General features: G+C 70.9%; 48 protein-coding genes, 1 tRNA gene and 1 rRNA gene (1 of these 50 running past the window's edge). 18 read left to right on the top strand and 32 right to left on the bottom strand.

The window, feature by feature from the left end:
- From hflX to miaA, 6 genes are all read right to left on the bottom strand, one after another.
- A protein-coding gene (hflX, locus tag QNO09_RS26730; protein ID WP_283972802.1) for a GTPase HflX crosses the window boundary here: on the bottom strand, positions 1-571 show its 5' end (the start). Its footprint begins 923 nt before the window's first position; the window shows 571 of its 1494 coding nt (coding positions 1-571); the start codon lies at positions 569-571; its stop codon lies off the left edge, out of view.
- Positions 572-717: 146 nt separating this feature from the next.
- A complete protein-coding gene (locus QNO09_RS26725; RefSeq protein WP_283972801.1) occupies positions 718-2244 on the bottom strand; it encodes a M1 family metallopeptidase in 1527 nt (508 codons plus the stop codon).
- Between the two features lie 314 nt (positions 2245-2558).
- Entirely contained in the window at positions 2559-4724 is a 2166-nt protein-coding gene (locus QNO09_RS26720; RefSeq protein WP_283972800.1) for a RelA/SpoT family protein, read from the bottom strand.
- Positions 4725-5021: 297 nt separating this feature from the next.
- Complete coding sequence (gene dapF, locus QNO09_RS26715; protein WP_283972799.1) at positions 5022-5894, bottom strand: diaminopimelate epimerase; 873 nt, start codon at positions 5892-5894, stop codon at positions 5022-5024.
- 113 nt (positions 5895-6007) lie between these two features.
- Positions 6008-6520: a hypothetical protein gene (locus QNO09_RS26710; RefSeq protein WP_283972798.1), complete on the bottom strand. Its 513-nt coding sequence runs from the start codon at positions 6518-6520 to the stop codon at positions 6008-6010.
- Between the two features lie 108 nt (positions 6521-6628).
- Positions 6629-7567, bottom strand: a complete 939-nt coding sequence (miaA, locus tag QNO09_RS26705) for a tRNA (adenosine(37)-N6)-dimethylallyltransferase MiaA (protein ID WP_283972797.1) — start codon at positions 7565-7567, stop codon at positions 6629-6631.
- Between the two features lie 182 nt (positions 7568-7749).
- On the opposite strand from miaA, the gene QNO09_RS26700 reads away from it, so the two are divergent.
- Positions 7750-8004, top strand: a complete 255-nt coding sequence (locus QNO09_RS26700; RefSeq protein WP_283972796.1) for a hypothetical protein — start codon at positions 7750-7752, stop codon at positions 8002-8004.
- 26 nt (positions 8005-8030) lie between these two features.
- On the top strand, positions 8031-8351 hold the full coding sequence (locus tag QNO09_RS26695; protein WP_283972795.1) for an antitoxin: 321 nt from the start codon (positions 8031-8033) through the stop codon (positions 8349-8351).
- 319 nt (positions 8352-8670) lie between these two features.
- Here QNO09_RS26695 and QNO09_RS26690 read toward each other — a convergent pair whose 3' ends face one another.
- Both QNO09_RS26690 and miaB read right to left on the bottom strand, forming a co-directional pair.
- The gene (locus QNO09_RS26690; protein WP_283972794.1) at positions 8671-9387 is read right to left on the bottom strand and encodes a class III extradiol dioxygenase subunit B-like domain-containing protein; all 717 of its coding nucleotides are present in this window, start codon (positions 9385-9387) and stop codon (positions 8671-8673) included.
- A gap of 55 nt (positions 9388-9442) precedes the next feature.
- A complete protein-coding gene (gene miaB, locus QNO09_RS26685; protein ID WP_283972793.1) occupies positions 9443-10957 on the bottom strand; it encodes a tRNA (N6-isopentenyl adenosine(37)-C2)-methylthiotransferase MiaB in 1515 nt (504 codons plus the stop codon).
- A gap of 210 nt (positions 10958-11167) precedes the next feature.
- Between miaB and QNO09_RS26680 the strand changes: the two genes are divergently transcribed.
- Together QNO09_RS26680 and QNO09_RS26675 are read left to right on the top strand one after the other, a co-directional pair.
- Positions 11168-11653, top strand: a complete 486-nt coding sequence (locus QNO09_RS26680) for a cation:proton antiporter regulatory subunit (RefSeq protein WP_283972792.1) — start codon at positions 11168-11170, stop codon at positions 11651-11653.
- A gap of 4 nt (positions 11654-11657) precedes the next feature.
- Positions 11658-12875, top strand: coding sequence for a cation:proton antiporter (locus QNO09_RS26675; protein ID WP_283972791.1), 1218 nt, complete (start codon positions 11658-11660; stop codon positions 12873-12875).
- A 58-nt stretch (positions 12876-12933) separates the two neighbouring features.
- On the opposite strand, the gene QNO09_RS26670 is transcribed toward QNO09_RS26675, so the two are convergent.
- Entirely contained in the window at positions 12934-13341 is a 408-nt protein-coding gene (locus tag QNO09_RS26670) for a pyrophosphohydrolase domain-containing protein (RefSeq protein ID WP_283972790.1), read from the bottom strand.
- A gap of 97 nt (positions 13342-13438) precedes the next feature.
- Here QNO09_RS26670 and QNO09_RS26665 point away from each other — a divergent pair, with 97 nt between their 5' ends.
- Positions 13439-14440, top strand: coding sequence for a TAXI family TRAP transporter solute-binding subunit (locus tag QNO09_RS26665; RefSeq protein ID WP_283972789.1), 1002 nt, complete (start codon positions 13439-13441; stop codon positions 14438-14440).
- Between the two features lie 135 nt (positions 14441-14575).
- On the opposite strand, the gene QNO09_RS26660 is transcribed toward QNO09_RS26665, so the two are convergent.
- Both QNO09_RS26660 and QNO09_RS26655 read right to left on the bottom strand, forming a co-directional pair.
- Positions 14576-15982, bottom strand: coding sequence for a sensor histidine kinase (locus QNO09_RS26660; RefSeq protein WP_283972788.1), 1407 nt, complete (start codon positions 15980-15982; stop codon positions 14576-14578).
- Between the two features lie 9 nt (positions 15983-15991).
- A complete protein-coding gene (locus QNO09_RS26655; protein ID WP_283972787.1) occupies positions 15992-16678 on the bottom strand; it encodes a response regulator transcription factor in 687 nt (228 codons plus the stop codon).
- Between the two features lie 290 nt (positions 16679-16968).
- Here QNO09_RS26655 and QNO09_RS26650 point away from each other — a divergent pair, with 290 nt between their 5' ends.
- From QNO09_RS26650 to QNO09_RS26620, 8 genes are all read left to right on the top strand, one after another.
- Positions 16969-17745 (top strand): amino acid ABC transporter ATP-binding protein, encoded by a 777-nt coding sequence (locus QNO09_RS26650; RefSeq protein WP_283972786.1) that lies wholly within the window; start codon positions 16969-16971, stop codon positions 17743-17745.
- A 75-nt stretch (positions 17746-17820) separates the two neighbouring features.
- Complete coding sequence (locus QNO09_RS26645) at positions 17821-18666, top strand: glutamate ABC transporter substrate-binding protein (protein WP_283972785.1); 846 nt, start codon at positions 17821-17823, stop codon at positions 18664-18666.
- Between the two features lie 132 nt (positions 18667-18798).
- Positions 18799-19476 carry an amino acid ABC transporter permease gene (locus tag QNO09_RS26640; protein WP_283972784.1) on the top strand — a complete coding sequence of 226 codons (678 nt, stop codon included), beginning with the start codon at positions 18799-18801 and terminating at the stop codon, positions 19474-19476.
- Positions 19473-20381 (top strand): amino acid ABC transporter permease, encoded by a 909-nt coding sequence (locus QNO09_RS26635; protein ID WP_283972783.1) that lies wholly within the window; start codon positions 19473-19475, stop codon positions 20379-20381. Before QNO09_RS26640 ends, QNO09_RS26635 begins: the two co-directional genes overlap by 4 nt.
- Positions 20382-20662: 281 nt before the next feature.
- Positions 20663-22270: an FAD-dependent monooxygenase gene (locus QNO09_RS26630; RefSeq protein WP_283972874.1), complete on the top strand. Its 1608-nt coding sequence runs from the start codon at positions 20663-20665 to the stop codon at positions 22268-22270.
- Between the two features lie 131 nt (positions 22271-22401).
- A complete protein-coding gene (locus QNO09_RS40050; RefSeq protein ID WP_311314449.1) occupies positions 22402-22449 on the top strand; it encodes a hypothetical protein in 48 nt (15 codons plus the stop codon).
- Positions 22450-22546: 97 nt separating this feature from the next.
- A complete protein-coding gene (locus tag QNO09_RS26625; protein ID WP_283972782.1) occupies positions 22547-23083 on the top strand; it encodes a cupin domain-containing protein in 537 nt (178 codons plus the stop codon).
- Complete coding sequence (locus QNO09_RS26620) at positions 23080-23499, top strand: rhodanese-like domain-containing protein (RefSeq protein ID WP_283972781.1); 420 nt, start codon at positions 23080-23082, stop codon at positions 23497-23499. The genes QNO09_RS26625 and QNO09_RS26620 overlap by 4 nt, the downstream gene beginning before the upstream one ends.
- 85 nt (positions 23500-23584) lie before the next feature.
- Here the strand turns inward: QNO09_RS26620 and QNO09_RS26615 are convergent, their stop codons facing one another.
- The 5 genes from QNO09_RS26615 to QNO09_RS26595 form a co-directional block, all read right to left on the bottom strand.
- Complete coding sequence (locus QNO09_RS26615) at positions 23585-24025, bottom strand: GNAT family N-acetyltransferase (RefSeq protein WP_283972780.1); 441 nt, start codon at positions 24023-24025, stop codon at positions 23585-23587.
- Positions 24026-24056: 31 nt separating this feature from the next.
- Complete coding sequence (recX, locus tag QNO09_RS26610; protein ID WP_283972779.1) at positions 24057-24869, bottom strand: recombination regulator RecX; 813 nt, start codon at positions 24867-24869, stop codon at positions 24057-24059.
- Between the two features lie 3 nt (positions 24870-24872).
- Positions 24873-25997 carry a recombinase RecA gene (recA, locus tag QNO09_RS26605; RefSeq protein ID WP_283972778.1) on the bottom strand — a complete coding sequence of 375 codons (1125 nt, stop codon included), beginning with the start codon at positions 25995-25997 and terminating at the stop codon, positions 24873-24875.
- 558 nt (positions 25998-26555) lie between these two features.
- Positions 26556-27821, bottom strand: a complete 1266-nt coding sequence (locus QNO09_RS26600) for an AI-2E family transporter (protein ID WP_283972777.1) — start codon at positions 27819-27821, stop codon at positions 26556-26558.
- A gap of 146 nt (positions 27822-27967) precedes the next feature.
- On the bottom strand, positions 27968-28162 hold the full coding sequence (locus QNO09_RS26595) for a DUF3046 domain-containing protein (RefSeq protein ID WP_283972776.1): 195 nt from the start codon (positions 28160-28162) through the stop codon (positions 27968-27970).
- A gap of 80 nt (positions 28163-28242) precedes the next feature.
- Here QNO09_RS26595 and QNO09_RS26590 point away from each other — a divergent pair, with 80 nt between their 5' ends.
- Positions 28243-29187, top strand: coding sequence for a prenyltransferase/squalene oxidase repeat-containing protein (locus tag QNO09_RS26590; protein ID WP_283972775.1), 945 nt, complete (start codon positions 28243-28245; stop codon positions 29185-29187).
- Between the two features lie 11 nt (positions 29188-29198).
- On the opposite strand, the gene QNO09_RS26585 is transcribed toward QNO09_RS26590, so the two are convergent.
- Genes QNO09_RS26585 through QNO09_RS26575 form a run of 3 tightly spaced genes read right to left on the bottom strand, consistent with a single transcriptional unit; the run spans position 29199 to position 31095 of the window.
- On the bottom strand, positions 29199-29510 hold the full coding sequence (locus QNO09_RS26585) for an AzlD domain-containing protein (RefSeq protein ID WP_283972774.1): 312 nt from the start codon (positions 29508-29510) through the stop codon (positions 29199-29201).
- Positions 29507-30214 (bottom strand): AzlC family ABC transporter permease, encoded by a 708-nt coding sequence (locus QNO09_RS26580; protein WP_283972873.1) that lies wholly within the window; start codon positions 30212-30214, stop codon positions 29507-29509. The genes QNO09_RS26585 and QNO09_RS26580 overlap by 4 nt, the downstream gene beginning before the upstream one ends.
- A gap of 50 nt (positions 30215-30264) precedes the next feature.
- Positions 30265-31095, bottom strand: a complete 831-nt coding sequence (locus tag QNO09_RS26575) for an AraC family transcriptional regulator (RefSeq protein ID WP_502962349.1) — start codon at positions 31093-31095, stop codon at positions 30265-30267.
- 120 nt (positions 31096-31215) lie between these two features.
- Between QNO09_RS26575 and QNO09_RS26570 the strand changes: the two genes are divergently transcribed.
- Genes QNO09_RS26570 through QNO09_RS26560 form a run of 3 tightly spaced genes read left to right on the top strand, consistent with a single transcriptional unit; the run spans position 31216 to position 37810 of the window.
- Positions 31216-36123: an ATP-dependent helicase gene (locus tag QNO09_RS26570; RefSeq protein ID WP_283972773.1), complete on the top strand. Its 4908-nt coding sequence runs from the start codon at positions 31216-31218 to the stop codon at positions 36121-36123.
- 59 nt (positions 36124-36182) lie between these two features.
- The gene (locus QNO09_RS26565) at positions 36183-37013 is read left to right on the top strand and encodes an Fpg/Nei family DNA glycosylase (RefSeq protein WP_283972772.1); all 831 of its coding nucleotides are present in this window, start codon (positions 36183-36185) and stop codon (positions 37011-37013) included.
- A 32-nt stretch (positions 37014-37045) separates the two neighbouring features.
- Positions 37046-37810 carry an SDR family NAD(P)-dependent oxidoreductase gene (locus tag QNO09_RS26560; RefSeq protein WP_283972771.1) on the top strand — a complete coding sequence of 255 codons (765 nt, stop codon included), beginning with the start codon at positions 37046-37048 and terminating at the stop codon, positions 37808-37810.
- 352 nt (positions 37811-38162) lie between these two features.
- Here the strand turns inward: QNO09_RS26560 and QNO09_RS26555 are convergent, their stop codons facing one another.
- The 10 genes from QNO09_RS26555 to QNO09_RS26510 form a co-directional block, all read right to left on the bottom strand.
- Positions 38163-38435, bottom strand: coding sequence for a hypothetical protein (locus tag QNO09_RS26555; RefSeq protein ID WP_502962348.1), 273 nt, complete (start codon positions 38433-38435; stop codon positions 38163-38165).
- A 190-nt stretch (positions 38436-38625) separates the two neighbouring features.
- Positions 38626-39096: a Dps family protein gene (locus QNO09_RS26550; RefSeq protein ID WP_283972770.1), complete on the bottom strand. Its 471-nt coding sequence runs from the start codon at positions 39094-39096 to the stop codon at positions 38626-38628.
- 208 nt (positions 39097-39304) lie between these two features.
- Positions 39305-39685, bottom strand: a complete 381-nt coding sequence (locus tag QNO09_RS26545) for a helix-turn-helix domain-containing protein (RefSeq protein ID WP_003993396.1) — start codon at positions 39683-39685, stop codon at positions 39305-39307.
- Between the two features lie 109 nt (positions 39686-39794).
- On the bottom strand, positions 39795-40340 hold the full coding sequence (locus QNO09_RS26540) for a CinA family protein (protein ID WP_283972769.1): 546 nt from the start codon (positions 40338-40340) through the stop codon (positions 39795-39797).
- Positions 40337-41242, bottom strand: coding sequence for a CDP-diacylglycerol--glycerol-3-phosphate 3-phosphatidyltransferase (gene pgsA, locus QNO09_RS26535; RefSeq protein ID WP_283972768.1), 906 nt, complete (start codon positions 41240-41242; stop codon positions 40337-40339). The genes QNO09_RS26540 and pgsA overlap by 4 nt, the downstream gene beginning before the upstream one ends.
- Positions 41239-42720: a 30S ribosomal protein S12 methylthiotransferase RimO gene (gene rimO, locus QNO09_RS26530; RefSeq protein WP_283972767.1), complete on the bottom strand. Its 1482-nt coding sequence runs from the start codon at positions 42718-42720 to the stop codon at positions 41239-41241. The genes pgsA and rimO overlap by 4 nt, the downstream gene beginning before the upstream one ends.
- 93 nt (positions 42721-42813) lie before the next feature.
- The gene (locus QNO09_RS26525; RefSeq protein WP_283972766.1) at positions 42814-43665 is read right to left on the bottom strand and encodes a helix-turn-helix domain-containing protein; all 852 of its coding nucleotides are present in this window, start codon (positions 43663-43665) and stop codon (positions 42814-42816) included.
- A gap of 262 nt (positions 43666-43927) precedes the next feature.
- Positions 43928-46666, bottom strand: coding sequence for a DNA translocase FtsK (locus tag QNO09_RS26520; protein WP_283972765.1), 2739 nt, complete (start codon positions 46664-46666; stop codon positions 43928-43930).
- A gap of 126 nt (positions 46667-46792) precedes the next feature.
- Positions 46793-47473, bottom strand: a complete 681-nt coding sequence (locus tag QNO09_RS26515) for a response regulator (RefSeq protein WP_283972764.1) — start codon at positions 47471-47473, stop codon at positions 46793-46795.
- A gap of 307 nt (positions 47474-47780) precedes the next feature.
- Complete coding sequence (locus tag QNO09_RS26510) at positions 47781-53243, bottom strand: HAMP domain-containing protein (RefSeq protein ID WP_283972763.1); 5463 nt, start codon at positions 53241-53243, stop codon at positions 47781-47783.
- Between the two features lie 378 nt (positions 53244-53621).
- Between QNO09_RS26510 and QNO09_RS26505 the strand changes: the two genes are divergently transcribed.
- A complete protein-coding gene (locus QNO09_RS26505) occupies positions 53622-56372 on the top strand; it encodes a SpoIIE family protein phosphatase (RefSeq protein WP_283972762.1) in 2751 nt (916 codons plus the stop codon).
- Between the two features lie 128 nt (positions 56373-56500).
- On the opposite strand, the gene QNO09_RS26500 is transcribed toward QNO09_RS26505, so the two are convergent.
- From QNO09_RS26500 to rrf, 3 genes are all read right to left on the bottom strand, one after another.
- A tRNA-Thr gene (locus tag QNO09_RS26500) sits at positions 56501-56576 on the bottom strand.
- 73 nt (positions 56577-56649) lie between these two features.
- Entirely contained in the window at positions 56650-57312 is a 663-nt protein-coding gene (locus tag QNO09_RS26495; RefSeq protein ID WP_283972871.1) for a DegT/DnrJ/EryC1/StrS family aminotransferase, read from the bottom strand.
- A 114-nt stretch (positions 57313-57426) separates the two neighbouring features.
- Positions 57427-57543: ribosomal RNA gene (gene rrf, locus QNO09_RS26490) — 5S ribosomal RNA — on the bottom strand.
- Positions 57544-57671: the final 128 nt, after the last annotated feature.

Genomic DNA, 57671 nt, shown 5'->3' with positions numbered 1-57671 from the left:
CTCGGGACTTGGCGTGCTGGGCGAAGATGTCCAGGATGAGGGCCGTCCGGTCGATGACCTTGACCTTGACGACGTCCTCGAGGTGGATGAGCTGGCCCGGGCTGAGCTCACCGTCGCAGATGACGGTGTCCGCGCCCGTTTCGACGACGATGTCCCGCAGCTCCTCGGCCTTGCCGGAGCCGATGAAGGTGGCCGCGTCGGGCTTGTCGCGGCGCTGGGTGACACCGTCGAGCACCATCGCGCCGGCCGTCTCCGCGAGGGCGGCGAGCTCCGCGAGGGAGTTCTCCGCGTCCTGCACGGTTCCCGAGGTCCATACACCGACGAGGACGACCCGCTCCAGACGGAGCTGGCGGTATTCGACCTCGGTGACGTCCTCGAGCTCGGTGGAGAGACCCACCACACGGCGCAGAGCCGCGCGGTCGGAGCGGTCGAACTGGTCGCCGTCCCGCTCTCCGTCGATCTCGTGGCTCCAGGCGACGTCCTCTTCCATCAGGGCATCGGCCCGAAGACCCTCGGGGTGGCTGTGCGCGAAGCGCTTGGTGTCCTGGGAAAAGGAAGAAGAGGAGGTCATTGGATCCTTACGTAGATGGGAAGCCGTTCATTGTCTGCAACGCACGGGCGGCCCGGGAGATTCCCCGCGCGGCCGTGAAGCCGGGTTCGGCCCGCACCGCGCCGACCCGAAGATGTTCGCACGGCACGGGGCGTCTCGTCATCGTGTTATCGGGTCGGCGTCCTCGCCGCCCTGGCCCTGTCCGGGGCCTGCGGTTTCGCCGGCGTCTCCGGCTTCCAGTCCGGGTGCCCCGGCATCGGCGGGGTCTTCTCGCCGTACAGCCAGTCCTGGAAGAAGCCGTCCAGGTTGCGCCCGGAGATCTCGGCGGCGAGCCGGACGAAGTCCTCCGTCGTGGCCGTGGCGTCCTGGTGCCGGGTGACCCAGGCCCGTTCGAGGCGTTCGAACGCCGGGCGGCCGATCTCCTGGCGCAGGGCGTACAGGACGAGGGCTGCGCCGTCGTAGACATTGGACCGGAAGATGCTCGTCTTGCGGGCGGGGTCGGGTGCCTTGGGGGCGGCGGGCGGCCCGCCGACGGCACGCCAGCGGTCGGAGGCCCCGTACGCGGCTTTCATCCGGTCCCGCATCGGCTTGTCGGCCTGCTCCTCGGCGTACAGCGCCTCGTACCAGGTGGCGTGCCCCTCGTTGAGCCACAGATCGGACCAGGTGCGAGGGCTGACACTGTTGCCGAACCACTGGTGGGCCAGTTCATGGACCATGATCGACTCGACGTACCACGGGGGGTAGACCGGCTCGGTGAAGAGTTCCCGCTCGAAGAGGGAGAGCGTCTGGGTCTCCAGTGCGAATCCGGTGGAGACGTCGGCCATGAGCAGGCCGTACGTCTCGAAGGGGTAGCGGCCGACCTTGCTCTCCATCCAGGCGATCTGGCCGGGCGTCTTCTCCAGCCAGGGTTCGAGGGCCTTGCGATGCGCGGTCGGGACGACGTCCCGTACGGGCAGCGCGTGCGGGCCGGTGCGGTGCAGCACCGTGGAGCGGCCGATGGAGACCTGGGTGAGCTCGGTGGCCATCGGGTGCTGACTGCGGTACGTCCACGTCGTCGTCCCGCCGGACTTCTCCACTCCGGCGGACAGACCGTTGGCGACGGCGGTGTGACCGTCGGGTGCGGTGACCCGGATGGTGAACATCGCCTTGTCGGAGGGGTGGTCGTTGCACGGGAAGACCAGGTGCGCGGCGTCGGCCTGGTTGGCCATGGCGAGACCGTCCGCGGTGCGCACCCAGCCGCCCTCGCGGCCCTGGGCGGGCACGGGATCACTGGTGTGCCGCACGGTGATCCGCATCCAGGTGCCGTCCGACACCGAGTCCTCGGGCGTGATCACCAGATCCTCGCCGGCGGTGCGGAACTGCGCGGGCTCGCCGTCGACCTCCACCGACTCGACCGTGCCGTGGGCGAAGTCCAGGTTGACGCGGTCCATGTCGGCGGTGGTCCAGGCGTCGATGGTGGTGACGGCCCGCAGCGGCTCGCTGTTGCTGCCCGGGTAGGTGAAGGAGAGGTCGTACGCCGCCACGTCGTAACCGGGGTTCCCGAGGTGAGGGAAGAGGCGGTCGCCGACGCCGAGCGGGACGGCGGGGGTGCCGGCGGCGACGAGGCAGACGGAGATGGCCGAGGTGAGCAGGGCGGCGGCGATCCGGCGACGGCGGGGGGTGGTGGTGGCCTGGCTGTGGGGGGTCAGGAGCATGCCTCACGGCTACCAGCGCGCGGGCGAGCGGCGGGGACGGCGCGCTTCCGTCCCACCCGAACCGGGGACGGCGGCCTGCGCCGGGTGCCGGTTCCCGCCGCCCGGAGGACCGTCCGGCGGCCGGGCTCGGATGCCGTTCGCGGCTGTGGGCCGGCCCGTGTCAGCCGTTTCCGCCAACCGCGGCTACGGCCCCGGCCCCAGTCCGCCGCTCTACGGCTGCGGCTGCGGCCCGGGGCAGGTCCTGTCCGACTGTGTCGTGCACGCGGCCGGAGGCACCAGCCCCTGATGCGAACCGCGGCTGCGGCCCGGCCCGGTCAGCCGTTCTGCGGTTGCGGTTGGGACTGCGCCCGGCTGACGTCGTACACCCCGGCCACATCGCGCATCGCGCGCATCAGGGCGGGCAGATGGCCCGCGTCCGGGAGCTGCACGGTGTACGTGTGCCGCACCTGCTGCTGGGTGGGGGGCTCGACGGTCGCCGAGACGATCTCGGCGCCCTCGGAGGCCATGGCTTCGGTGAGATCGGCCAGCAGATGGGGACGGACGAACGATTCGGCGACCAGTGTGACCCGGCACTCGGCGGCCTCACCCCAGCTCACGCCGACCTCCGCACGCCCCCCGTCCTTCATGCGCGCCACCACGGCGCACTCCACGCGGTGCACGGTGACCGCGCCCCCGCGCACGGTGAAGCCGGTGATCTCGTCGGGCGGTACGGGTGTACAGCATCGGGCGAGGCGGACGCTCGCGCCGGGCCGGTCGGCGAGGACGTGGCCGGTGGCGGGGCGGTCGGCGGGCTGCTCGGGGGGCGCGACCGGCTCGGGCACGTCGGCGGGCCGGAGCGCTGTCCGGTCCTCGTTCTGCTGGGACTCGGCCTGCGCCGGATGGGCGGCCAGCCACCGCTGGATGGCGATCCGGGCCGCGGGCGTGTGTGCGTGCTCCAGCCACTCCCGGGAGGGCTCCGACGCCGGGTCCTGGCCCATGAGCAGCTGGACGGTGTCGCCGTCCTTCAGGACGGTGCTCAGCGTCGCCAGACGGCCGTTCACCCGTGCGCCGATGCAGGCGTGCGCGTCCTCGCCGTACTGCGCGTACGCGGCGTCCACACAGCTCGCCCCCTCGGGCAGGCCGATGGTGCCGCCGTCCGGCCGGAAGACGGTGATCTCGCGGTCCTGGGCGAGGTCCTCGCGCAGGGTCGACCAGAAGTGGTCGGGGTCCGGGGCCGCCTCCTGCCAGTCGAGGAGCCGGGAGAGCCAGCCCGGCCGGGTGGGGTCGACGCGCTCGCCGTCGACCGGGTCGTCGGGGGCGGGTGCGTACGGGTTGCCGAGGGCGACGACGCCGGCCTCGGCGACCTTGTGCATCTGGTGCGTGCGGATGAGGACCTCGACGACCTGCCCGTCCTCGCGTGCCACGGCCGTGTGCAGCGACTGGTAGAGGTTGAACTTCGGTACGGCGATGAAGTCCTTGAACTCCGAGACCACCGGGGTCATACACGTGTGCAGTTCACCCAGCACGCCGTAACAATCGGCGTCCTCGTGCACCAGCACCAGGACCCGGCCGAAGTCCGAGCCGCGGAGCCGGCCGCGTTTGCGGGAGACGCGGTGCAGCGAGACGAAGTGGCGGGGCCGGATGAGGACCTCGGCCTGGATGTCCGCCTCGCGCAGCACCCCGCGTACCTCGTCGGCGACCTCGGCGAGCGGATCGTCCGTGCGGGCCGCGTTGCGGACGATCAACTCCCGGGTCTGCGCGTACTCCCCGGGATGCAGGATCGCGAAGACCAGGTCTTCCAGTTCGGTCTTGAGCGCCTGGACACCGAGCCGTTCGGCGAGCGGGATGAGCACGTCACGTGTCACCTTGGCGATGCGCTCCTGCTTCTCGGGGCGCATGACGCCGAGGGTGCGCATGTTGTGCAGCCGGTCGGCGAGTTTGATCGACATGACGCGGACGTCGTTGCCGGTGGCGACGAGCATCTTGCGGAAGGTCTCGGGCTCGGCGGCGGCGCCGTAGTCGACCTTCTCCAGTTTGGTGACGCCGTCGACGAGGTAGCGGACCTCCTCGCCGAACTGGTCGCGCACCTGGTCGAGTGTGACGTCGGTGTCTTCGACGGTGTCGTGCAGCAGGGACGCCGTCAACGTCGTGGTCTCGGCGCCGAGTTCGGCGAGGATCAAGGTCACGGCGAGCGGGTGCGTGATGTACGGCTCGCCGCTCTTGCGCATCTGGCCGCGGTGCGAGGACTCGGCAAGGACGTAGGCATGGCGCAAGGGCTCGAGATCCGCGTCGGGGTGGTGGGCGCGGTGGGCCTCGACGACGTGGCCGATGGCGTCGGGCAGCCGGCCGCGGGCGGCGGGGCCGAGCAGGGCCGCGCGGCCGAGGCGGCGCAGATCGATCCGGGGGCGGGCCTTTCTGCGGGGGGCTGTCGGCGTCACCGGTCCTGACACCGCGCCCGGCATCGGGCCTGGGGTCACGGAATTCGTGGCCTCCGCACTCATGGGCACCTCCGGCTGCGTCAACCGGCGGACGGGGTGCCCCAGAGCGGACACGGCTCAGGGGGCGGCTTCGGTCCCCCGTCCGGGCCGGTGCTTGATGCTACCGAGCCCACCACGCCGGACTGACCGCCTCTCGCCGAGCGTGAAACTGATCACCCATTCGAGGGACGAATGTGAGGTTTGTACCCCTGCACGTCACAGCCCACACGGAGTGATTCCCGCCAAGTGGCCGATTGGCAACGGTTGTTTCGAGTCGGCCGACCGAGGGCGCGTGGGTGTTTCAGGACGGCCCGCCCCGGCTCACGCGGACCTGGCGGCGTCCAGCCAGTCCGCGTCGATCTCGCCCTCGGCCACGATCACGGCCGGGCCGGTCATCTCGATCTCGCCGTCGGGTCGCTCGGTGATCACCAGGGTGCCGCCGGGGACGTCCACGGTGTACGTCACGGGGGTGCCGGTGACCGTCGGGTCGGCGCCGTCACGCCGGGCGGCGGCCACGGCGACCGCGCACGCGCCCGTGCCGCACGAGCGGGTCTCACCGGAGCCGCGCTCGTGCACGCGCAGCGCGACGTGTCCGGGAGCGCGGTCGACCACGAACTCGACGTTCACACCGTCCGGGTACGCGGCGGCCGGGCTGAAGGGCGGCGGGGAGTGCAGGTCGCCGGCGTGCGTCAGGTCGTCCACGAAGGCGACCGCGTGCGGGTTGCCCATGTTGACGTTCCGCGCGGGCCAGCTGCGCTCGCCCACACTCACCGTGACGTCACCGTCGGGCAGTACCGCCTTGCCCATGCCCACGGTCACGTCACCGTCCTTGGCGATGTGCACGGTCTTCACGCCGCCGCGGGTGGCGACCGCGAGGTCTCCCTCGGTCACGTGTCCGGCGCGCTGGAGGTAGCGCGCGAACACGCGCACGCCGTTTCCGCACATCTCGGCGATCGAGCCGTCGCCGTTGCGGTAGTCCATGAACCACTCCGCCTCGGCCGCCATGCTCTCGGCCTCCGGGTGCGCCGCGGACCGCACGACGTGCAGCAGCCCGTCACCGCCGATGCCCGCGCGCCGGTCGCACAGGGCGGCGACGGCGGCCGGGGGCAGGTCGATGGCGTTCTCCGGGTCCGGGACGATCACGAAGTCGTTCTCCGTGCCATGACCTTTGAGGAAGGCGATCCGCGTGCTCATGCCTCGATCGTAAGGGGTGCCCACGACAACGCCTCGGCGCGCCGACGGCGGTGCTCCCGCATCTCCGGAACCCTCGGCGCCGCCGAGCCTCGCCGGGGGGCGCCGTACGGCGATCAGCGCAACCGCGCCACGCGCCACACGGCGAGGACCACCACCACGGCCACGACGAGGGCGTACGCGAGGGCGACCCGCCAGTCGGGTCTGCGGCCGGAGCCCTTGGCGGGCAGACCCGGCCAGGTGTAGCCGACGCGGCGGGCGGCCATCATGCCCCAGCCGGCCGCGCAGAAACAGATCAGCAGACCCAGCATGGCGATGACGGCACCGCTGTCGCCGAAGTCGAAGGCGAGCGGGAACGCGAACATCAGGGAGCCGAGTGCCGCGAGGCTCACGATGGGGGCCAGCTGCCAGACGCGGAGCCGGCGCTGCGGGCGCAGCTCGACCTCGACCTCGTCGGCGAACATCTCGCCGGGCTCGGGACCGTCGTCCGTCACGCCCTGCGTCTCGTCGGGCCCGTCGGAGCTGAGGTGGTCCGCCTCCTGCTCGGGTGCGTCAGCGCCCTGCGCCCCATCCCGCTCGGCGGTGATGTGGTCGGTGCTTCGTGCGGTGTCGCGAGGGCCGGCCTCCATCGCCACGCGCCCTCCCAACTAGGACTCAACTCGGTCGATCGAAGCTCGATGATGGCACGCCGCCGATGGACCGGATGACGGCCTGGGCGTCCCGATGCCATGACGTGATCAGGCTGTAACCGGTCGTTCGACCAAGGACAGCGCGAGCTGTGGAAGTTCTGTGAGATCGGTAGCCGCCCCACTCAACCAGTGCACCCGCGGGTCGCGCCTGAACCATGAATCCTGACGGCGCGCGAAGCGCTTGGTGGCACGGACGGTCTCGGTCCGCGCTTCCTCCAGGGTGCACTCCCCGGCGAGCGCCGCGAGCACCTGCTGGTAGCCGAGCGCGCGCGAGGCCGTACGCCCTTCGCGCAACCCCTGCGCCTGGAGTGCGCGCACCTCGTCCACCAGGCCGGCGTCCCACATCCGGTCGACCCGGCGCGCGATGCGCTCGTCGAGCTCGGGGCGGGCCACGTCGACGCCGATCTGGAGGGTGTCGTACACCGAGTCGTGGCCGGGGAGGTTGGCCGTGAAGGGCCTGCCGGTGATCTCGATCACCTCCAGGGCTCGCACGACCCGGCGGCCGTTGCTGGGCAGGATCGCCCGAGCGGCCTCGGGGTCGGCGGCGGCCAGGCGGGCGTGCAGCGCGCCGGAGCCGCGCAGCGCGAGCTCCTCCTCCAGTCGGGCGCGGACCTCGGGGTCGGTGCCCGGGAACTCCAAGTTGTCGACGGCCCCGCGCACGTACAGTCCGGAGCCGCCGACCAGGATCGGCCAGCGGCTCTCGGCGAGCAGGGCCTCGATCCGTTCCCGGGCCAGGCGCTGGTACTCGGCCACGGACGCCGTGACGGTCACGTCCCAGATGTCCAGGAGGTGGTGGGGGACGCCACCGCGCTCCTCGGGCGTCAGCTTGGCGGTACCGATGTCCATCCCTCGGTAGAGCTGCATGGAGTCGGCGTTGACGACTTCGCCGCCGAGGCGCTGGGCCAGGAAGACGCCCAGATCGGACTTTCCGGCCGCGGTCGGACCGACGACGGCGATGACGCGGGGGGCGGGGGGTGCACTGCTCACCGACCCAGTCTCGCAAACCTCCCACCCTGCTCTCGAACGAGTTACGTGACGCCACGGCCGCGGGGTCGTTGCCCGTTGCGAGGTTCCTGCCGCCGGATCGCGGAGGCGGTGGCCCGGGCCACGCAAACCAACGCACCGGGCAACGCGGGATTTCGCCCGCACGAGTAACGTATGGAGTGGATATGGGCGTTTTTGCACGACTTCTCCGTCGGTCGAAGGCCACGGCGGAGACGCCTGCGGCCGAGGCTCGGACAGACACGACGACCGAGACCGAGACGGAGGCGGCCGAGACCGCGGAGCCGAAGAACGGCGACGGAACGGCGGAAGCGGCCGAGCCGGCTGCCGAGGCCACCGAGAGCGAGGGCGTCGACATCCCCAGGCAGCAGTCCACCGACAAGGCGGCCGACAACGAGGCGGGCGAGGGCGCCCGCACCTGACCACCCCGCGCGAGAGAAGGTGAGCCATGGGCCTCCTGGACAACGTGAAGGCCAAGCTGGGCCCGGCCAAGGGCAAGGTCTCGGACCTCGCGCAGCGGCACGAGGGCAAGATCCACCACGGGCTCGACAAGGCCGCGCAGGCCGTCGACAAGAGGACCAAGGGCAAATACAGCGACCGGATTCAGTCGGGCACGGGCCGGGCCAAGGGCGCCATGGAACGGCTCACGCACAAGGAGGACGGCGCACCGAACACAGGCGGTACGACGCCGTCCGGCGCGAGAGGCACGACTCCACCGCCGACCGCGGGCGGCACCCCGCCTCCGGAGGCACCACCGCCCACGTCCTGAACGCATCGGCGCAGAAGGCTCCGGGCGCACACCGGCGCAGCGCGTTCCGGGCGCGCGTATCGGCACAGCAGGTCCCGGGGCGCGCATCGGCACGCGGAGAGGCGCATCGGCTGACGGCCGCGGAGTTCAGAGGGCTCCCGGCCGTCCGCCGTGTCCGGCGCCCTTCGCCGGCGGGCTCTTCACCGGCAGGGAGTCGGCGGACGGCACGCCGCCCTTCCGGTGCCCCGGCGCCCGCGCGCCCCGCGTCCCTACTATGACCAGGCGCCCGCGCGCCCCGCGTCCCGCCTAGGACCAGGCGCCCGCGCGCCCTGCATCCCGCCTAGGACCAGGCGGCGACGACGTACCCCACGCCATAGGGCGCGTCCTCGTACAGCAGCGATCCGCCGAGGCCGGTGCCCTCGGCCGCGCCCGCCAGCACCTGCCAGGGGGCCCGGCCGGACGCCTTCAGTTCGTGCGCCGGGCCGATGTCCAGCGAGGTGAGTGCGGCGAGGTCCGCCGAGCCGAGCGCCCGCGCGACCTCCGCGTCGAAGGGCGCCGCCCGTTCATCCAGATAGCCCGGGGCCTTGAGCGTCCGGCACGCGCTGGCGTCACCCATCACCAGCAGGGCCACTCGATCGTCCCGGGCGGCGATGTCCCTGCCGGTCCGCAGGCACGACTCGGGCGGGTACATCTCCCCCACCCCCAGCCCCTCGACCGGCGCGTGGGACCACCCGGTCCGCTCCAGCAGCCAGGCGGCCACCGCCAGCGCGTACGGCAGCCGCGGTCCCGGATCGGCGCCCTCCGCCGCTCCCAGTCGTACGTCCAGGTCGACACCGAAGCCCCGGAACGATCCCCGGGTGCCCTCCGGGTACGTCTCGGGCCCGGCACGGTCCGCCACCGGGCCGACGACCACCAGGCGGCCCGGCCGGGCGGCGGCGAGCACGCCCAACGCGTCCGTGCAGGCTGCCCGCGCGGCATCCAGTTCCGGGGCGGCGCCCGCGGCGACGTCGGGGATCAGGAGGGGCGGGCAGGGGCAGACAGCGGCGGCGACAAGCATGATCGGCAGGGTAGCTCTCAGGAACCGCTGCCACCGCACAGGGCGGCGACCCGGCTCAGTCGCAGCCGCACCCGCTCGTCACGGCTTGCAGCGGCTCGGGGGCGCCGATCTTGGGCAGGCCCAGCATCACCCCGACGGGCTTGGCCTTCTCGGCCGCGTTCCGCTTCTCCCAGGCGTCGCCCGCGCGGGTGCGGCGTACGTCCAGCACGGCGCCCTCGGCGAGGAGGTGGTGCGGAGCGGCGTAGGTGATCTCGACGGTGACCACGTCGCCGGGGCGGACCTCCTGGTCCGGCTTGGTGAAGTGGACCAGGCGGTTGTCGGGGGCGCGGCCGGACAGGCGGTGGGTGGTGTCGTCCTTGCGGCCCTCGCCCTCGGCGACCATCAGCTCCAGGGTGCGGCCGACCTGCTTCTTGTTCTCCTCCCAGGAGATCTCCTCCTGGAGGGCGACGAGCCGCTCGTAGCGCTCCTGCACGACCTTCTTGGGGATCTGGCCGTCCATCTCGGCGGCCGGGGTGCCGGGACGCTTGGAGTACTGGAAGGTGAAGGCCTGGGCGAAGCGGGCCTCGCGCACCACGTGCAGCGTCTGCTCGAAGTCCTCCTCGGTCTCGCCCGGGAAGCCCACGATGATGTCCGTGCTGATCGCTGCGTGCGGGATGGCGGCGCGGACCTTCTCGATGATCCCCAGGAAGCGCTCCTGTCGGTAGGAGCGGCGCATCGCCTTCAGGACCGGGTCGGAGCCGGACTGGAGCGGCATGTGCAGCTGCGGCATCACGTTCGGCGTCTCGGCCATGGCGGCGATGACGTCGTCGGTGAAGTCCCGCGGGTGCGGGGAGGTGAAACGGACGCGCTCGAGGCCGTCGATCCTCCCGCAGGCGCGCAGCAGCTTGCTGAAGGCCTCGCGGTCGCCGATGTCGGAGCCGTACGCGTTGACGTTCTGCCCGAGCAGCGTGATCTCGGAGACGCCCTCGGCGACCAGGGCCTCGATCTCGGCGAGGATGTCGCCGGGGCGGCGGTCCTTCTCCTTGCCGCGCAGGGCCGGGACGATGCAGAAGGTGCAGGTGTTGTTGCAGCCGACGGAGATGGAGACCCAGGCCGCGTAGGCGCTCTCGCGGCGGGTGGGCAGCGTCGAGGGGAACGCCTCCAGCGACTCGGCGATCTCGACCTGCGCCTCGTCCTGCACGCGTGCGCGTTCCAGCAGGACGGGCAGCTTGCCGATGTTGTGCGTGCCGAAGACGACGTCCACCCAGGGCGCCCTCTTCACAATGGTGTCGCGGTCCTTCTGCGCGAGGCAGCCGCCGACCGCGATCTGCATGCCGGGGCGGCTCGCCTTCTTGGGGGCGAGGTGGCCGAGGTTGCCGTACAGCTTGTTGTCGGCGTTCTCACGCACGGCGCAGGTGTTGAAGACGACGACGTCCGCCTCGTCGGCGCCCTCCGGGGCACGGACGTAGCCCGCGTCCTCCAGCAGTCCGGACAATCGCTCGGAGTCGTGGACGTTCATCTGGCACCCGTAGGTGCGTACCTCGTACGTGCGCGTGCCGCCCACTGACAGGCTCCGGTCGATGCTGCTCATGGGGACAAGGGTAGGCGGTCGGCGAAAGTGACTCGGCCGCCTGTGGACAACCCCGCGTCCGCCCGAACGCCGACGCGCCAACCTCCGTCACGACACCCATGTCGCCACCGTACGGCCGGATGGGAGCATGCGGACTTGACCCGTCCGATGATCGGCACCGCTCATCAGACCACCAAAGCACGACAAACGAGACGAACAAGGGGAAGCAACGTGTCAGCTCCGCGCCTGAGGGCGACGCCGCTACCGGGTATCGGGGTCCAGTACGACCTGGAGACCCGGGAACACCGCCATCTGTCGGTCGTCGCGCACCGCGACGGCACGCGCACGGTGAACGTCTACCGCTCCGACGACCCCGACTCGTGCGCGCACTCCCTGCGGCTCACCAGCTCGGAGGCGGGTTCGCTGATCGACGCGCTGAAGCCGTCCCACCACAGCCCGAGCCTGCTGTACACCACGGACCTGGGTCTGGTCGCCGAGCGGATCGAGGTGGCCGCGACCTCGCACTGGAACGGGCGGGTACTGGGCGACATGCGGATGCGGACGGAGACGGGCGCGTCGGTGGTGGCCGTGCTGCGCCGGGCCGAAGCCATCCCGTCGCCCGCGCCGGACTTCCGGCTGGCCGGCGGTGACACGCTGATCGTCGTCGGGACCCGTGAGGGCGTCGACGCGGCCGCGACCATACTCGGGCGGGAGTGAGCTGTTGCACTCCGCGGTCCTGCTCATCGAGTTCGGTTCCATCATTCTCGGCCTCGGCCTGCTCGGCCGGTTCGCCGGCCGGTTTCGGATCTCCCCCATACCCCTGTACCTCCTGGCCGGTCTGGCGTTCGGCGAGGGCGGCCTGCTGCCGCTGGGCGCGAGCGAGGAGTTCGTCGCCACGGGCGCGGAGATCGGCGTCATCCTGCTGCTGCTGATGCTGGGCCTGGAGTACACGGCGAGCGATCTGGTCTCCAACCTCAAGACCCACTACCCATCCGGGCTGGTCGACTTCGCGCTCAACGCGCTGCCCGGGGCGGCGGTGGCGCTGCTGCTCGGCTGGGGCCCGGTGGCCACCGTCGTGCTGGCCGGTGTCACCTGGATCTCGTCGTCCGGCGTGATCGCGAAGGTGCTGGGCGACCTGGGCCGGGTCGGCAACCGGGAGACGCCGGTGATCCTCAGCGTGCTGGTGCTGGAGGACCTGGCGATGGCGGTGTACCTGCCCATCGTCACGGCGCTGGTGGCGGGCGTCGGACTGATGACCGGGAGCGTGACCCTGGCGATCGCACTGGGCGCGGCCGGGCTCGTACTGTTCCTGGCGGTGCGCTACGGCAGGGTCATCTCACGGTTCGTCTCCAGCGACGACCCGGAGAAGCTGCTGCTGGTCGTGCTGGGCCTGACCATCCTGGTCGCGGGTGTCGCGCAGCAACTCCAGGTGTCGGCCGCGGTGGGGGCCTTCCTGGTGGGCATCGCCCTCTCGGGGGAGGTCGCCGAGGGCGCGCACACCCTGCTGAGCCCCTTGCGTGACCTGTTCGCGGCGATCTTCTTCGTCTTCTTCGGGCTGCACACCGACCCGACGAGCATCCCGCCCGTCCTGCTGCCGGCCCTCGGACTGGCCCTCCTCACCGCGCTGACGAAGATCGCCACCGGGTACTGGGCGGCCCGGCGGGCCGGGATCTCCGTCAAGGGGCGCTGGCGGGCGGGCGGCGCGCTGGTGGCGCGTGGCGAGTTCTCGATCGTCATCGCCGGCCTGGCGGTGTCGGCCGGCATCGAGCCGTCCCTCGGCCCCCTGGCCACGGCCTACGTTCTGATCCTGGTGGTCCTCGGGCCGCTCACCGCGCGCTACACCGAGCCGGTGGCGACCTGGTGGGCGCGGCGCCGCGAGTCCCGCCACCCGCAGCCCGTGCCCCGGGCCGCAGAGGCGGAGGCACCGGTCGTGGACTGAGGAGGGAGGGGGCCGGGCGGCCCGCATCCGCGTGACCGGCCCGGGCGTACCCCGCCGGTCAGGCGCCTCCGCCCGGCACCCACCCCTGCTTGCGCAGTACTCCCGGCACGTCCGGAGCCTCGTAGTGCTCGCCCTTGAGGACCTTGCCGTCCTCCCGGCGGGACACCGAGCCGTCGGGGCCGATCTTCGTCATGTTGGAGCGGTGGATCTCGGCGAGCACCGCGTCCAGATCGATGCCGTGCACGAGGGCGGTGCCGTACGCGACGTAGACCACGTCGGCCAGCTCGTGGGCGAGCCGGTCGAGCGGGCCGTGCACCGACACCTCGGCGACCTCCGCGGCCTCCTCGGCGAGGAGTTCACCGCGGTGCGCCGCGAGTTCCGGCGAGACCTCCGTCGGCGTACTGCGGGCGTCCAGGCCGAAGGCGCGGTGGAACTCACGGACCAGATCGGCGGGCGAAGAACTCATGGGGGCGACTGTAGCGGCGGCCACCGGCACTCCCCCACGCACGCCCTGTGACCCCTGCCCTGGTCATCGGGGCGCCCGGGCTGGCAGGATCGCCCGCATGTCCAGGACGTTCCCCCGTGTCGGCAGGAGCCGGGCCCTGCAGGGCGGCGCCGCCTCCCTCGTGGTCCTCGGCCTGCTGCTGTGGTGGCTGCGCCCCTGGGCCGAGGAGCCGCCGGCCGGGACCATCACGTTCAGCACGGGCACCCGTGCCGGGGTCTACCACGAGTACGGCGAACTCCTGAGCAACGAGATCGACAAGGACATGCCCGACCTGAAGGTGCGGCTGCTGACCAGCGCCGGCTCGCAGGAGAACGTCGCCGACGTGGCGACCGGCAAGGCCGATTTCGCGATCGCGGCGGCCGACGCGGTCGCCACGTACAAGCTCGACAACGCGCCGGGCGCCGACCGGCTGCGCGGTCTCGCGCGCCTGTACGACGACTACGTCCAGCTCGTCGTAGCGCCCGCCTCGGACATCCGCTCCGTCGCCGACCTGCGGGGCAAGCGCGTGGCCATAGGGCTGCCCGACTCCGGCGTGCGGCTGATAGCCAACGGTGTGCTCAAGGCGGCCGGCATCGACCCGGAGAAGGACATCAAGCCGTCCTCGGACGGCATCGACACCGGGCCCGAGCGCCTGGGGCACGGCCTCGACGCGTTCTTCTGGTCGGGCGGAGTGCCCACGGACGGGCTCAGCCGGCCGGCCGAGAAGTCGGCATCGGCCTTCCGGTTCGTGCCGATCGACGCCACACTCGTGGCCAAGCTGCACGACCAGGGCGGTGCGACGCGCTACTACCGCATCACCAAGATGCCGGAGTCGGCCTACCCCACCATCCAGCGCGGCGAGCCGGTACCGACCCTCGCGGTGTCCAACCTGCTCGTCACCCGTAGCGACATGGACCCCAGGCTCACCGAGTGGCTGACCCGTACGGTGCTGGACAGCCGGGACTTCATCGGGGCTACCGTCCACTCCGCGCAGCTGGTCGACGTCCGCACGGCGATCTACACCGACCCGCTGCAACTGCATGTCGGCGCCCAGCGCTACTACCAGTCGGTCAAGCCGTAGCGCGGGGCGGTCCGCGGTCGCCTGCGCTCAAGCCGTGGCACGGGGGCCGTCGTCTGCCGTAGAGCCGTAGCGCCGGGCCGTCCACCGTCGCCTGCGGTCAAGCCGTAGCGCCGGGCCGTCCTCGGCCGCCTGCCGTCAAGCCGTCGGCGCCGACCTCGGCACCGCCACCGTCACCTTCAGCCCGTGCGGCTCGTGACGGTCGAACGCGATCGAACCGCCGCCCGCCGCGAGCAGCGCCCGCGAGATGGACAGGCCGAGGCCCGAGCCCTTCACGTTCTGGTGCCGGCCACTGCGCCAGAAGCGGTCGCCGACGCGGGCCAGCTCCTCGTCGGTGAGGCCCGGGCCGTGGTCCGTGACGACGACGGTGGAGAGGTCGCCCCGGGAGACGACGGTCACCTCGACGACCTGGTCCTCCGGCGTGAACTTCACCGCGTTGTCGATGACCGCGTCCAGCGCGCTGGAGAGGGCGACGGGGTCGGCCCACGCGGTCGTCGGCGGGCAGTCGCCCACCAGGCGCACGCCCTTGGCCTCGGCGGTCGGGGCCCAGGCCGCGAGGCGCTCGGCGGCCAGCTCACCGATGTCCGTGATCCGCAGATCGGCCTCGGTGTGCTCGGCCAGCGCCAGGTCGAGCAGGTCGTCCAGAACCTGCGCGAGACGCTTGCCCTCGGCCTGGACCGAGGCGATCTCCTTGTTGCCCTCGGGCAGTTCGAAGGAGAGCAGCTCGATGCGCAGCAGCAGCGCCGCGAGGGGGTTGCGCAACTGGTGCGAGGCGTCGGCGACGAAGGCCCGCTGCTGCTCCAGGACGTCCTCGACGTTGTCGGCCATCTCGTTGAACGAGCGGGCCAGGCGCCTGAGTTCCGGCGGCCCGCCGGCGGCGGCGACCCGCGACTTGAGCCGTCCGGTGGCTATGTCATGGGTGGTGGCGTCCAGGACCCGTACGGGCTTGAGCACCCAGCCGGTCAGCCGCAGCGCGGCACCGACGGCCAGCAGCATCGCGGCGGACTCGCCCGCGCCGATGACCAGCCAGCCGTGCAACGTGCGCTTGCGCATCTGCCCGGTGGGTGAGTCGGTGACGACGACCGCGACGACGTCCCCGTCCCGGATGACCGGCGAGGCCACCACGAGGTTGCGGCGCTGCCAGGGCCACACCTGCTTCGGGTCGTGGCTGCGGCGGCTGAGCTTCGCCTCGGCGAAGGCGTCCCGTACCTCGCCCTCCCTCGGCAGCGACCACCTGGCCGGGGCCTGGGCCATGGCACTGCCGGTGCGGTAGAAGACACCGGCCCGGATGCCGTAGACCTCGTAGTAGCTGCGGAGCTCACTGCCGAGGGTGGCCAGGCGCTCGTTCTCGAAGGCGTCGGCGGTGCCGTCGGGCGAGTCGGTGACGAACTGGGCGAGGGCGGCGAAGCGAGCCGTGTCGTCGATCCTGTCGACGACGACCTTCTGCTGCTGTGCCCCGGCGAGGCTCACCGCGAGCGGGACGCCGAGTGCGAGCAGTACGGCCGCCATCAGGACGATGAGCAGCGGGAGCAGACGAGTGCGCACCCGGCCCCGCTAGCCGGCAGGCGCGACGAGCCGGTAACCGACTCCGCGAACGGTCTCTATGAGGGTCGGCATGCGCAGCTTGGCGCGCAGCGACGCGACGTGCACCTCCAGGGTGCGTCCGGTCCCCTCCCAGCTGGTCCGCCACACCTCGCTGATGATCTGTTCCCGGCGGAAGACCACTCCGGGCCGCTGCGCGAGCAGGGCCAGCAGATCGAACTCCTTGCGGGTCAGCTGGATCACGGACCCGTCCACACGGACCCGGCGCGTGGGCAGTTCGATGTGCACGGAGCCGAGCCGCAGCTCGGTCTCGATGCCGCTGGAGGTGTCCTCGTGGGCGGTGCGCCGGCTCACGGCGTGGATGCGGGCGAGCAGTTCCCCCGTGTCGTAGGGCTTCACCACGTAGTCGTCGGCGCCCAGATTGAGGCCGTGGATGCGGGACCGCACGTCGGAGCGGGCGGTGACCATGATCACCGGAGTGCTGGTGAGCTTGCGGATCTTGCCGCAGACCTCGTATCCGTCCTGGTCGGGCAGGCCGAGGTCGAGCAGGACGACACCGAAGCAGTCACCCTCGGGAACGAGCGCCTGGAGGGCCTCCTCACCGCTGCGCGCGTGCGTGACGTCGAACCCGTGCCGCGCCAGAACCGCCGACAGGGCGGCGGCGACGTGGTTGTCGTCCTCGACGAGCAGCAGTCTCATCCGGGCCCCCTTCGGTTCATTGGCCGTACGATCTGGTTGTGTACAAAAAAGCGTGCACGCGCGCGCGTGCACCCTGTGCAGTCAGACTGATGGATGAGGACGGCGTCAAGAGGGTTCCGGTTGCGGACAGCTTCCGTTACCCGGCTGGTATGAGCGCCGCTCCCCGGTGCTACGACATGTGTCCGATTGCTATCGGATCGTGATCCTCAGATTCACCTCAGATGTAATGACGCAGTTCGTACAGGGTCACTACTGTCCTCCGAAACCGAGGAGGACGGAGCCTGAGAGCGATGACCGAAGTATCGGTGGCCAAGGAAGATGTGGCCGCGACCGGAGAACTGGTCGTCCTGAAGAGCGTCAACAAGCACTTCGGCGCGTTGCACGTACTCCAGGAAATCGACCTGACGATCGCCCGCGGCGAAGTCGTCGTGGTCATCGGGCCCTCCGGGTCCGGCAAGTCCACCCTGTGCCGCACCATCAACCGCCTGGAGACGGTCGACTCCGGCTCGATCACGATCGACGGCAAGCCGCTGCCCGCCGAGGGCAGGGAGCTGGCCAGGCTGCGCGCCGACGTCGGGATGGTCTTCCAGTCCTTCAACCTCTTCGCGCACAAGACCGTGCTCGAGAACGTGATGCTCGGCCAGATCAAGGTCCGCAAGAAGGACAAGAAGGCCGCGGAGGAGCGGGCCCGTGCCCTGCTCGACCGGGTCGGCGTGAGCGCGCAGGCCGAGAAGTACCCGGCGCAGCTCTCCGGCGGCCAGCAGCAGCGCGTCGCGATCGCGCGGGCCCTGGCCATGGAGCCGAAGGTGATGCTCTTCGACGAGCCGACCTCCGCGCTCGACCCCGAGATGATCAACGAGGTGCTGGAGGTCATGCAGCAGCTCGCCCGCGACGGCATGACCATGATCGTCGTCACCCATGAGATGGGTTTCGCACGATCGGCTGCAAACCGCGTGGTGTTCATGGCGGACGGCCGAATCGTCGAGGAGGCTGCGCCCGACCAGTTCTTCAGCAATCCGCGCAGCGACCGTGCCAAGGACTTCCTGTCGAAGATCCTGCACCACTGACGGCGCGGGTCGCGTCCGCGACGTTCCGCGTCACCCGCAACAACGGTTTTCTCTTCACGGCAAAGGATGTTCCCCATGAAGCTCCGCAAGGTCTCCGCCGCGGCCGCCACCGCTCTCGTCCTCGCGCTGACCGCCACCGCCTGTGGTGGCGACGACGGCGGTGACTCCAACGGCTCCGGCTCCGGAGGCGGCGACAAGATCAAGATCGGCATCAAGTACGACCAGCCCGGTCTGGGCCTGAAGGAGCCCGACGGTTCCTTCTCCGGCTTCGACGTGGACGTGGCGACGTACGTGGCCAAGGAACTGGGTTACGAGCCCAACCAGATCGAGTGGGTCGAGACCAAGAGCGCCGACCGTGAGAACGCGCTGGCCCGCGGCGACGTGAAGATGATCGCGGCCACCTACTCGATCACCGACGAGCGCAAGGAGAAGGTCGACTTCGCCGGTCCGTACCTGCTGGCCCACCAGGACCTGCTGGTGAAGGCCGACTCCGACATCAAGGAGGGCACCGACCTCAACGGCAAGAAGCTGTGCTCGGTGACCGGCTCCACCTCGGCCCAGAACGTCAAGAACGAAATCGCGCCGAAGGCCCAGCTCCAGCGTCTCGGCGGCTACTCGGAGTGCATCGCGGGTCTGCAGAGCGGCGCCCTCGACGCCGTGACCACGGACGACTCGATCCTCGCGGGCTTCGCGTCCCAGGACCAGTACAAGGGGCAGTTCAAGCTCGCCGGACTGAAGCTGAGCAACGAGAACTACGGCATCGGCGTGAAGAAGGGCGACACCGAGACCGTGAACAAGATCAACGACGCTCTGGAGAAGATGGTCAGCGACGGCGCCTGGAAGAAGGCCGTCGAGGAGAACTTCGGGCCGGCGAACTACAAGTACGAGGAAGCCCCGAAGATCGGTCAGATCGTCCAGTAACGCGGGACTCCGCCGACGCAGGATCCCCGCAGTCGCAGCGGGGATCCGCAGGCGCGCCGCCGCCCCTAGCTTCTCCGGCGGCGGCGCGGCACGTCCGCCACCTAAGCCACACACCCGGAAGCGCGGGAGATCGTGTTCGACTTTCTATCTGACTATGACAACCCGACCCTGCTGGGTGCCTTCTGGGTCACGGTGCAGCTCACCGTCCTCTCGGCCATCGGGTCCCTGATCTGGGGCACCCTGCTGGCGGCCATGCGGGTCAGTCCGGTTCCGCTGATGCGCGGGTTCGGCACCGCCTATGTGAACATCGTCCGGAACATCCCTCTCACCGTCATCATCGTCTTCACCTCGCTCGGCCTCGCCAACATCTTCGGCGTGACGATGGGCGTCCCCGACGATTTCGAGGCCAAGGCATTCCGGCTGGCGGTGCTCGGCCTGGTCGCCTACACCGCCGCCTTCGTCTGCGAGGCGATCCGCTCGGGCATCAACACAGTGCCTGTCGGCCAGGCGGAGGCGGCCCGAGCCATCGGGCTGAGTTTCAGCCAAATCCTGCGGCTCATCGTGTTGCCGCAGGCGTTCCGCTCGGTCATCGGGCCGTTGGCGAACGTGCTGATCGCGCTGACCAAGAACACGACCGTGGCGGCCACGATCGGCGTGGCGGAGGCCGCCCTCCTGATGAAGGACATGATTGAGAACGAGGCTCAGACAGTGCTCATCGGCGCGATCTTCGCCTTCGGTTTCGTGGTACTGACCCTGCCCACTGGCCTCTTCCTCGGTTGGCTGAGCAAGCGACTGGCGGTAAAGCGATGACGTCCGTTCTCTACGACGCCCCCGGCCCGAACGCCAAGCGGCGCAACGTCTTCTTCTCTGTGGTGTTCTTCGTCCTGCTGGGCCTGCTGTTGTGGTGGATCTGGCAGACCATGGACGAGAAGGGCCAGCTGGAGTGGGCTCTGTGGAAGCCGTTCACCACCTCTGAGGCATGGACGACTTATCTGCTGCCCGGTCTGGCCGACACGCTGAAGGCCGCCGCACTCGCCATGATCATCGCCCTCCCGCTGGGCGCCGTCCTCGGCATCGCGCGCATGTCCGACCACCGCTGGGTGCGCGTCCCGGCCGGCGCGGTGGTCGAGTTCTTCCGGGCCATCCCGGTGCTGCTGCTGATGCTGTTCGCCAACGAGTTCTACGTCCGCTCCACCGGCATTCCCAGCGATGAACGGCCCTTGTACGCGGTCGTCACCGGTCTGGTGCTCTACAACGCGTCGGTCCTCGCCGAGGTCGTCCGCGCGGGCATCCTCTCCCTGCCGAAGGGGCAGTCGGAGGCGGCGATGGCGATCGGCCTGCGCAAGAGCCAGACGATGACCAGCATCCTGCTGCCCCAGGCCGTCACGGCCATGCTGCCGACGATCGTCAGCCAGTTGGTCGTCATCGTGAAGGACACCGCGCTGGGCGGCGTGATGCTCGGGTTCACCGAGTTGCTCAACACACGGAGCACCCTCGCGGCCAATTACGCGAACGTCATCCCCAGCTTCATCGTGGTGGCGGTCATCTTCATCGTGCTGAACTTCATCCTCACGTCCTTCGCCTCCTGGCTGGAGGGCAGGCTGCGCCGCAGCAAGCGCAGCACGGGTGCTGTGCTCGGCGCCGACAAGGTCGACGACATGAACGCGGCCGAAGTGGGCGGCACCTACGGCACCGGCGCCGAGGGCAGGATCTGACGGCCCGGCAACCAGCACGACTGTGGCCCACCGGGGAACCGGTGGGCCACAGTCGTGCCGAGCCTTGAGCCATGCGGCTCCGGCCGCGCCTGACACCCCTTCACGTGACGAGCGTGTCGCCCGGCTACCCTTGGTGCGGCGGCAAGATCGCCACCGGCCCCTGGTCACTTGACGCAAGCACCGGCAATGGGTTGCATACGTTCTGTGATCGTGCACCCTGCTCCACCTTCGTGTTCACCTACGTCTCTCAGGACACCACCGCGGGCAGGGGGCGCCACGCCGTGGACCCGGTGATCATCGTCGGAGCGGGGCCCGTCGGGCTCACGCTCGCCCTGGCTCTGGCGCGTCAGGAGGTGCCCTGCGTCGTCCTCGACGAGGGGCCGGGCAAGGACGAACCCCGTGCGGCGCGCACCGTCGTCCTGCGCGAGGACACCGCCGCCCTGATGGAGCGGCTGACCGGCGTGCCCCTGGCCCGAGCCGGTGCGCACTGGGCCGGATGGCGGTCGATGCGACGCAAGCAGGTGATGCGCGAGATCGTCTTCGACGGCAGCGAGCCCGCTCCCCTGCACATCGCCCAGCACGTCCTCACCAACGCGCTGCGTGCGGCCCTCTCGGGCGAACGGCTCGTCAAAGTCGCGGTGGAGAGCCGCCTCGACGGCCTCGAACAGGAGCCCTCGGGTGTCACGGCACACACCCGCGGTCCCAAGGCGACGTGGTGGCGCGGCAGTTACCTGGTCGGCTGCGACGGCCCCCGCTCGACCGTCCGCAAGCTCCAGGACATCCGCTTCCCGGGCCGTACGGCTGTGGAACGTCACGCCGTCGCCGCGCTCCGCACGGAACTTCCCTGGTACGACGAGGCATTGCTGCACCGTCAGCCGCCCTGGCGCATGTCGGGTCCCTCGGCCGGCGAGGTCACCGCCCGCCCGCTTCCCGACGGCGTCTGGCGCCTGGACTGGCTCCTGCCGCCCGGCAAGGACCTGGTCACACCCGAACTGCTGCTCACCCGCATCCGGGAGACCCTGGCCGGCTGGGCGGGCGGCACCACGCCGCCGTACGAGCTGCTGGACACCGGTGTGCACACCGTCCACCACCGGCTGGCCCGCCGCTGGCGCGCCGACCGGGTGTTCCTCGCCGGGGACGCCGCCCATCTGCTCGGCGCGCTCGGTACGCACGGGCTGGACGAGGGGCTGCGGGACGCCGACAACCTCGCCTGGAAGCTGGCCCTGGCCTGGCACCACGGGCCGCACGAAGCCCTGCTCGACAGCTACCAGACGGAACGGCGGGCGGTCGTCGCCGCCCGGCTCCGCGCCGCCGACCAGGCACTGCCCTTGCTGCGCGGCGGCGGAGGCCTGCGCGCGGTCGTCCCCGGCTCGTCCCGCGGCCACGACGCCCTGCTCACAGAGGGCCACCTGGGACAGGGCCAGCTCGGCGCGCCGGGGGCGTACGCCGACTCGCCGCTCGCGCCCCGGCGCCTCGAAGGCGAGGTGCCGGTCGACACCCCCCTGGGAGCACCGGTCACCGACGTACGGGTCACCGCGGAGGACGGCACCTTCGTGCGGCTCCGGGACCGGCTCGGCCGGGGCGCGCTGCTCGTGGTGCTGATCGCGCCGGGCACGGGCGTCTGGGAGCGCAAGCACTGGGTGGGCGCCGGCATCATGCCGCAGCTCGCGGCGGCGGTCACGGCACTGCCGCATCCGGCGGAGCTGCTCGTCGCCGAGAGTTATCCGGGCGCCGCCGCGCACACGGTGCTTCTGGTGCGCCCCGACGGGCACCTCGTCACCGCGCTGGGCGGGGTGCGCCCGGCCGACCTGTACGCGGCGGCGGAGGCCACGGTGGGCGGACCGGTGAAAGCGCAGGCAGAGGCCGGTGCTTCGGCCGGCTCACGCTGACGCCCGCCCCGGGGCGATGTGCTCACTGTCACGGTGTGTCCGCATGGTGACAGTGAGTTGACCCGCCTGAGCGGTCATGGTGTACTCCGGTCGTGACCGACACCTGTGTGCGCCTGTGGCGGAGGGTCCATATGGACCTCCTCCGTTATGCGGGCTGCGTGTGTCGCCCGTCCTGCTGACTTCGCATTCCCCTTCCCCCTGCGCGCGCCGCGCTCTGTCCGCCGGCTGCCGCGCCTTGCTCGCGAACTCTCATCAGGAACCTCAGGGACGGCACCCGTGTCTGTATCCCCTTCCGCGACTCCCTCTGTCTCCTCCGGTGCGGCTCCCACTCAGGCCGACCTCTACGACTTCGTCCGGCGCACGGCCGCCGACGCCGAGTTGATCGACTCCCTGCCGCTCGACCCGGAAGGCCGTACCTGGGTACGGCTGGACGGGCCCGGCGGCAGCGAGGCCTGGCTGATCGGCTGGCCGCCCGGCACGGGCACCGGCTGGCACGACCATGCCGACTCGCTCGGCGCCTTCCTGACCGCCTCGGGCGAGCTCAAGGAGAACTCGCTGGCCGCGCGGCTGCCCACCGACGGCTGGAAGACCCTCGAACTCACCGAGGACGTGGACCGGGAACGGCGGCTGCGGGCCGGCCAGGGCCGCTCCTTCGGCCGGCACCACGTCCACGAGGTGTTCAACGAGTCCTCGGACCGGCCCGCGATCTCCGTCCACGCCTACTACCCGCCCCTGCCGCAGATCCGCCGCTACAGCCGCAGCGGCCCGATCCTGCGACTCGAGCAGGTCGAGCGACCGGAGGACTGGCAGTGAGCACCACACCCGGACCGACGAGCCGCCACCCGCAACCGCCTGTCGGCATCGACGAGTTGCTGGAGCGCGTGCGGGCGGGCTACGAGCGGATCGAACCGCAGGAGGCGTACGAGGCGGCCCGGGCCGGCGACGCACTGCTGGTCGACATCCGCTACGCCGCCCTGCGCGAACGGGACGGCCTCATCCCCGGCGCCGTGGTCGTCGAGCGCAACGAACTGGAGTGGCGCCTCGATCCCCAGGGCAGCCACCGCCGCCCGGAGGCTACAAGTCATGCTCTGCGCGTCGTCGTGCTCTGCAACGAGGGCTACGCATCCAGCCTGGCCGTCCAGTCCTTGCACCAGCTGGGCCTGCACAGGGCCACGGACCTGACCGGGGGCTTCCAGGCTTGGCGGGAGGCGGGGTTTCCGGTGGTGTGAGGCGGAGTGGGCTTGTCAGCCGCTTGCCGCGCCGGGTGGGCCTGTGGGCACCGGAAGGCAGCCTCCGGTTCGAGGACTGAACCTTCTACGGGAGATAGCGACGGAAACCCTCTGCGAGGGCTGCGAAGCCGCACGCCTTGTAGAACGTGTGGACGTACGCGTCATCCGCCGCGAGCAGTTGGACCTTGTAGCAGCCCGCCGACTCACCCAGCCGCACCGCGGCCTCCATCAGCCGTCGGCCGACACCACGCCGCTGGAAGGCGCCGGCCACCACGACGTTCTCCACGAACAGGATGGCCCTGCCCCCGCGCGTGAGGTTCGGCATGACGATGCAATCCGCCGTCCCGGCCACGGTGTCGTCTGCATCAGCCACCAGGATCGTGCGTCCCTGCTGACTCGATATGGCTGCCCAGATGGCATCCGCGGACGCCTGGGGCAAGGGCGGGTCGTCCGGATTCAGTTCGCCGTAGAGAGCCAGCAACGCTGACACGTCCGCCTCGGCCGCCGCCCGCACACTGATCTTCATGCGCTGAGCCTAGGACGGCCACAGGTCTCCCTCAGAACCCCTCCTCCTCAAGGAACTCCGTGTCCTCGCCCTCCTCCTCCATCGCCTGGCGGACGACCCGCAGGGCCATGCCCTCGGGGTAGCCCTTGCGGGCGAGCATGCCCGCGAGGCGGCGGAGGCGTTTGTCGCGGTCGAGTCCGCGGGTGGAGCGGAGCTTGCGCGCGACGAGTTCTCGCGCGGTCGCCTCTTCCTGCTCCGAGTCGAGCTGGGAGACGGCCTCGTCGATCAGCGTGGAGTCGACGCCCTTGGTCCGCAGCTCCCGGGCGAGCGCACGCCGGGCCAGTCCTCGGCCGTGGTGGCGGGACTCCACCCAGGCGTCCGCGAAGGCGCTGTCATTGATCAGGCCTGCCTCTTCGAACCGCGACAGCACGTCCTCCGCGGCGTCGTCGGGGATCTGCCGTTTGCGCAGGGCGTCGGCGAGTTGCTTGCGGGTGCGCGGGGTCCCGGTGAGCAGACGCAGGCAGATCGCCCGCGCCCGCTCGACCGGGTCCCCTGGAGGTGCCTCCTGCTCGGCCCTCGACGAGGAGAGGGCACCTCCGTCCTCGGCATCGGCCGCCGCCTCACCGAAGCCACGGCGACGACGGCCACGACCGCCCCTCGGCCCGCCGTCACGCGAGCCACCTCCGGGTGGGCCGCCCCCGCGCGGCCCGGTGTCGTCGCCGTACTGCCGGTCGCCCTCGGCAGGCGTCTGCCCCGGGCCGCCTTCCCCGTCCAGGGCTGAGTTCGTGTCGCCTCCGGTGCCCCTCCCCCGGGGGGCACCGGAGGCGGCGTACTCGTACTCCGCCCATTCGGTTCGCCGTGTCACGGGTCAGCTCTTGGCTGCGGCGGCCTTGGACTTGGCGGTCTTGGCCGGTGCGGGGGCCGGGACAGCCGGCGTCGCGTCGGCCGGTGCGGAGACCGCGGCGTCCGTGCCCGGCTCGGCGGCCGGTTCCTCGGGACGCACGCCGACGCCCAGCTTCTCCTTGATCTTCTTCTCGATCTCGTTGGCCAGGTCGGGATTGTCCTTCAGGAAGTTGCGCGCGTTCTCCTTGCCCTGGCCCAGCTGGTCGCCCTCGTACGTGTACCAGGCGCCGGCCTTGCGAACGAAGCCGTGCTCCACGCCCATGTCGATCAGGCCGCCCTCACGGCTGATGCCCTGGCCGTAGAGGATGTCGAACTCGGCCTGCTTGAACGGCGGTGCGACCTTGTTCTTGACGACCTTGCAGCGGGTGCGGTTGCCGACCGCGTCCGTGCCGTCCTTCAGGGTCTCGATGCGGCGGATGTCGATGCGCACCGAGGCGTAGAACTTCAGCGCCCGGCCACCGGTTGTGGTCTCCGGGGAGCCGAACATCACGCCGATCTTCTCGCGGAGCTGGTTGATGAAGATCGCGGTGGTCTTGGACTGGTTGAGCGCGCTGGTGATCTTCCGCAGGGCCTGGCTCATCAGGCGGGCCTGCAGACCGACGTGGCTGTCGCCCATCTCGCCCTCGATCTCCGCGCGCGGGACGAGCGCGGCGACGGAGTCGATGACGATGAGGTCGAGGGCACCGGAGCGGACCAGCATGTCCACGATCTCCAGGGCCTGCTCGCCGTTGTCCGGCTGGGAGAGGATGAGGTTGTCGATGTCGACGCCGAGCTTCCTTGCGTACTCGGGATCGAGTGCGTGCTCCGCGTCGACGAAGGCGACCTGCCCGCCGGCCTTCTGCGCGTTCGCCACGGCGTGCAGGGTCAGCGTGGTCTTACCGGAGGATTCCGGTCCGTAGATCTCCACGACGCGCCCGCGGGGCAGGCCGCCCACACCGAGGGCCACGTCCAGGGCGGTGGAGCCGGTCGAGATGACCTCGATGGGCTCGTTGGTCCGGTCGCCCATGCGCATGACCGCGCCCTTGCCGAATTGCCGTTCAATCTGTGCGAGAGCGGCTTCCAGGGCCTTCTCGCGGTCGGTTCCTGCCATGGGTTCCACCCGATTTGCTTGAGTCGATCGCTTCACGTCAAAGACGCTAACGCCTGCCACTGACAATGCGCCCCGACGCACGTCCGGCCTGTGGATAACTCGGGCACATCTCTACTCAAAGTACGTCGAAACGCCCCTCGTTGAGCCTTGCCGGCGCCTCTATCAGAATGGATGTTCGATTTTCGTGTCAAGCGCACCACGCCGCACGACGCCGCACCCGCCCCGGGCTCCGTGCCGAGGTGTGCGCGAGTGGCGGCGGGCACCCATACCGGGCTGCGCACGCGCCGAAGTACCGCGTGCCCCGCACAGCAGGCGCGCGTGCTCATAGGGGACGGACGGATGTGCCGGATCACCGCGGTGGGCAAGGAAGCTGCCGTCGCACGATTCCCTCAGGGGTTCCCGGAAGGCCAGCGGTCGGGCCGGGATCACCCACGCTGCGCGGCTGTGCTGGTGCGCGATCTGCTGGACGACCGGACGCTGCCGGAGGGGCTCATCCCACCCGACGAGCGGGGAAGCCTCTTGAAGGCCGCGGCGCAGGAAGCTGTCGGCCCGGGGCGCTCAGGACGAGCTCTCCGCGGAGCCCCCGTGTCCGGACCGCTCCGTCCCCGGCCGCCATGCCCACAGCCCTCGCGCGCGCGTGAGCAGGGCAGGTCCCTCTCCCCTGTGGCGGTGGCCGTGCACCCGGGGGTCGTCCGTGACGTCGTAGCGCTTCACATACGCCCCCAGGAAGGCCTGGAGCGTGGCGATGGCGGGGATGGCGATCAGCGCGCCGACGGCGCCGAGCAGGGCGGTGCCGGCGACGACCGAGCCGAAGGCCACGGCAGGGTGGATGTCGACGGTCTTGGAGGTCAGCTTGGGCTGCAGCATGTAGTTCTCGAACTGCTGGTAGATGACGACGAAGACCAGGACCCACAGCGCGTACCAGGGATCCACGGTGAACGCGATCAGCATGGGCAGGGCGCCCGCGAGATAGGTGCCGATGGTGGGGATGAACTGCGACACCAGGCCCACCCACACCGCGAGCACGGGCGCGTAGGGCACGTCCAGGGTCTGCAGCAGGACGAAGTGCGCCGCGCCGGAGATCAGCGCCATCAGGCCGCGGGAGTAGATGTAGCCGCCGGTCTTGTTCACGGCGATCTCCCACGCGCGCAGCACCTCGGCCTGGCGGGCGGGGGGCAGGACCGAGCAGATGGCGCGGCGCAGTCGCGGACCGTCCGCGGCGAAGTAGAACGAGAACAGGGCGACCGTCAGCAGTTGGAAGAGGCCCCCGATCACCTGGGCGGACACGTCCAGGACGCCGGTGGCGCTGTTCTGGACGTAGTTGCGCAGCCAGTCGGAGCGGAGCAGGCCCTCCTGGATGTCGACCCGCTTCAGATCGGTCTTGAAGTGCGTGTTGATCCAGTTGATGACGGAGTCGAGGTAGGCGGGGAAGCCCTCGATCAGCTTGATGATCTGGTCCGCGAGAACGGAGCCGAGCACCGTGACGAAGCCGGCCGACACGATCATCACGCCGGTGAAGACGATGAACGTGGCCAGCCCCCTGCGCATGCCGCGTGAGGCCATCCAGCTCACCGCGGGCTCTATCGCGAGCGCCAGGAAGAACGCGATGAGGACGTTGATCAGCAGGCCGGTGAGCTGGTGGAAGGCCCAACTGCCCAGCTGGAACGCGGCGACGAGGGCGAGGGCCAGCACCATGGCGCGGGGCAGCCAGCGCGGCATGCGGCCGATCGTCCCGGCCTCACCGGCGGGGGGCCGGGTGGGCGGTGTCGTACCGGAGGCTGGGGGCTGCCGGGCTGCCTGCCCGGACTCGTCAGTGGGTGCCACGGCCCAAGTCTCGCCCACGCCACCGACAGCCGTCTGCCCGCCTGCGATCTTCGTGACGGCCCCTGCCCCCTCCGAAGCCGGTCCGCCTCTGTCCGGAGGGGGCAGGGGCCGTCCGGTCGGCGATCTCCGACGCGCATCGGCTGGGGTCAGCGCCTCTCCCGGGGCACGTCCATCACCGTGCAGACCACCTGCCAGACCTCCTTGGCGTCCCAGCCGGCCTCCAGCGCCCCGTGCACCGTGCGTCCGCCCAGTTCCGACATCACGTGGTCGCGCGCGAAGGTTTCGGCGTAGCCAGGACCGAAGTGCTCCGCCATCCGCTGCCAGAAGACCGTCAACCGCATGACTCCAGTATCCCGCCCCTGGGGGTGGGCCTGAGCCGGGACCGCCTGCCGGCGCCTCCTCGCGCCCTACCGTCTGACCCATGGCCGAAACCGGAGCTTCCACACTCCCCCCGACGCCCCCGCGGCACAGTCCCGTCACGCGCGCGGAGCGCTTCGTCTGGCTCACCGCGCGCGTGCTCGATCAGCACCGCTTCGCCCACGACTTCCGGGGTGGCTCCGCCGACCCGGTGGAGACCGCCCTCGACGCCTACCGCAATGAGGACGGCGGGTACGGCCACGCGCTGGAGCCCGATCTGCGCGGCCCGGTCAGCCAGCCGCTGCACACCGCGCACGCCCTGCGCGTCCTGGATGCCGTCGGGCGCTGCGCCGGCCAGCGGGTGGAGCGCATCTGCCGCTACCTGACGTCGGTCTCCACGGCGGACGGGGCGCTCCCGGCGATCCACCCCAGCCAGCACGGCTACCCCACGGCTCCCTTCGTGACGGTGCTGGACGACCCACCCAGCGACCTCCTGGCGACCGGGCCCGTGGTGGGACTGCTGCACCGCAACGAGGTGTGGCACGCCTGGCTGTTCCGGGCCACGGACTTCTGCTGGCAGACGGTCGAGTCGCTGGAGAAGTCGCACCCGTACGAGATCGAGGCCGCCGTGGCCTTCCTGGACGCCGCCCCGGACCGCCCGCGCGCGCAGGCGGCAGCCGACCGGCTCGGCCGCCTGGTCCGCGAACACCGCCTCGCGGCCCTGGATCCCGACCGTCTGGACGCGTACCCGGTCTCCCCCGGCTACGCGCCGGGCGAGCACCACTTCCCGTACGACTACGCGCGGACACCGCGCTCGCTCGCGCGCGCGTGGTTCACCGACGACGAGATGACCCGCTCCCTGGACCACCTCGCGACCCAGCAGCAGGAGGACGGCGGCTGGCCCGTCCGGTGGCGCCGCTGGGCCCCGGCGCCCGCCCTGGAGGCCCGCCCGGTGGTGACCATCGACGCCCTGCGCGTGCTGCGGGCGTACGGCCGCACCATCGACTGATCATCCGCCGCTCATCCCGCCCCCATGGCCCGCACCCCCGCGGTCACCACCACGGCCGCGGCGACGACGAGCAGGAACGGAGCCCTGAGCAGCAACGCCACGGCCGCGGCCGCCAGGCCGGCGGCCCGTGCGTCCAGCACCGGTGTCCGCCCGTCGGCGAAGGTCTGCTGGGCGGTGAGGGCCGCCAGCAGCGCGACGGGCAGCAACGCGGCGAGACGCTTGACGAGGGGCCGCTCCAGAGCCCCCGCGGGCACCAGGAGTCCCGCCAGCTTGACGGCGTAGCACCCCAGGACGGTCATCCCGATCGCGATCCAGACGTTCACCGCGCGTCCCCCTGTCCTTCGCGCTGCCCCTTGCGGCGGCCTTCCGCCCACAGCACGACCGGCGCCGCCAGCGCGGCCAGCAGCACCGGCACCCCGGCCGGCAGTACGGGCAGCAGCCCGAGCCCCAGCAGCACCGCGAGCCCGGCGACCGCCCGCTCGGTGCGGCTCTTGAGCATCGGTGCGAGCAGGGCCAGGAAGACCGCGGGTCCGGCGGCGTCCAGTCCCCACGCGTCGGTGTCCCCGATGGCCTCGGCGCCCAGGGCCCCGAGCAGCGTGGTGAGGTTCCACAGGATGTAGAGGCTCAGCCCGGTCACGACGAACCCGAGCCGTGCGGCGCGCCGGGTGGGCTGGGCCAGCGCGACGGCGGCCGTCTCGTCGATCACCCACTGGGCGGCGAACGGCCGCACCGCGCGCGGGAGAGCGAGCAACTGCGACAGACGCAGACCGTAGAAGGCGTTGCGCACGCCCAGGAAGAAGGCCCCGGCGGCGGCGGTGAACGGGCTGCCTCCTGCTGCGAGGGCCCCTACGAGGGCGAACTGGGAGGCTCCGGTGAACACCAGGAGACTGAGCGCGCACGTCTGCGGCAGCGTGAGGCCGCTGCCTGCCGATGTCACTCCGAAGGCGAACCCGGAGAGCCCCACGGCCACCCCGACACCCAGGGCGTCGCGTACGACCGCCCGGTCCGCTCTCCCACCGACGTCCATGTCTTCGAGAACTGTCCGATCTGCCACGCCCCGCACGCTACGGGCAGCGGCTACCGCGGGTCTTGTACGTTCTTGCGCTCCCGCTGGTAGGCCCCCGGAGGCACGCCGACGATCCGGCTGAAGTGCCGGTTGAGATGCGGTTGGTCGGTGAACCCGACGGCCACGGCGACCTCGGAGGGTGCCGTCCCCGTGTCCAGCAGGCGTCGCGCCCGCCCTACCCGCGCGTTCGTGAGCCAGGCGTGCGGCGGCATCCCGTAGAGGTCCCGAAAGGCCCGCAGCAGGGCGAACGGGCTGGTACCGAGACCGGCCGCCAGCCGTTCCAGTGTCGGCGGCCGGACCATCCGCTCCTCCAGCACGGCACGCGCACGTGCCGCGACACGGGCCCCCGCCGTCCGCACCTCCCGCCGCGGCATGGGCCCGCCGTTCAGCCGCAGCAATCTGGTGACGGCGACCCGCAGCAGTGTGTCCGCGGCCAGCGCGTCGCCCTCGTCGGCGGCCCGCAGCACCCGGTGCACCAGAGCGACGGCGTACGGATCGTCCACCACCGGGCTGACGAAGCCCGGCGTCCCCCGCAGCGCCGTCGTCTCGGCGGCGATCTCCGCCACCACGTCGACCGGTGGGTACACCGCCCCGTACCGCCACCCTTCGGGCACCCCGGCCCGCCCGGTGTGCGGCGTATCGGGGTTCACCAGTGCCAGAGCGCCGGCGCCCGCGTACTGATCGCCCCCACCGTGGTGGAACACCTCCACCCCGTCGGCGATGGCGGCGATCACGAAGTTCTCGTGCGTGTGTCGCACGAACGTCTTGCGCACGTACCGGGCCCGCAGCAGGTCCACCCCGGGCAGCTCGTCGTACTGCCAATGCCGTGCGCGCTCGTTCATACGGCCATTGTCCGCGGCGGTGGCACTCCGCGACCCGGTCCGGGCCCGCATCCCGCGGAGACGGGGCGGGCCGTGAGGCGGCGAAGCCCCGATGTCAGTGCCGAGGTGCACGATGGACGCATGCCCAGCAATGCGCACCGAGCCCTGGACGGCTTCTCCCCCGCGACCCGCGCCTGGTTCACGGGTGCCTTCTCCGCGCCCACCTCTGCCCAGGCCGGGGCGTGGCAGGCCATCCACGAGGGCTCGGACGTGCTGGTCGTCGCCCCTACCGGCTCCGGCAAGACCCTGGCGGCCTTCCTGGCAGCCCTGGACCAGCTGGCCTCGGCTCCTCCCCCCGCCGACCCCAAGAAGCGCTGCCGCGTCCTGTACGTCTCTCCCCTGAAGGCCCTGGCGGTGGACGTCGAGCGCAACCTGCGCAGCCCGCTGACCGGTATCCGCCAGGAGTCCGTGCGCCTCGGCCTGCCCGAGCCCGAGGTCAAGGTGGGCATCCGCTCGGGCGACACCCCCGCGGCCGAGCGCCGCGCTCTGTCGACCCGCCCGCCGGACATCCTGATCACGACCCCGGAGTCGCTGTTCCTGATGCTCACGTCGGCCACGCGCGACGCGCTGGCGGGTGTGGAAACGGTGATCCTCGACGAGGTGCACGCGGTCGCCGGCACCAAGCGCGGCGCCCATCTCGCGCTGTCCCTGGAGCGCCTGGACGACCTCCTCCCGAAGCCCGCCCGCCGTATCGGCCTGTCCGCCACGGTCAGGCCGGTGGACGAGGTGGCCCGCTTCCTCTCGCCGCGCCGCAAGGTGGAGATCGTCCAGCCGGCATCCGGCAAGGAGTTCGACCTGTCGGTGGTCGTCCCGGTCGAGGACCTGGGCGAGCTGGGCGGCTCCCCGGTGGCGGACGGCCAGGAGGGCGCCGAGCGCCCGTCGATCTGGCCGCATGTGGAGGAGCGGATCGCCGACCTCGTCCAGTCCCACCGCTCCACGATCGTCTTCGCGAACTCCCGCCGTCTCGCGGAGCGCCTCTGCAACCGCCTGAACGAGATCGCGTACGAACGGGCCACAGGCGAGACACTCGACGAGCACCACTCCCCCGCCGAACTCATGGGCGGCTCGGGAGCGGCCCAGGGCGCCCCCCAGGTCATCGCGCGTGCCCATCACGGCTCGGTGTCCAAGGAGCAGCGTGCCCTGGTCGAGGAGGACCTCAAGGCGGGGCGCCTGCCCGCGGTCGTGGCCACGTCCAGTCTCGAACTGGGCATCGACATGGGCGCGGTGGACCTGGTCGTGCAGGTGGAGTCGCCGCCGTCCGTCGCCTCCGGCCTGCAGCGCGTGGGCCGGGCAGGGCACCAGGTGGGCGCGGTCTCCACCGGTGTGGTCTTCCCGAAGTACCGAGGCGACCTGGTGCAGGCGGCGGTGGTCACCGAGCGCATGCGCACCGGTTCCATCGAATCCCTGAAGGTGCCCGCCAACCCGTTGGACGTGCTGGCCCAGCAGGTGGTCGCCATGACGGCCCTGGACACCTGGCAGTTCGACGACCTCCTCGCGGCCGTCCGCCGGGCCGCCCCGTTCGCCTCGCTGCCCGAGTCGGCCTTCACCGCCGTCCTCGACATGCTGGCGGGCCGCTATCCGTCCGACGCGTTCGCGGAGCTGCGTCCGCGCGTGGTGTGGGACCGGGTCACCGGTGAGATCACCGGCCGCCCCGGCGCACAGCGGCTCGCAGTCACCTCCGGGGGCACGATCCCCGACCGCGGTCTCTTCGGCGTCTTCCTCGCTGGGGCGGACCCCAAGAAGGGCGGCGGCCGGGTCGGCGAACTCGACGAGGAGATGGTCTACGAGTCCCGCGTCGGCGACGTCTTCACGCTCGGCACCAGTTCCTGGCGCATCGAGGACATCACCCGCGACCGGGTGCTCGTCTCCCCGGCCCCGGGCGTGCCGGGCCGGCTGCCCTTCTGGAAGGGCGACCAGCTGGGCCGCCCGCTGGAACTGGGCCGGGCGGTGGGCGCGTTCCTGCGCGAGGTCGGCTCACTGTCCAAGGACGACGCCCGCCTGCGCCTCCTCGCCGCCGGCCTGGACGCGTGGGCGGCGGACAACGTGCTGTCGTACCTGGACGAGCAGCGCGAGGCCTGCGGCCACATCCCGGACGACCGGACGATCGTCGTGGAGCGCTTCCGCGACGAGCTCGGCGACTGGCGGGTGGTCGTGCACTCCCCCTTCGGTGCCCAGGTGCACGCCCCCTGGGCACTCGCTCTCGGCGCCAAGCTCTCCGAGCGGTACGGCATGGACGCGCAGGTCATGCATGCCGACGACGGCATCGTGCTGCGCCTGCCGGACGCCGACCTGATGGGCCTGGACCTACTGGACCAGGAGCCGGTGAAGGCGGGCCGGGAGTACGACGCCGAGCAGGCACCCGTGGGCGCCGCCGATGTCGTCTTCGACAAGGGCGAGGTCGACCAGGTCGTCACCGACCAGGTGGGCAGCTCGGCCCTGTTCGCCTCCCGTTTCCGCGAGTGCGCCGCCCGGGCGCTGCTGCTGCCGCGCCGCAACCCGGGCAAGCGCACCCCGCTGTGGCAGCAGCGGCAGCGCGCCTCCCAGCTGTTGCAGGTCGCCAGCGAGTTCGACTCGTTCCCGATCGTCCTGGAGGCGGTCCGCGAGTGCCTCCAGGACGTCTTCGACGTGCCGGGGCTCGTGGAGCTGATGGGCGACCTGGAGTCGCGCAGGGTCCGCCTGGTCGAGGTCACCACCGCCGAGCCGTCCCCCTTCGCGCGCTCCCTCCTCTTCGGCTACGTCGCCCAGTTCCTGTACGAGGGCGACTCCCCGCTGGCCGAGCGCCGCGCCGCCGCCCTGTCGCTGGACTCGCGGCTGCTGGCCGAGCTGCTGGGGCAGGCGGAGCTGCGCGAGCTGCTCGACGCCGAGGTGCTGGCCGAGCTGGAGCAGGAGCTTCAGTGGCGCACCGAGGACCGGCGTGTCAAGGACGCCGAGGGCGTCGCGGACCTCCTCCGTCTCCTCGGCCCGCTCACGGACGCGGAACTGACCGAGCGGGGCGCCGAACCGCAGTGGGCCAAGGAACTGGCCGGCACCCGCCGAGCCATCCGGGTCCGGATCGCGGGCAGGGACCACTGGGCGGCGATCGAGGACGCGGGCCGCCTGCGCGACGCTCTGGGCACGGCCCTGCCGGTCGGCGTCCCGGAAGCGTTCACGGAGCCCGTCAAGGACCCCCTCGGGGACCTCCTCGCCCGCTTCGCCCGCACCCACGGCCCGTTCACCTCGGCCACGGCTGCCGCCCGCTTCGGCCTGGGTGTCGCCGTCACCGAGGGCGCCCTCCAGCGACTCGCCGCGGCGGGCCGGGTCGTCCAGGGCGAGTTCCACCCGGCCGGCATCGGTCAGGAGTGGTGCGACGCTGCCGTGCTGCGCCGCCTGCGCCGCCGCTCCCTGGCCGCTCTGCGGCACGAACTGGAGCCGGTGCCACCCGCCGCGCTCGCCCAGTTCCTTCCGCAGTGGCAGCACATCGGCAGGGGGCACTCCCTGCGCGGCATCGACGGGCTCGTCCGCGCCATCGAGCAGGTGCAGGGCGCGTCGGTGCCCGCCTCCGCGCTGGAGAAGCTGGTCCTGCCCTCCCGGGTCGTGAACTACACCCCGGCGATGCTGGACGAGCTGACCGCCGCCGGGGAGGTCGTCTGGGCCGGGGCGGGCTCCCTCCCCGGCAAGGACGGCTGGGTCTGCCTCTACCTGGCCGACGCGGCCCCCCTGCTGCTGCCGCCCCCGCACCCCTTGGAGCTGACCGCCCTGCACCAGTCGGTCCTGGACACCCTCTCCGGCGGCTACGGCCTGTTCTTCCGCCAGATTGCCGACCAGGTCCGCGCCACCACCCACCCCGAGGCCACCGACCCGCACCTGGCCGACGCCCTGTGGGACCTGGCCTGGTCGGGCCGTCTGACGAACGACACGCTCACCCCCATGCGCTCCCTGCTCGGTTCGGGCCGCACCGCCGGCTCCACGGCCCACCGCGCCAAGCGCACCGTCCCGCGCGGCCGCTACGGCTCCCTGACGACGGCGGCCCGCACCGCCTCCCGCTCCGGCCCGCCGACGGTCGCCGGCCGCTGGTCCCTGCTTCCGGCCCACGAGCCGGACCCCACCCTGCGGGCCCACGCTCTCGCCCGCACGCTTCTCGACCGGCACGGCGTGGTCACCCGGGGCGCGGTCTCGGCGGAGGGCGTCGAGGGCGGCTTCTCGGCGACGTACCGCGTCCTGTCGGTCTTCGAAGAGAGCGGCCAGGCCCGTCGCGGCTACGTGGTGGAGGGCCTGGGGGCGGCGCAGTTCGCGATGGACGGCGCGGTGGACCGTCTGCGCGCGGTGTCCAACGCCCGCGATCGCGGTGAGGCCCTGCCCGGTCCGCCCCCCGGCTCCGCACCCGACCCGTTCCCCACCCATGACTTCGCCGGTCCGGACGACTCCGCCCCCTCCCACGACCACACCGACGCCCCCGGCCCCGACGGCTTCCCCGACCTGGGCTCCCCCTACGAGGTTTCCGAACCGTCGCCGGGCGAGTGGGTCTCGCCCCGCGACTACGCCCCGCGGGACGCCCCGCCCTGGCAGAACGGCGGGCGGGCAGCGTACGACCCGGGCCGCCGGGGCCGCTCCGACGGCCCCTCCGGGGCCGTCGTCCTCGCCGCCGCCGACCCGGCGAACGCGTACGGCGCCGCCCTGGGCTGGCCCGAGCCTCCGACCGGCGCCGGGCACAAGCCGGGCCGCAAGGCGGGCTCCCTGGTGGTGCTCGTCGACGGTGAACTGACGCTCTACATGGAGCGTGGCGGCAAGACCCTGCTGGCCTGGGCGACCGATCCGGACGGCGACCCCGTCGACGATTCACGCCTGCGCAGCGCCGCGGAGGCCCTCGCCGCCGCTGCCCGCGCGGGTTCTCTCGGCACGGTCACGGTGGAGCGCGTCAACGGCGCCCAGGCCCTGACCTCCCCCATCGGCACCCTCCTGGAAGGAGCCGGTTTCATCGCGACGCCCCGAGGACTGCGTCTGCGTGCCTGACGGTCACCCGCGCACAGCCGCTCCGGCCACTCACACGTCCGCCGTGCCACCCTTGACCCATGCCCGAAGGTGACACGGTCTGGCAGGCCGCGAGGCGGTTGCACGACGCCCTCGCGGGCAAGGTGCTGACGCGCAGCGACCTCAGGGTGCCCCGCTTCGCCACGGCCGACCTCACCGGCCGCACGGTCCGGGACGTCACCCCGCGCGGCAAGCACCTCCTCACCCGCATCGAAGGCGGCCTGACGCTCCACTCCCACCTGCGAATGGACGGCTCCTGGAAGGTGTACGGGAACGGCCAGCGCTGGACCGGCGGCCCCGGCCATCAGATCCGCGCGATCCTCGGCACCACCGACCGCACGGCCGTGGGCTACCGCCTCCCCGTCCTGGAACTCCTGCGCACCACCGACGAACACCGCGTGGTCGGCCATCTGGGCCCCGACCTCCTGGGTCCCGACTGGGACCCCGACCGGGCCCTCGCCAACGTCCTCCAGGATCCCGCCCGGGAGCTCGGCGAGGCCCTGCTCGACCAGCGCAACCTCGCAGGTATCGGCAATGTCTACAAGAGCGAGCTCTGCTTCCTGCTGGGCGTCACGCCTTGGCTCCCTGCGGGCGCCCTGCCCCCCGACCCCGCCGCCAAGCTGCCGGGGCTCGCCAAGGAGCTGCTGGAGACCAATCGCGACCGCCCGATCCGCAGCACGACGGGCCGCCGTGGCCAGGACCTCTTCGTCTACGGCCGGGCACCCCGCCCGTGCCTGCGCTGCCGCACCTCGATCCGCGTCGCCGAGCAGGGCGACGGCTCCCGCGAGCGCCCCACCTACTGGTGCCCCACCTGTCAGCCGGGCCCCGCCCCGGCCGCTTCTCCCGGCCGGCGGCGCAGTCGCACCAATTGACGACCCGTCAGGAACGCTCGTACGGTCCCCGTATGCCTGTCACGGCGTACGACCTCACCGGCCGCACCGCGTTCGTCACCGGCGCGGCGAGCGGCATCGGCCGCGCCTCGGCGCTCCTGCTGGCCGAGGCGGGGGCGACCGTGCACTGCGCGGACTGTGACACCGAGGGTCTGCGCGAGACCGCGACCCTGATCGAGGACAGGGGCGGCACAGTCCGTACCCACAGCCTCGACGTCACCGACCGGACCCTGCTGAGGCAGGCCCTCACCTCCTGCGAACGCCTGGACGCCCTGGCCGCGATCGCCGGGATCATGCACCGGAGCCCGGTGCTGGAAACCCGTGACGAGGATCTCGACCGGGTGCTGAACGTCAATTTCAAGGGGGTGCTGTACGCCTGCCAGGAGGCGGCCCGCCTGATGATCGCCCGCGGCACCCGGGGCAGCATCGTCACCATGGCCTCGGGCGCCGTCGACACGGGCGGCCCCGGGCTGCTCTGCTACGGGGCGGCCAAGGCGGCGGTGGTCCAGCTGACGAAGACCCTGGCGACAGAGGTCGGCCGGTACGGCATCCGCGTCAACGCGGTCGCCCCGGGCTGGATCCGTACACCCATGACCGACCGCCACGACGGTGAGTCCCAGACGCACACCGAGTCCGCCATGGCCCGCATGTCCCCCCTGCGCCGGGTCGGTGAGCCCGAGAACATCGCCCACGCGGTCCTCCACCTGGTCTGCGACGCCTCAGCCTTCACGACGGGCCAGATCCTCCGCCCGAACGGAGGAGTGGCCATGCCGTGGTGACACGGGCCCGACCCGTCTGCGCCCCCCAGCGCCCGCCCGGCCCCCTCCTGGCCGCCGCCCCCGATCTGCCCGGAATGCCGCCCCCACAGCCGCAGCACCCCATGCACCCAGGAACCCCGCCCACACAGCCGCAGCACCCCGCAGAAGCGACAACATCACCGACCCCACAACGCCCCACGGACCCCGGCACCCCCGCCGCGCCCCGCACCCAGGCACCCCGCCCAGCCGTCACCCCGGCCCTGCTGGCCGCGATCCCAAGTCCCCTGGACACCCGCCCCCACAGCCGCGGCAACCCGCACGAGCGACAACATCACCGACCACTCAGCACCCCACCCCAACAGTCCCCCGGCCCTCACCCCCGCCGCTCCGCCATCCCCCGGCTCCCCGCCCCCCAGACCCTCCGCCAGCGTCCTGCCCCTACAACCCCCCGCGCCCTCCCCTTGGGCACGCAATGTACGGGCAGGACGCTCAGCCCCCATCCCCCGGCCGCGACCGCCGCCTCCAGCACCCCCGCCTCGGGCGTGGCCAGCAGCCGCAGCACGGCCCACCACCACAACGCCCCGAGCCCGAGCACGACTCCGCGGACCCCCCAGTGCCGGCTCCACCAGCGTGCTATGCCCGCCACGGCCGCCACCCCCAGCCCGACGCTATGGAGCCGCCCGGGACCGCGGACAGGGCGCACAACGGGCACACGGGCGCACGGTCCCTCCCACTCGGGCGGCCGCGCACACGCGCACCGCTCAGCTCGCGCACTCCCGCGCGCCGAGCGGTGACCTCTCGCCCGCCCGGCCCGTCACTCGCTCCCGCGCTCTCCGTCACCCGTTCTCGGCCTGGAACATCCAGTGATGCTTCTCCAGGTCCGCCGTGATCCCGATGAAGATGTCCTGGCTCACGGGATCGGGCTCACCGGTCGTCTCGACCCTCTCCCGCATCCGCGTGATGACCGCACCGAGCGCCTCGACGAGCGCGCTCACGGCAGTCGTGTCGTCGACCCACCCTTCGGGGGTCACCCCGATCCCGCTGCCGACGGCAACCGTCGCGGCTCGCCCGTCCGGTGAGATTCCGAGGGCCGCGGAACGCTCGGCGACGGTGTCGGAGTATTTCCGTGCGGTGTCGACGACCTCGTCGAGCTGGAGATGCACGGAACGGAAGCGCGGCCCCACCACGTTCCAGTGGATCTGCTTCGCCACGAGGGCGAGGTCCACCAGATCGACGAGGGCACCTTGCAGCGCCTCGGACACGGTCTTCAGGTTCGCGTCCGACAACGGGCTCTTCACGACGTACATCCGCACCTCCGAGGACTGCCCCCGCCATCACTTCAACGATGACCGCCGCACGCCCCACCGGCAAACGCACACACACCCGACACGGCCCGCAGAGGCGGCACCAGGGCGGTGGGCGGCCCCGAACAAGCGAAAACCCCGGGCGGCACCCCTCCGGATCTTCCGGAGAGGCCCGGCCGGGGCCTTGGTCATGCCGTGTGAGGGCAGAGCCTCACGCGGCGACGACGTCCACCGCTTCGGCAGGCGCCTTGATGGTCACCCGTTCCGGTGGTACACCGGTCACCGAGACGGAACCCAGCATCGGGCGAACCGGCGTGGGAACAGGCTCGCTGGGGGTGGCCGCAGCAGACTGGGCCAGCTCGGCGAGGGCGAGCTCGTCGCTCACTTCCCGCATGAGCTCGGACATCCGTACGTCCAGCGCGTCGCAGATGGCGGAGAGCAGCTCGGAGGAAGCCTCCTTCTGCCCCCGCTCCACCTCGGAGAGATAGCCGAGTGAGACTCGGGCGGACGAGGAGACTTCGCGCAGAGTACGGCCCTGGCGCTGGCGCTGCCGACGCAGCACGTCACCCAGCAGGCGACGGAGCAGAATCATCGGTGGCTCCCTCCTCGGACCGCGTAGCCGCATCCATTACGCCCCACCGTACCGCCTTGCGCCGCGGCCGTGCGGGGAGCGATGTCGTGTTCACTCAGGGCTGCAAACATCAAAACCCCCCGTTCCGTTCCGTATCCTGTGCCCGCTCATTCCCAGTCTGTTCGCCCGCAAGCTCCTCCAGGAGCAGTGCGAGTACGCTCCGTACACTCTCTCTACGAATTTCCGCGCGGTCGCCGTTCAACCGCAGAGCCGCCACTTTTCCGCCGCCGGCAGAACCGGAATCGACTCCGTCCGGTCCGTCCACGGCGACGAAGACCGTGCCGACGGCCTGTCCGTCCTGCGGCTCGGGGCCCGCGACGCCGGTGGTCGCGATGCCCCAGTCGGCGCCGAGCGCCTTGCGTACGCCCGCTGCCATCTGGGCCGCGACCTGCGGATCCACTGCCCCACGCGCCGTGAGCAGGGTGGCGTCGACACCGAGCAGTTCATGCTTCAGCTCGGTGGCGTAGGCGGTCACGGAGCCCCGGAAGACCTTGGACGCCCCGGGGACCGATGTGAGGTCCGCCGCAACGAGGCCACCGGTCAGCGACTCCGCCACGGCGAGCGTCTCGCCCTTCACTGTGAGTAGTCGCACCACGTCAGTGGCCGTGGAACTCACGCTTCCTTCTCCTCCAACGCGGCCTTGCGCTCGGCGATTCCCTGCCTGCGCAGCACAATGGCCTGTTTCACATAGTCGAGGCCGGTCACCACGGTGATCACGACGGCCGCGGCCATCACCCAGAACCTCAGCGTGGCCAGCCATCCCGTCAGCGCCAGCACGTACATGCCCACGGCCACGCCCTGGATGAGGGTCTTGAGCTTGCCGCCGCGGCTGGCGGGGATGACGCCGTACCGGATGACCAGGAAACGCAGCAGCGTGATGCCGAGTTCCCGGCCGAGGATGACGCCGGTCACCCACCAGTGCAGATCACCGAGCGCGGACAGACAGATCAGCGCCGCCCCCATGATGGCCTTGTCGGCGATGGGGTCGGCGATCTTCCCGAAGTCCGTGACCAGGTTGTACGTACGTGCCAGATGACCGTCGAACAGGTCGGTGATCATGGCGACGGCGAAGGCCGCCCAGGCGAGGGACCGCCATGCCGGGTCGTAACCGCCGTCGGTGAGCATCAGCGCGACGAAGGCCGGAACGAGGACCAGCCGGAGCATGGTCAGGAGGTTGGCGATGTTCCAGACGCTGGCCTGGTTGACGGCCGCGGCGGCGATCTTCCCGCCCCGGGGGGTCTTCCCCTCCCCCTGGGCGTCGACGTCGGCGCCTTCACCGGAGACCGCTCCATCGGCACCCGGCGCCGCCGCGGCAGCCCCGCCGTGACCCACGTCGGACGAGGCACCGGGCCCCGCACCGGGCGTCCCGCCATCGGCCGAGCGCGCGGCCGCATGCCCGACCGCCGCCCCGGGGGTCACGGGGGCCACGGACGACGCGGAGGCCGCAGCGCCCGCTCCGGCCGCTGCCCTCCTCGCGCCGGAGGCGCCTCCCGCCGCGGATGCCGGGACACCGGTCATCTGCCCGCCTCCTCACTCCACGCAGGCGACGTGAACGAGCCCTGCAGCGGCTCGGCCACCAGGTCGACACCTTCCGTGCCGACCACCTTCGCCTCGACCATACGGCCGCTGCTCAGCCCCGCGCCGCTCGTGAGCAGCACCTGGCCGTCCGTCTCGGGCGCCTGGTGCTCCGCACGGCCGTACACGCCGTCCTCGCCGTCGACGGACTCGACGAGGACCCGGACCGTCTGGCCGACGCGCTCCTCGGCGCGCTGCGAGACGAGTTCCTCGGCCAGCCTCGAGATGTGGGCCAGCCGCTCGGCTACGACGTCCTCGTCGAGCTTGTTCTCGTAGGTCGCCGCCTCGGTGCCCTCCTCGTCGGAGTAGCCGAAGACGCCGATGGCGTCCAGCCGGGCGCCGTTCAGGAATCGTTCCAGCTCGGCGAGGTCGCCCTCGCTCTCGCCGGGGAAGCCGACGATGAAGTTGGAGCGCACACCGGCCTCGGGGGCCTTGCCGCGGATGGTGTCGAGCAGTTCCAGGAACCGGTCGGTGTCGCCGAAGCGGCGCATCGCGCGCAGCACGCCGGGCGCGGAGTGCTGGAAGGACAGGTCGAAGTAGGGCGCGACCTTCGGGGTCGAGGTCAGTACGTCGATGAGGCCGGGCCGCATCTCGGCCGGCTGGAGGTAGCTGACACGGATGCGCTCGATGCCGTCGACCTCGGCGAGCTCGGGGAGCAGCGACTCCAGCAGGCGGATGTCGCCCAGGTCCTTGCCGTAGGACGTGTTGTTCTCGGAGACCAGCATGATCTCCTTCACGCCCTGCTCGGCCAGCCAGCGGGTCTCGTTCAGCACGTCGCTGGGGCGGCGGGAGATGAAGGAGCCGCGGAAGGACGGGATGGCGCAGAAGGAGCAGCGCCGGTCGCAACCGGAGGCGAGCTTCACGGAGGCGACCGGGGAGCCGTCCAGGCGGCGGCGCAGGGGGGCGCGCGGGCCGGAGGCCGGGGCGAGGCCCTCGGGAAGGTCGGCCGGGGCGTGCCCGGGCAGCGCGACCTCGGAGGCCGACTCCTGGCGTTCCGCCGGGCTGATCGGCAGCAGCTTGCGCCGGTCGCGCGGGGTGTGCGAGGCGTGGATGCCGCCGTTGAGGATGGTCTGGAGACGGTCCGAGATGTCCGAGTAGTCGTCGAAGCCGAGCACGCCGTCGGCCTCGGGGAGGGCCTCGGCGAGTTCCTTGCCGTACCGCTCGGCCATGCAGCCCACCGCCACGACGGCCTGGGTTCTGCCGTGCCCCTTGAGGTCGTTGGCCTCCAGGAGGGCGTCGACGGAGTCCTTCTTGGCGGCCTCGACGAAGCCGCAGGTGTTCACGACGGCGACGTCCGCTTGCTCGGCGTCCTCCACGAGCTGCCAGCCGTCCGCCTCCAAACGGCCTGCGAGCTCCTCCGAGTCCACCTCGTTACGGGCGCAGCCAAGGGTGACGAGTGCGACGGTACGGCGTTCAGGCATGGGCTCAAGACTACTTCGTCCCGCTGACGCCCTACGTCGACGGGGTTGGCCGCTTCCCGGCCAACCCCGTATCAACTGGACTTTTCGGGCAGGTCACCCGGCTGCGGGGTCGCCCTTTGTGTAGGTCAGGCGTTCGACGGACCCCCGCTGGAAGTTCTCCTCGATCTGCTTGCCGTTGACGAAGAGGTCGATCGCGCCGGCGTCTCCGAGGACGAGCTGGACCTTCGAGCTGTCCTGGAAGGTCTTGGTGTCGCCCTTCTTGAGAACACCGTCGAAGATCATCCGGCCGTTGTGATCCTTGGCGGCGATCCAGCTGCGGTCGTCGGCGGCGACCACCCGGACCGTCACCTTGTCCCGCGGCGCGGCCGCGATGGCGCTGTCGGACGGCTCGGGCTTGGGGTCGGCGGGCTTCTTGGTCTTGGTGGTCGGGGAGGCGGAGTCGCCGGGCGTCGAGCCCTCGGCCACGTTCGCCTCGTTGTTGCCGCTGTCGTCGCCGCCCTGGAACATCGTGAACCCGACGAAACCGATGACGGCGACGATCGCGGCGACCATGGCGGCGGTCCAGTTGGGGCCCCGCCGCTCCGGACGGATGCGTTCCGCCTCGAAGAGGGGAGCTGCCGGAGTCGGTGCCGGACGCCCGCCGTGCTCGTCGCCGTACTGGTCGAGCAGCGGTTCGGGATCGAGGTGGACGGCTTTGGCCAGGGTCCTGATGTGCCCACGGGCGTAGACGTCTCCACCGCAGGGGGTGAAGTCGTCCGCCTCGATCGCGTGCACGATGTTCATGCGGACCCGGGTGGCGCTACTGACGTCGTCGACGGTCAGTCCGGCGGCGATACGAGCCTGCTGCAGGACACGACCGATGGAGGGGCGGGCTTCCTCGCGGTCTGCTTCGACGCGCTCGTCTTCGAACGGACGCTCGTCTTCAGGGGAGTTTCCGATGGACACGGGGGCGCCTTTCGAGCGTGTAGCCGCCTGTGCTGGAGGTTCAGTCTAGGGGGGGTGCAAAAGGGTGGGGCAACCGGGCGGTGGCACTTTGTACGCCATCGGAATGGCCCGACATTCCGATGGTGGGCTCGCTGCTTTGTCGCTTCCCTCAACTTGACGTACGCCGAAGGGAAACGGTTGCTCAATGATCCCTTACGGATGAGTCACGATCAGGACACCCAATTGCCGTAACCCCGCGAGGCGACCACCGTGTCCCGTTTCCCTACCCTTCAGACTCCCCCCGGATCACGGCGAGCACGCCATCCAGCTCGTCAGGCTTCACAAGAACGTCACGAGCCTTCGAACCCTCGCTCGGTCCGACGATGTTCCGGGACTCCATGAGGTCCATCAGCCGACCGGCCTTGGCGAAGCCGACGCGCAGCTTGCGCTGGAGCATGGACGTCGACCCGAACTGCGTGGAGACGACCAGCTCGGCCGCCTGGCACAGCAGGTCGAGGTCGTCGCCGATGTCCTCGTCGATCTCCTTCTTCTGCTTGGTGCCCACGACGACGTCGTCCCGGAAGACGGGCGTCATCTGGTCCTTGCAGTGCCGCACGACGCCCGCGATCTCCTCCTCGGTGACGAAGGCGCCCTGCATGCGGGTGGGCTTGTTGGCCCCCATGGGCAGGAACAGCCCGTCGCCCTTGCCGATGAGCTTCTCGGCGCCCGGCTGGTCGAGGATGACCCGCGAGTCGGCCAGCGAGGAGGTGGCGAAGGCCAGCCGCGAGGGCACGTTCGCCTTGATGAGACCTGTGACGACGTCGACCGACGGGCGCTGCGTGGCGAGCACCAGGTGGATGCCGGCCGCGCGGGCGAGCTGCGTGATGCGCACGATGGCGTCCTCGACGTCCCGCGGCGCGACCATCATCAGGTCGGCGAGCTCGTCGACGATGACCAGCAGGTACGGGTAGGGCTGGAGCTCGCGCTCACTGCCCTCGGGCGGCTTGACCTTGCCCTCGCGCACGGCCTTGTTGAAGTCGTCGATGTGCCGGTAGCCGTAGGCGGCCAGGTCGTCGTAGCGCAGGTCCATCTCGCGCACGACCCACTGGAGGGCCTCGGCGGCCCGCTTGGGGTTGGTGATGATCGGCGTGATCAGGTGCGGGATGCCCTCGTACGCGGTCAGCTCGACCCGCTTGGGGTCGACGAGGATCATCCGGACGTCCTCGGGGGTCGCCCGCATCATGACCGAGGTGATCAGGCAGTTGATGCAGGACGACTTGCCGGAGCCGGTGGCGCCGGCGACCAGCATGTGCGGCATCTTCGCCAGCGAGTGCATGACGTAGCCACCCTCGACGTCCTTGCCGAAGGCCACCAGCATCGGGTCGTCGTCCTCCGCGGACTCCGCCAGACGGAGTACGTCGCCGAGGTTGACCATCTCCCGGTCGGTGTTCGGGATCTCGATGCCGACCGCGGACTTGCCGGGGATCGGGCTGATGATCCGCACGTCCGGGGAGGCGACGGCGTAGGCGATGTTCTTCGCCAGCGCGGTGATCCGCTCGACCTTCACGGCGGGGCCGAGCTCGACCTCGTAGCGCGTGACCGTCGGCCCGCGGGTGAAGCCGGTGACCCGGGCGTCGACCTTGAACTCGGTGAAGACCGTGGTCAGCGCGGCCACTATGGCGTCGTTGGCGGCGCTGCGCGCCTTGCCCGGACCGCCACGCTCCAGCAGGTCGAGCGACGGCAGGGCGTAGGTGATGTCGCCGGACAGCTGGAGCTGCTCCGCGCGCGGGGGCAGATCGCGGGGCTCGGCCGGCGGCGCCTTGGTCAGGTCGCGGACGCCCGCCTTCGGCTTCTGCGGTTCGGGCTCGGACTGCCGGGGCTCGTCCTGCCGGGGGCGGGCGGCCGGGACGGAGGTCGGCGTGGTCGCCTCCTGGTCCCCCGCCCGTACGCCCTGGGTGAGGTCGGCGACGACCGGTGAGGGCGGCATGCCGTGCAGCACGGCGCCGTCGAGCGCGGCGGCGGCCGCCGCCGCGACGTCCACGGCGTCCCTGGGCCGGTCCATGTCGGGCTGCGGCACGGCGGAGCGCCGGGGGCGGCCCCGGCGCCGGGTGAGCGCCTCCTGCTCGGCACTGTCCGGGTCGTACGCCGCGGGTGCCTGCGCCCGCCTGCCGCGCGGGCGCGCGGGCAGCGCCTCGCGCCACTGCTCCTCGTAGCGCTCGTCGTCCTCGACGTAGACGAACTCGTCCTCGGCCGGGTCGCGGACGATCCCGAGACGCACCCCGAGCAGCCGCAGACGCTGCGGAATGGCGTTGACCGGGGTGGCGGTGACGACCAGCAACCCGAAGACGGTCAACAGCACCAGCAGCGGCACCGCGAGCACGTCGCCCATGGCGTACGACAGCGGCGTCGCCATGGCCCATCCGATGAGACCGCCGGCGTCCCTTATGGCCTGCATGCCGTCGCCGCGCGCGGGTGAGCCGCACGCGATGTGGACCTGTCCGAGCACGCCGATGACGAGCGCGGACAGGCCGATGACGATGCGCCCGTTGGCCTCGGGCTTCTCCGGGTGGCGGATGAACCGCACGGCGATGACGGCGAGGAGTATCGGCACGAGCAGGTCGAGGCGGCCGAAGGCACCGGTGACGAGGATCTCCACCAGGTCGCCCACGGGACCCCTGAGGTCGGCCCAGGTGCCCGCGGCGACGATGAGCGCGATGCCGAGCAGCAGCAGGGCGACACCGTCCTTGCGATGGGCCGGGTCGAGGTTCTTGGCGCCCTGCCCTATGCCGCGGAACACGGCGCCGACAGCGTGCGCCACGCCGAGCCAGACGGCGCGCACCAACCGGTAGATGCCGCCGGTGGGGCTGGGTGCCGGTCTGGGCGCGACCTTCTTGGCCGCGGCCTTCCTGGCGGGCGCCTTCTTCGCGGGAGCCTTCTTGGCCGCGGCCTTCTTCGCCGGAGCCTTCGCGGTCGCCTTCTTCGCGGGCGGCGGCTTCTTGGCTGCGGAGGGACGTGAGGCCATGGGTGTGAGGTTACCGGGGGAGACGACAGGGGACACGCGTGTCCACGGCTTCACCCGTTCGTGTCGCTTCGGGAGAGGCGCGAAACTGACGCGCGGTCACGGGGAACAATCCCGCCCGCACACGCGTCAGTTCTGCGAGGACATCGGGGAAGCGCTTCCGGTGCCCGGCTCCAGCGCGTCCAGCGCCCGCCGCAACCCCGTGAGCTTGCGCTCCAGATGAGCCGCCGTGGCCACCGCGGCGGCGTCCGTCGACTCGTCGTTGAGCTGCTTGGTCAGTGCTTCGGCCTGCTCCTCGACGGCGGCCAGCCGCGCGGAGAGCTCCGCGAGCAGCCCGGCCGACTCCTTCGCCTCGCCGCCCGTGTCCTTGCCGTCGCCCTCCAACTGCAGTCGCAGCAGGGACGCCTGCTCTCGCAGCTGGCAGTTCTTCATGTACAGCTCGACGAAGACGGAGACCTTCGCGCGCAGCACCCACGGGTCGAACGGCTTGGAGATGTAGTCCACCGCACCCGCCGCGTAACCCCGGAAGGTGTGGTGCGGGCCGTGGTTGATCGCCGTGAGGAAGATGATCGGGATGTCCCGGGTCCGCTCGCGGCGCTTGATGTGCGCCGCCGTCTCGAAGCCGTCCATGCCCGGCATCTGGACGTCCAGCAGGATGACCGCGAAGTCGTCCGTGAGCAGCGCTTTGAGCGCTTCCTCCCCGGACGATGCCCGCACCAGCGTCTGATCGAGCGCGGAGAGGATCGCCTCCAGCGCCAGCAGATTCTCCGGCCGGTCATCGACCAGGAGGATCTTGGCCTTCTGCACCATGGCCCGCCCTCCTCGCCCCGGCGTGGGGCCTCCCCTGTTCGCAGGACCTGTGGAAGCACCGGTGGGTGCCGCCCCAGGGGACGACTCCCTTGCGCCGCCCGTCCTTGTGCCGGTCATCGTAGCCGCACCCCGCCCGTCACCACACCCTGTCACCGTGATGTCACTGTGCACGTAGCAGAAACGCGGCGCGAGACCAGAAGGTTCCCCAGATCTTGTACTTCTACACGACTATGCGCACACCGAGTCCGCAGTTCCGCGTGAACACCGAACCTTCCCGTCATGGTCGCGCAACAGCCCGACGTTCCCCTCATTCCCCTCGCATCCACTGATCCATCACCGCCAGCAGGTGATCGGGGTCGACCGGCTTCGTCACGTAGTCGGAAGCGCCCGACTCGATCGCCTTCTCCCGGTCGCCCTTCATCGCCTTCGCGGTCAGCGCGATGATCGGCAGCCCGGCGAACTGCGGCATCCTGCGGATCGCCGTGGTCGTCGCGTACCCGTCCATCTCCGGCATCATGATGTCCATCAGCACGACCGCCACGTCCTCGTGCTGCTCCAGGACCTCGATGCCCTCACGCCCGTTCTCCGCGTACAGCACGGACAGGCCGTGCTGCTCCAGGACACTGGTCAGGGCGAAGACGTTGCGGATGTCGTCATCGACGATCAGGACCTTCTGGCCACCGAACCGGATGCCGCGGTTCGGCTTCGGCGCCGGGCTCTCCTGCTCGGGCGGCGTCCACTGCTCCAGCTGCGCGGGGCGCGGCGGCAGCTCCGGCATCCTGCGGCGCCGCCGGAACAAAGCGGCCGGCCCGTTCTGCGTCTCCCGGTACGAGGTCACCTCGGCCGGCGTCTCGGCCTCCACGTCCGGCCGCTCGGACGACGCCACCAGGTCACCGGCCTCCAGGGCGGGCAGCTGCTGCTGGTAGCCCTGCGGCGGCAGTTCGCTGGGGTGCAGCGGCAGATACAGCGTGAACGTCGAGCCACGCCCGGGCTCGCTCTGCGCGTGAATCTCACCACCGAGCAACTGCGCGATCTCCCGCGAGATGGACAACCCCAGGCCCGTACCGCCGTACTTGCGGCTGGTGGTGCCGTCGGCCTGCTTGAACGCCTCGAAGATCACCCGCATCTTGCTGGACGCGATGCCGATCCCGGTGTCGGTCACGGAGAACGCGATCAGCTCCGCCTCCGGATCGGTCAGCGACCCGGTCTCCAGCAGTTGCTCCCTGATCTTCTGGGGGACGTCGTCCCGCGCCGGCCTGATGACCAGCTCCACCGACCCGGAGTCGGTGAACTTCACCGCGTTGGACAGCAGATTGCGCAGCACCTGCAGCAACCGCTGCTCGTCGGTGTGCAGCGTCGCGGGCAGCTCCGGCGAGACCCGCACCGACAGGTCCAGGCCCTTCTCCGCGGTCAGCGGCCGGAAGGTCGCCTCCACGTAGTCCACGAGCTGGACCAGCGCGATCCGCGTCGGGGAGACGTCCATCTTGCCCGCCTCGACCTTCGACAGGTCGAGGATGTCGTTGATGAGCTGGAGCAGGTCCGAGCCGGCCCCGTGGATCGTCTCGGCGAACTCGACCTGCTTCGGCGAGAGGTTCCCCTCGGCGTTGTCGGCGAGCAGCTTGGCCAGGATCAGCAGCGAGTTGAGCGGCGTACGCAGCTCGTGCGACATGTTCGCCAGGAACTCGCTCTTGTAGCGCATCGACACCGCGAGCTGCTCGGCGCGCTCCTCCAGGACCTGCCGCGCCTCCTCGATCTCGGTGTTCTTCACCTCGATGTCGCGGTTCTGCCGGGCCAGCAGCTCGGCCTTCTCCTCCAGTTCGGCGTTGGACGCCTGAAGCGCCTTCTGCCGCTGCTCCAACTCGGCCGAGCGCTCCCGCAGTTGCTCGGTCAGCTCCTGCGACTGCGCCAGCAGCAGCTCGGTCTTGGTGTTGACGGAGATGGTGTTGACGCTCGTCGCGATCATCTCGGCGATCTGGTTGAGGAAGTCCTTCTGGATCTGCGTGAACGGCGTGAAGGACGCCAGCTCGATCACGCCGAGCACCTTCCCCTCGAACAGCACCGGCAGCACGATCACCTGCGCGGGCGGCGCCTCACCGAGCCCCGAGGAGATCTTCAGATAGCCGCTGGGCGCGTTCTCCACCAGGATGGTGCGCTTCTCCGTGGCGGCCGTCCCGATCAGCGCCTCACCGGGCTCGAACGACGTCGGCATCGAACCCATCGAGTAGCCGTAACTGCCGAGCATGCGCAGCTCGTACTGGTCGTCGTCCGCGGCGTTCACGTCGTCACCGTCGACGAGCGGCATGGCCAGGAAGAACGCGCCGTGCTGCGCGGAGACGACCGGCGTCAGCTCGCTCATGATCAGCGAGGCCACGTCCTCCAGGTCCCGGCGGCCCTGCATCAGCGCCGAGATCCTCGCCAGATTGCCCTTGAGCCAGTCCTGCTCCTTGTTGGCGATCGTGGTGTCGCGCAGATTGGCGATCATCTTGTTGATGTAGTCCTGGAGCTCCTGGATCTCCCCGGACGCGTCCACGTCGATCTTCAGGTTCAGATCGCCGCGGGTCACCGCGGTCGCCACGCGCGCGATGGCACGCACCTGCCGGGTCAGGTTCCCGGCCATCTCGTTCACCGACTCGGTCAGGTCACGCCAGGTGCCGTCCACGTCACGCACGCGTGCCTGGCCGCCGAGCTGCCCTTCCGTGCCCACCTCACGGGCGACCCGGGTGACCTCCTCCGCGAAGGACGACAGCTGGTCGACCATCGTGTTGATGGTCGTCTTCAGCTCCAGGATCTCGCCGCGCGCGTCGATGTCGATCTTCTTCGTCAGGTCGCCCTTGGCGATGGCCGTGGTCACCATGGCGATGTTGCGCACCTGACCGGTCAGGTTCGACGCCATCTGGTTCACCGACTCGGTGAGGTCCTTCCACGTACCGGCCACACCCGGCACGTGCGCCTGCCCGCCGAGAATGCCGTCCGTGCCCACCTCACGGGCCACCTTGGTGACCTGCTCGGCGAACGAACTCAGCGTCTTCACCATCGTGTTGATGGTGTCGGCGAGCTGCGCGACCTCACCGCGCGCCTCGATGGTCACCTGCCGCGTCAGGTCACCGTTGGCGACCGCCGCCGAGACCTGGGAGATGTTCCGCACCTGAGTGGTGAGGTTCTTCGCCATCAGGTTGACGTTGTCGCTCAGGTCCTTCCAGATGCCCGTGACACCCGGCACATGCGCCTGGCCGCCCAGGATGCCCTCGGTGCCCACCTCACGGGCCACCCGGGTCACCTGCTCGGCGAAGGAGGACAGCTGGTCCACCATCGTGTTGACGGTCGTGACCAGTTCGAGGATCTCGCCCTTGGCGTCGACGGTGATCTTCTTCGACAGATCGCCCCGGGCCACCGCCGTCGTGACCTCGGCGATGTTGCGCACCTGGATGGTCAGATTGTTCGCCATGCCGTTCACGGACTGGGTGAGGTCCTTCCAGGTGCCGGAGACACCCTGCACCTCGGCCTGACCGCCCAGGATGCCCTCCGTACCCACCTCACGGGCCACACGCGTGACCTCTTCGGCGAACGACGACAGCTGGTCCACCATCGTGTTCAGGGTGTTCTTCAGCTCCAGGATCTCCCCGCGCGCGTCCACGGTGATCTTCTGGGACAGGTCACCCCGGGCCACCGCCGTGGCCACCTGCGCGATGTTGCGCACCTGGCCGGTCAGGTTGGACGCCATGCCGTTCACGGAGTCCGTCAGGTCACGCCACACACCGGCCACCCCGGGCACCTGCGCCTGACCACCCAGCCGGCCGTCCGTGCCCACCTCACGCGCGACCCGGGTCACCTGGTCGGCGAAGGCCGAGAGCTGGTCGACCATCGTGTTGATGGTGTTCTTCAGCTCCAGGATCTCCCCACGCGCGTCCACGTCGATCTTCTGCGACAGGTCACCCCGGGCCACCGCCGTCGTCACCTGCGCGATGTTGCGCACCTGGGAAGTGAGGTTCCCGGCCATCGAGTTGACGGAATCGGTGAGCTCCTTCCACGTGCCCGACACACCGTCGACACGCGCCTGACCGCCCAGCCGGCCCTCCGTGCCCACGTCCCGGGCCATCCGCGTCACCTGGTCGGCGAAGCTCGACAGCTGGTCCACCATCGTGTTCACGGTGTTCTTCAGCTTGAGCATCTCGCCGGAGACATCGACGGTGACCTTCTGCGAGAGGTCGCCGTTGGCCACCGCCGTCGTCACCTGGGCGATGTTCCTCACCTGACCGGTGAGGTTGCGGAACGCCGTGTTGACGGAGTCCGTCAGGTCCTTCCACGTCCCCGCCGCACCCGGCACCTGCGCCTGGCCGCCCAGCTCGCCCTCGACACCGATCTCCCGCGCCACACGCGTCACTTCGGCACCGAACGCGGACAGTTGATCCACCATCGTGTTGACGGTGTTCTTCAGCTCCAGCATCTCGCCGGCCACGTCGACCGTGACCTTCTGCGACAGATCACCGTTGGCCACCGCCGTCGTCACCGCGGCGATGTCCCTCACCTGAGTGGTCAGGTTCCGGAAGACCGTGTTCACCGAATCGGTGAGGTCCTTCCACGTCCCCGCCGCACCCGGCACATTCGCCTGACCGCCCAGCCGCCCCTCGGCACCGACCTCGTTGGCCACCCGCGTGACCTCGTCCGCGAAGATCCGCAGCGTCTCGGTCATCTGGTTGATCGTGTCGGCGAGCTGCGCGACCTCACCCCGCGCCGGCACGGTCACCTTGCGCGACAGATCACCGTTGGCGACCGCGGTCGTCACCTCCGCGATCCCGCGCACCTGGGCCGTGAGGTTCCCGGCCATGGTGTTCACCGAATCGGTGAGTTCCTTCCACACCCCGTCGACCCCGGGCACCTGCGCCTGACCGCCCAGCGCACCCTCGGTGCCCACCTCGCGGGCCACCCGGGTCACCTCGGACGAGAACGCCGAGAGCTGGTCGACCATCGTGTTGACGGTGTTCTTCAGCTCCAGCATCTCGCCGGCCACCTGCACCGTGACCTTGCGCGACAGATCACCCTTGGCGACCGCCGTCGTCACCAGCGCGATGTCCCTCACCTGGGCCGTCAGCCGGTACGCCATCGTGTTGACGGAATCCGTCAGGTCCCGCCACGAACCCGACATGCCCCGCACCCGGGCCTGACCGCCCAGCTTGCCCTCGGTGCCCACCTCGCTGGCCACCCGCGTGACCTCGTCGGTGAACGTCGACAGCTGGTCGACCAGGTTGTTGACGGTCCGCCCGACCTTCAGGAACTCGCCCCGCAGCGGCTGGCTGTTCCCGTCCGGCACCTGCGTCCGCAGCTCCATCCGCGGCGACAGATCACCCTCCGCCACCGCGGAGAGCACCCGGCCGACCTCGGACACCGGCCGCACCAGGTCGTCCACCAGGGCGTTCGAGTTGTCGATCGCCGTCGCCCAGGAGCCCTCGCAGGCACCCGTCTCCAGCCGCTCGGTGAGCTTGCCCTCGCGGCCCACCATCCGCCGCACCCGCGACAGCTCACCCGTCAGATGCAGATTGCGGTCGGCCACCTCGTTGAAGACCGCCGCGATCTCGGCCATCATGCCGTCCCCGGACACCGTGAGCCGCTTGCGGAAGTTCCCGTCCCGCATCGACACCAGGGCCGCCATCAGGCGGTTCAGGGACGCTGTGTCCACCTCGGTCGTACCGCTGCGCACCCTGCCCTGATTGACCGGGGACTGTCCGCCTTTCGCGCGCGCCTTCTTGCCACGCGTCGCTGCGCCAGACTCCACTGTGTCCCTCCCGCAGGGGTCGACCGTCACTGCTGTGTTCCGGTGTCACGCTCGGCGTACCGGTTACTACTGCGTATTCTCCGCCCTGCATACCAGCCCGTTCCCAGGGGGCTGCTGCCCAGGGGCGGCATCGGGCACACAGCCTGCCCTGACCTTCACCACAAGCTTGCCCAGTGTTTCACCCCGGCCGAACCAGGCCATAACAGTTCGGCAGCTTCGCACACCGTCCGCACACCCTCCGGACGGAAACACTGCAGACCGGCATCCGCATGGACCGCGAAGGTAAGTAACCTTGCATCCGGCTGTCCAGCCGCGCCGGTCCGTCCGGCCTGGGCGGTGGCACGAAGACGAGCGGGCATCGGAGGGGCGGCCGCACACATGACCACCGGACTGATCCCGGGGGGACAGCCCCCGGACCCCCGGCCGACGGGCAGCCTGCCGCAACAGCGGCGCGAGCCGGTCGGCCCCGCAGCCCAGCACGTCGAGAACCGGTCGAGGAGTTCTGTGATCACCGCGCGCGCGGCCGCCAGTTTCGAGCCCGTCGGGCGATCTGTCGCGAGCGCCCGCTCCTTCGTTCGCGACACCCTCCAGGGCTGGGGCTTCGCCGACATCGTCGACGACGCCGTCGTTCTCACCAGCGAACTCGTCACCAACGCCGTGGTCCACGCCGGCACCTCGGCCGACGTGCTCTGCCTGCGCAGCGACGACGGCGCACGCATCGAGGTGGCCGACCACTACCCCGAACGCGAGATCCCCCTCCAGGGCGCGGCCATCAACATGGGCAGCCCGGACCGCGAGGGCGGCCGCGGCCTCCAGCTGTGCGCGGCCCTCGCCGGCCGCTGGGGCGTCGAATACACCCCCACCCACAAGACCGTCTGGTTCCAGCTGGTTCTTCCCGCACGCGCGGTGGGCACCCGCACGGCCGGCCCGGCCCTCCCCGCCGACCTCCTCCCCCTCGCCGACGGCCGGGTCCGCGTGGCCGTCATCCAGATCGACCGCACCGGCGCCATCACCGCCTGGAACGAGGACGCCGAGGAACTCTTCGGCTACCCGGCCGAGCAGGTCACCGGCAAGCCCTTGACCGACCTCGCCGCCTGGCCGCACACCCCGGGCACCAGCACCGGCATCGTGGAAGCCCTCCGTCTCTCCCGCTGGGAAGGCAGCTACGGCATCCGCGCGGCCACCGGCCGCGTCACCCCGGTGTACGCCTCCCACCTGCGCGTTCGCGACACCGGCGGCGAACCGTCAACCGTGTGCCTCTTGGTACGGGACCACGAACGGGCAGTTCTGCAGACACCCCAGCGGGTGCCCGCCGACAGCTCGACCGGCTCCGAGGGCCAGAGCACCGATCCCTTCGAGGTCTTCATCGGTTCGCCCGCCCCGGACGACCTCGACGGCCTCCTCCAGCGCACGGTGGAACGCGCCCGCGACATGCTCGACGGCGACTCCGCGTTCCTCCTGCTCGCCACCGACGACGAGACGGAACTGGAGGTCCGCGCCTCGACCGGCCTCCCCTCCGCCCGCCAGCGCTTCGCCCGTGTCCCCGTGGAGGCCGGCCCCGGCCGCTACGGCTCGGCCCGCATGCCCGCCGTCCACGACGATCTGGCCGCCGTCCCTGGCGCCGTGCCACTGCTGAACGGCACCGGCATGCGCTCGGTCGTCACGGTCCCGCTGAAGGTCGAGGGCCGCCTCACCGGCTCCCTCGGCGTCGCCGCCGAAGCCCCCGCCAGATACACCAACGAAGAGGCTCTGCGCCTCCAGTTCGCCGCCGACCGCATCGCCCTCGCCGTCGAATCGGCCCGCCTGGGCGAACTGGAACGCCTGCGCCGCGGCTCCCTCAGCTTCCTCGTCGAGGCCTCCGACCTGCTGGCCGGCACCCTGGACCGCGACCAGACCCTGGCCCTGATGGCCCAGATGACGGTCCCGACGCTCGCCACCTGGTGCGCCGTCTACACCATCGCCGACCAGGCCTCCGAGCCCTACCTCTCCTACGTCCTGCACGAGGACGAGGAACTCATCGACGGCATCAAGTACCTGCTGTCGAAGGTTCCCCCGCCCGACCCGGTCCCCACTCCCGGAGCCCGCGTCTGGACGGCCCCCGCCGCGATGGCCCACCAGGCGGCCCTGCGCAGTTCCATGCGCAGCCTCGGCCTCAGCGGTGGCCCGAACCGCCAGGTCACCCCCGGCATCGGCCCGACCCTCGCCACCGCCTCCGCCGTCGGCGGCGAGACCGTGGTCCTCCCGCTGGTCGCCCGCAACCGCGTCATCGGCATGCTCACCCTGGGCAAGCCGACCGACGAGCACTTCCGCCAGGAGATCCTGGAACTCGCCGAGGACCTGTCCCGCCGGGCCGCCCTGGCCCTGGACAACGCCCGCCTCTACTCGGAGCGCACCGCGATCAGCCAGTCCCTGCAGCGCAGCCTCCTGCCCCCGGAGCTGCCGCTGATCGACGGCGTCGAGGTGGAGGTCATCTACCGCGCGGCCGGCGAGGGCAACGAGGTCGGCGGCGACTTCTACGACCTCTTTCCCATCCGCGACGGTGCCTACGGCTTCGCCATCGGCGACGTGTGCGGCACGGGCCCGAACGCGGCGGCGGTCACCGGCCTGGCCCGCCACGCCCTGCGCCTCCTGGCCCGCGAGGGCCTCAGCGGCCCGATGGTCCTGGAGCGTCTCAACTCAGCGATCCTCGACGAAGGCGCCCGCAGCCGCTTCCTCACCCTCCTGTACGGGGAGATGCGTCCGCAGGAGGACGGCAGCGCGGAGCTGAAGGTGGTCTGCGCCGGCCACCCGCTCCCGCTGCGCCTGCGCCAGGACGGCACGGTCGAACCGGCCGCGGAACCCCAGCCGCTGCTCGGCGTCATCGAGGACCTGGAGCTCTACGAGCAGACCGTCACCCTCGACCCGGGCGATGTCCTCCTGTGCGTCACGGACGGCGTCACCGAACGCCGAGAGGGCTCCCGCATGCTGGGCGACGACGGCCTCGCCGACGTCCTCACGACCTGCACGGGCCTGACGGCCGGCGCGGTCGCGGCTCGCATCATGCGCGCGGTGGAACGCTTCGCGTCGGACGCCCCTTCGGACGACATGGCGATCCTGGCGATGCGTGTCCCGGGCCTCCACCAGGACTAGGCCTGTCGTTCGGATCGGGTCGCGGGAAATCGGCGGGGCTTCTCCATCCGCCGGCTGTGGCCTGATCCGGACGCGGGGCCCCAACGGAACGCGGAAGGCCCCACCCGTGAGGGTGAGGCCTTTTCTGGTGGAGCCCCCAAACGGAATCGAACCGTTGACCTTCTCCTTACCATGGAGACGCTCTACCGACTGAGCTATAGGGGCCTGTTGCTTGTGAGGTCTCCCCCGCGGCAACGGAATAGATCATACCCTGAACAGGCCCGTGCTCCCAACCGCGTCAGAAGGCGGGCTGGAGAAGCCCTCCGAGGGCATTGCAGGCGGACACGATCCGCTGCATGTCCCGCTTCGTCAGTGACGCGTCCACGGGCAGCGCGAGCGTCTCGTCAGAGGCCCGCTCGGTCTCCGGAAGGGAAACACACCGGCGGAATTCGGGCAGCCGGTGCACGGGCGTCTTCACCGGCACCCGGCAGGCAACTCCCTTGGCGCGCACGGCCCGCGCGAAGGCGTCCCGGTCCGGCCGCCCGTTGCCCGGAACCCGCACGACGTACTGCTGATAGGTGTGCCCGTCACCGTCGTCCGGTGTCCGCACACCTCGCAACTTGGCATCCAGATAGGCCGCCCGCTCCCTGCGCTGGGCTATCTCGTCGTACGGCGCCTCGGACTCCCCTTGTTCCAGCACCAGCAGCCCATGTCGCTGACCCACGGCGTGCAGCCGCGCGATGTCGGCGAGCCGACCGAAGCGGTGGACGGCCACCACGGCGGCGGTGCGCGGGGTGACGGCCGCTTCCACGGCAGCGGCGTCGAGGCAGTAGGTGGCGGGGTCGATGTCGGCGAACATCGGCAGCGCCCCGGCCATGGTCACGGCCTCGGCCACTTCGACGTTCCCGAAGGCCGGCACGACGACCTCGTCACCGAGTCCGACGCCGGCGGCCCTGAGCAGTGCAGCAGTACCCATGCTGTGAATGCTGGTAGCGCAACGTGAACTTCAAGTGACGGGCAACAAAAAAGGGTTGGACCCGGAACCGAAGTTCCAGGTCCAACCCTTTCAATGATTGTTCGGCGGCGTCCTACTCTCCCACAGGGTCCCCCCTGCAGTACCATCGGCGCTGTAAGGCTTAGCTTCCGGGTTCGGAATGTAACCGGGCGTTTCCCCTACGCTATAACCACCGAAACACTATGAAACTGTGAACCGCCGCACCACGTGTGGCACGTGGGGCTGTTCGTGGTTTCAGAACCAACACAGTGGACGCGAGCAACTGAGGACAAGCCCTCGGCCTATTAGTACCGGTCAACTCCACA

It is taken from the genome of Streptomyces sp. 378, from assembly GCF_030124145.1.
In the GTDB taxonomy this organism is placed as follows: Bacteria; Actinomycetota; Actinomycetes; order Streptomycetales; family Streptomycetaceae; genus Streptomyces.
This window is presented reverse-complemented; position numbering and strand designations above follow the sequence as displayed.

Bases quoted from the DNA above. Each gene is read 5' to 3' on its own strand.
- QNO09_RS26725 (WP_283972801.1), bottom strand. From the start codon at position 2,244: ATGCTCCTGACCCCCCACAGCCAGGCCACCACCACCCCCCGCCGTCGC.
- QNO09_RS26720 (WP_283972800.1), bottom strand. From the start codon at position 4,724: ATGAGTGCGGAGGCCACGAATTCCGTGACCCCAGGCCCGATGCCGGGC.
- dapF (WP_283972799.1), bottom strand. From the start codon at position 5,894: ATGAGCACGCGGATCGCCTTCCTCAAAGGTCATGGCACGGAGAACGAC.
- QNO09_RS26710 (WP_283972798.1), bottom strand. From the start codon at position 6,520: ATGGAGGCCGGCCCTCGCGACACCGCACGAAGCACCGACCACATCACC.
- QNO09_RS26700 (WP_283972796.1), top strand. From the start codon at position 7,750: ATGGGCGTTTTTGCACGACTTCTCCGTCGGTCGAAGGCCACGGCGGAG.
- QNO09_RS26695 (WP_283972795.1), top strand. From the start codon at position 8,031: ATGGGCCTCCTGGACAACGTGAAGGCCAAGCTGGGCCCGGCCAAGGGC.
- QNO09_RS26690 (WP_283972794.1), bottom strand. From the start codon at position 9,387: ATGCTTGTCGCCGCCGCTGTCTGCCCCTGCCCGCCCCTCCTGATCCCC.
- miaB (WP_283972793.1), bottom strand. From the start codon at position 10,957: ATGAGCAGCATCGACCGGAGCCTGTCAGTGGGCGGCACGCGCACGTAC.
- QNO09_RS26670 (WP_283972790.1), bottom strand. From the start codon at position 13,341: ATGAGTTCTTCGCCCGCCGATCTGGTCCGTGAGTTCCACCGCGCCTTC.
- QNO09_RS26665 (WP_283972789.1), top strand. From the start codon at position 13,439: ATGTCCAGGACGTTCCCCCGTGTCGGCAGGAGCCGGGCCCTGCAGGGC.
- QNO09_RS26655 (WP_283972787.1), bottom strand. From the start codon at position 16,678: ATGAGACTGCTGCTCGTCGAGGACGACAACCACGTCGCCGCCGCCCTG.
- QNO09_RS26650 (WP_283972786.1), top strand. From the start codon at position 16,969: ATGACCGAAGTATCGGTGGCCAAGGAAGATGTGGCCGCGACCGGAGAA.
- QNO09_RS26645 (WP_283972785.1), top strand. From the start codon at position 17,821: ATGAAGCTCCGCAAGGTCTCCGCCGCGGCCGCCACCGCTCTCGTCCTC.
- QNO09_RS26635 (WP_283972783.1), top strand. From the start codon at position 19,473: ATGACGTCCGTTCTCTACGACGCCCCCGGCCCGAACGCCAAGCGGCGC.
- QNO09_RS26615 (WP_283972780.1), bottom strand. From the start codon at position 24,025: ATGAAGATCAGTGTGCGGGCGGCGGCCGAGGCGGACGTGTCAGCGTTG.
- recA (WP_283972778.1), bottom strand. From the start codon at position 25,997: ATGGCAGGAACCGACCGCGAGAAGGCCCTGGAAGCCGCTCTCGCACAG.
- QNO09_RS26595 (WP_283972776.1), bottom strand. From the start codon at position 28,162: ATGCGGTTGACGGTCTTCTGGCAGCGGATGGCGGAGCACTTCGGTCCT.
- QNO09_RS26590 (WP_283972775.1), top strand. From the start codon at position 28,243: ATGGCCGAAACCGGAGCTTCCACACTCCCCCCGACGCCCCCGCGGCAC.
- QNO09_RS26580 (WP_283972873.1), bottom strand. From the start codon at position 30,214: ATGGACGTCGGTGGGAGAGCGGACCGGGCGGTCGTACGCGACGCCCTG.
- QNO09_RS26575 (WP_502962349.1), bottom strand. From the start codon at position 31,095: ATGAACGAGCGCGCACGGCATTGGCAGTACGACGAGCTGCCCGGGGTG.
- QNO09_RS26570 (WP_283972773.1), top strand. From the start codon at position 31,216: ATGCCCAGCAATGCGCACCGAGCCCTGGACGGCTTCTCCCCCGCGACC.
- QNO09_RS26565 (WP_283972772.1), top strand. From the start codon at position 36,183: ATGCCCGAAGGTGACACGGTCTGGCAGGCCGCGAGGCGGTTGCACGAC.
- QNO09_RS26560 (WP_283972771.1), top strand. From the start codon at position 37,046: ATGCCTGTCACGGCGTACGACCTCACCGGCCGCACCGCGTTCGTCACC.
- QNO09_RS26550 (WP_283972770.1), bottom strand. From the start codon at position 39,096: ATGTACGTCGTGAAGAGCCCGTTGTCGGACGCGAACCTGAAGACCGTG.
- QNO09_RS26545 (WP_003993396.1), bottom strand. From the start codon at position 39,685: ATGATTCTGCTCCGTCGCCTGCTGGGTGACGTGCTGCGTCGGCAGCGC.
- pgsA (WP_283972768.1), bottom strand. From the start codon at position 41,242: ATGACCGGTGTCCCGGCATCCGCGGCGGGAGGCGCCTCCGGCGCGAGG.
- rimO (WP_283972767.1), bottom strand. From the start codon at position 42,720: ATGCCTGAACGCCGTACCGTCGCACTCGTCACCCTTGGCTGCGCCCGT.
- QNO09_RS26520 (WP_283972765.1), bottom strand. From the start codon at position 46,666: ATGGCCTCACGTCCCTCCGCAGCCAAGAAGCCGCCGCCCGCGAAGAAG.
- QNO09_RS26515 (WP_283972764.1), bottom strand. From the start codon at position 47,473: ATGGTGCAGAAGGCCAAGATCCTCCTGGTCGATGACCGGCCGGAGAAT.
- QNO09_RS26505 (WP_283972762.1), top strand. From the start codon at position 53,622: ATGACCACCGGACTGATCCCGGGGGGACAGCCCCCGGACCCCCGGCCG.